Origin of the sequence: Streptomyces lonarensis (genome assembly GCF_012033735.1) — a bacterium.
GTDB classification, from domain to species: Bacteria; Actinomycetota; Actinomycetes; order Streptomycetales; family Streptomycetaceae; genus Streptomyces; species Streptomyces lonarensis.
Window position 1 is genome coordinate 1 of record NZ_JAAVJD010000007.1, and the last position, 57671, is coordinate 57671.

Below are 57671 nucleotides of genomic sequence, written 5' to 3' on the forward strand. Positions count from 1 at the left end.
GGAGGAGCGCACCGCTCCCCCCGCGCGCCCCGGGGCCGCCGGCCCGGGACGTGCCGGGGCGTGCCGGGGACAAGCGGCGCGATCGGCCCCGGGCCGGGCCTCGACGAGGTCGGAGGGAGAACCGGCGGAACCGGCTGCACCGTCGCCGCCTGAGCCGGGCCCGCCGCCCCGCTCAGGCGGGCGCGACCGGCGGTGGGAGGAAACCCTCGACAAGCGTGCCCGCACCCTCCGCCCGGGCTGCCCGCAGCACCATGTCGGCGACGGCGAGGTCGAGGACGCCCAGGCCGAACGGCGAGAACAACGTGACGCGCTCCGGGTCGCGCGGCAACGAGGCACCGGCGGAGAGCAGCCCGCCGAGCGTCGCGGAGACGAACCCCCGGCCGCCGGTGGCCTGCTCGGCCAGGTGCACGGAGGTCTCCGCGCGGCAGACGTGGTCCAGGTCGTCCACGATGTTCACCGCCGCCAGCACCGCGGGAACGGTCACATCCCGCAACGAGACGTGGAGCACCAGCGTGCCGGGGGCGCACGCGGCCAGGTCCTGGTGGGGGACGGTCGCCGTCGTGGCCAGCGAGACCAGGCGGTGCGCGCCCAGCGCCTCGTCGATGTCGGAGGCGACCCGCACCGTCCGCCCGTCGCCGGCCAGCTCCGTCGCACAGCGGTCGCGGAACCCGGCGGCGCGCCCGGCGTCCAGGTCGAAGACGGTGATCTCGGTGATCTCCGGCCGTACCACCAGCAGGAACCGCAGCACCTCGTAGTTGATGACGCCGCACCCCACGAGGGCCACCCCGGTCTCCGCGCCGCCCCCCGGCGGCAGGGCTCCGGCGGCCAGCGCCGCGCTCGCGGCGGTGCGGCGGGCCGAGATGGTCGATGCCTCGACCAATGCCTCCGGTACGCCCGTCTCCATCGAGTTCAGGATGATGGCGGCCGAGGCCCGTTCCCGACCCCGCGCGACGTTGCCGGGGAACGAGGAGATCCACTTGATGCCGGCCTTCGGCTCCTCGCCACCGAGGTGGGCGGGGAGGGCGATGATCCGGTTGCGGTCGTCACCGGGGAACCGCAGGAAGACGGAGTGCGGGAGCGCGCTGCGCCCGGCCTCGTGCTGCAGGTAGGCGTCGCGCACGGCGCCCAGGAGTTCCTTCTCCCGGCCGTCGAGGACCCGTCTCACATCCGCGTTGCCGAGCGTCAGCATCGCCCCGCCCCCGCCATCTCGTCCTTCCACAGGTGCGTCACCTCTCCGAACTGGGCCTTCACCCAGGCGTCGTCGTAGATCGTGTCCAGGTACCGCTCGCCGCGGTCGGGCATCACCAGCACGCAGTCCGAGCCGTCCGGCACCCGGTCGCTCAAGCGGTCGAGCGCGGTCGCCAGCGCACCGGAGGAGCCGCCGAGCAGCAGCCCCTCGGAGAGCGCGAGCCGGCGGCAGCCGACGACGCTGTCCAGGTCGCTGACGTGCATCACCTCGTCGGCGAGCCCGCTGCGGAAGAGCGGCGGGCGGACGGCGGCGCCGTGACCGGGGAGCAGCCGCCGGCCGGTCGGTGGCCCGAAAATGGCGCTGCCCTCGGCGTCGACGGTCACGACCCGCGTGGCGTGGCCCCGCTCGCGTATCCAGTCGGCGCAGCCGCGCAGCGTGCCGGAGGAGCTGATGGTGCACAGCAGGTGGTCGGGGGCGCGGCCGAGCTCGTCCTCGATCTCGCGCATGGTGACCCGGTGGGCCCAGCCGTTGCGGGGGTTGGCGTACTGGTTGGGCCAGTACGCCCCGGGGAGCGAGGCGACCAGTTCCCGGACCCGCTCGATCCGCACCGGCTGGTACTCGCCGGTGGCGGAGTCGCGTGCGGTCACCAGGTGCACGGCCGCGCCGAGTGCCCGCATGATCGCGATGTTCTGGGGGTTGGTGCGGGGGTCGACCACGCAGACGAAACGCAGCCCCAGCGCGCGGCACGCCTGGGCCATGCCGATCCCGAGGTTGCCCGAACTCGACTCGACCACCGTCCCACTGCCGGGCACGACCGCGCCGGTGGCGATCGCGTGGCTCAGCATCACGTACGCGGAGCGGTCCTTGATGCTGCCGCCGGGGTTGGACGACTCGAGCTTGGCCCAGATCCGGAACCGGGCGCCGGGCAGCAGCCGGGTGAGCCGCACCAGCGGTGTCGACCCGACCGCGGTGAGGACCCCCGTGCGGTCGTCGCCGTAACCGGCGGCGACCGGGGTGTGCTCGTCGGCGGCGGCCACGGCCCCCGCGGCGGTGGGGCGGGGCATGGTCTGGGAGATGATGGTCATCGCGGGGCTTCTCCTCGGGTTGGCGACGCTGCTCAGACCGGGGTGCTCTCTCGGCCCTGCTCCGCCACCGCCCCTGACGCCGCGCCCACGGCGCCGCTGTCGGACCGGCGGCGCAGGCTGGCGGGCCGCAGGTCCGTCCACACCCGCCCGATGTGGTCCAGGCACTCCTGGCGCGTGCCCTCCGTGCCCTCCGCGTACCACCCGGCGGGCAGGTCCCGGTCGGCCTGCCAGATCGAGTACTGCTCCTCGTCGTTGAGCACCACGCGGAACACGGTCTCGGGGTGTTCGGACATGTCCGTCCCTCCTCGGTGTCGTCGGTCGCCGGACGGCCACCGGCGCTCCGCACGAGCGTGCCGTGACGAGCGGATCGGACGTAGAGACAAACGGGCAGCCGTGAACGCCGCACTCACCCGCCGTTCCTCCCCTGCCCGGGTGGTCCGGAGCAGCGGCGGCGGGGGCGCGACCGGACGGCCTCCGCAGGGGGCGGGCCACCTGTCCGAACTCCTGCCGGTGGGCGGCGATCTCCGTAGAATCGCTTCCGCCGGTGCTCCGAGGACCAATGCGGTGCCGCCGTGGCCGGCCGGGACGACGGACCCGGGCCGAGCACCGTTCCACAGACGATCAGGGGGCGCATCCATGCCACGACTGGCGCTCACGGAGGGTTTCCTCTCGGATTTCAGCTCGCTGGGCTCCCATGAACGCAAGCAGGTCACGGAGAGCATCAAGGCCTTCGGGAGCTTCTCCGTGTCGGAGCTGCGCGCGCACAAGGGCCTCCACCTCGAGAAGCTGCAGGGTGCCAGAGACCCGCGGATACGCACCATCCGGGTGTCGCGCTCCCTGCGCGGCGTCCTGCTGGCGCCGGATGACAGCAGCGAACTCTTCACACTGCTCCGGGTCCGTCCCCACGACGAGGCGAACTCCTGGGCCGTCAGCCGCGCATACTCGGTGAACAGCGCCACCGGCGCCCTGGAAGTACGGAACGTCACCCAGTTGGAACATCTGGAGACCTATTACGAAGATCGCGCCGTGGAGGCACCGAGCCGGTTGTTCGCCGCACACTCCGACACCGTCCTCCGCGACCTGGGCATCGACGACCAGGTGCTCCGGCTGGCTCGGATCTGCGTCGAGGAATCGGACCTCGCGGCGATGCGGCCGCCGCTGCTCCCGGCCGACCAGTTCGAAGCACTGGAGTACCTTGCCGCCGGGCACTCCGCGGACGAGGTGTGGGAACAGCTGATCGTGCCCCGGGGGCAGACGGTCCGCTCGGCCGACAGCCGCGAGCCGGTCACGACGTCCGAGGCCGTGTTGCGCAGCTCGGATCGGATCGTCGAGGTGACCAGCCCCGCCGAGCTCGATCGTGTGCTCTCGGGCGACTTCGAGCGCTGGCGGGTCTTTCTCCACCCGACTCAGCATCGGTATGCCTACCACCCCCGGTACCGCGGCCCGGCTCAGGTCACGGGCGGCCCCGGTACCGGCAAGACGGTGGTCGCGCTCCACCGCGTACGGCATCTCCTTCGCACCGGGCTTCCGGAGGACCGCCTGCTGCTGACCACGTTCACGACGGCGATGGCCTCCACTCTTCGGGATCAGCTGGCACTGCTCCTGGGAGAAGCGGATGCCCATCTGCTGGCGCGGGTCGAGGTGACGACAGTGGACGCGTTCGCGGCTCAGGTACTCAAGGCCACGCCAGGGGGAGCACCACGACCGCTGACGGAAGCTTCCGAACGGGCCGCGTGGAAGCGTGCGCTGGGTGACGAGCGGAGCGCATGGTCGGAACGGTTCCTGGCGCAGGAGTATCGGAACGTGGTGCTCGCGCAGGATCTCCGGACCGCGGCGGCATACCTCGCGTGCACCAGGCACGGCCGTGGATCGCAGCTCGGGCGGGTCCAACGGGCCCGGCTCTGGAAGGTCATGGAGCGGTTCCGCGAGGAGACCGCCTCGCGGGGCACGGCCACGTTCGCGCAGCTCGCAGCACGCGCCGCCGCGCGGTTGGCCGCGCACGGCCCGCAGTACCGGCACGTGGTCGTCGACGAGGCCCAGGACCTCCACCCGGCCCAGTGGCGCGTGCTGCGGGCCGCGGTGGCACCTGCGCCGGACGACATCTTCCTCGTGGGCGACCCGCATCAGCGGATCTACGACAACAGGGTGTCGCTTCGCTCTGTCGGCGTCCACGTCCGGGGGCGGTCCTCAGGGCTGCGCGTGAACTACCGCAGCACCGAGGAGATCTTGTCCTGGTCGGTCCGACTCCTCTCCGACCTGGCGTTCCACGAGCTGGGCGCGGACGACGAGGCGGACGGGGCCACGGATTCCCTGGCCGGCTGTCGCTCGGTCCTCCGGGGGCCGGTACCGACGCAGCGGGCGTTCGCCTCCCCGCGCGAGGAACTGGACGCCCTCGTCGCCCAGGTACGCCACTGGTCGGAGCGTGACGGCGTGCCTCTTGCCGAGATCGCGGTGGGCGCGCGTCTCAACTCGACGGTGGACGCGGTGGTGGCCAGGCTGCGGCGTGACGGCCTGGCAGCCGTCGGGGTACGAGCAAGTCCCGCCCCGGGGTCGGCAGGTGTGCGGGTGTCGACCATGCACGGCCTCAAGGGACTGGAGTTCCGGTGCGTGGCCCTGGTGGGCCTGACCTCCAGCGCCCTGCCGTATCTGCAACAGGTCTCCCCCGCGGACGAGGACCCCGCACAGCACCGCCACGACCTGCTGGCCGAGCGCTGCCTCTTGTTCGTCGCCGCGACGCGGGCACGTGACGCCCTGGCCGTGTCGTGGAGCGGCCAGCCGTCGTCGCTTCTCGATCCGACGACGCCCTGAACATCTGCTTGTGGTACCCGGTGGTGCGCGCTCCCAAGGACGCGCACCACCGGCACGGCAGCCGTCAGCAACTCACCTCGCGGACCCGTACCGTGGACTGCTTGCCCGGGGTCGCCTCGTAGGCCAGCTCGGTGCCCACCGTCTGCCACAGCAAGCGGGAGCCCAGCGGTGAGGAAGGAGAGATGGTCTCGGCGTCTTCACACGGCAGTTCGGCCACGGTGTACAGGACCTCCCGGTCCCAGCGGCCGTCGAACTCCAGGGAGACGAGCGCCCCGGGGACGACTGCTGCGGGCGCCTGCAGCGCCGGGTCGACCGTCGCGGTGTCCGAGAAGGAGCGCAGTACCCCCAGATGGTGGGCCCTGCGCTCACGCTGTTCCCGCAGCGTGCGCCGGAGGAACACCACGCGCGCGGCATCGGTCTCGCCGTCGAGGGGGTCGTCGGTTGCGCTGAGCGCTGCCTCCAGTTGGCGCATCTCGTCCATCACCCTTCGCAGCACCGCATACGGAACGGGTTCCCTCGTGGGATCGGGCAAGGACTCCTCGGTGGCAGAGGTCTCCTCGGTGGCTGCGGCCTCACCTGTCGCCCCGGCGGTGACGGGTTTCCCGGTGGGTTCGCCGGCGACGGCCGCGCTCTGCTGAACGGGGTCGGCCGCGTCCGCCACCCGCTCCGCTCCGTCGGGCTCTCCGAGGCCGCCCGGTTCGGACGGGACCGGCCCGGAGGGGACGGGCTCGCACGGGACGGGCTCGGGCGGAGTCGGTTCGATGCCGAGTTCCCCCAGCCGTACCCACAACGGCGCCAGCGCTCGCTCGCGGTCCAGGTGGAAGCGACTGGCCCGGATCCGGACAAAGACCCAGTCCACGCGTTCGAGGTCACGCTGACGACGCGCGGCGGTCTCCGCGTCCTCCCCCTCCGCGAACGAGTCGCCGTCGCAGCAGACCGCAAGCCGCCGGCTGCCGCCTTCGACCACCAGGTCGAGTGCGTGTCCGCCCACGCGGTACCCGGGCCGTACCCGGAACCCCCGAGCGGTGATCTCTCGGTAGACCAGCTGCTGGAACAGGTTGTCGAACGCCGGGTGCCGCACGTCCGGTCGGACCTCGCCATCGACGACCTGCTCGGGGGCGGCCTCGATCGGGCGGCTCAGATGGTCCAGCCAGTGCCGCCGCAGGTCGCCCGCGTGGAACTGGTCGGCGCGTGCACTGTGGAACACCCAGACCTGGTCCCGGGCGCGGGAGGCAGCGACGTTGAGGCGCCGCTCGTACGTGGGGCCGTTGAAGCCGCCCGGCACCGTTCCCGCTGCGGTGCTCGCCGAGTTCACACAGGAGATGAAGACGACATCGCGCTCGTCCCCCTGGAAGGCCGCCGCATCGCCGACGCGAAGGCGCCGCTGCTCACGTTGCTCGTAGCCGATCCGCTCGGCCAACAGGTTCTCCAGCTCCGTGGTGTGCGCCACGGCACTCCGCAGGACGATGACCCCCATCGTCAGCCCCGCGTAGGCCGGGTCGGCGCAGCTGCGGGCGACCGCGTCGACGAGAGCTTCGACCTCCGCGTGGTTGACCAGGCGATTGCCGGCGCCCGTCACTTCTCCGTCCGGCACCTGGACCGTCCTCACCGGTGGCAGCCGGTCGGCCCCGAACTGGCGCAGCGGAAGCAGGTCACCGCTGTAGCACAGCTCGTTGGAGAAGGAGATGATCTCCGGCATGCACCGGAAGTGCTCCTTGAGCATGAGCGTTCCCCGGCCCGACGACAGCGCCTCGGTCAGGTCGAAGAAGCTGGAGTCCGGCCCGAAGAGACTCCGGATGTCCGGCTCCAGTTCGGTGAGGAGCCGGTCACGCAGCTGGAAGTAGTCCTCCCGTTTGAGACCCACGTTCTCCGGACTGACCTGCTTGCTGTCGCCGACCACGACCATCCGGTCCGCGAGCCAGCTCAACAGCATCGCCTCCAGCCCGGACTGGCTCGCCTCGTCGACGATGACGACGTCGAAGAGCCCGGGGCGGTCCATCGGCACGGTCTCCGCCACCTGGTGGAGGGGCATGATCCAGGCCGGGACGGCGCTCTGCGCCTTGGCCAGCGCCAGCTGCGCGTCCTTCCGGTACCGCTGTTGGTACTTGCCACGGATCCGGCCCGCTGCCTGCTGGTACGCCTTCAGCGCGCGGGACTGGTCGTCGGTCAGCAACCGGAGGCACTGGTGCCAGGCTTGCCGCGCGGCCAGGCGGCCGAGGGTGATGCGGGCCTCGTCATCGGCTTCGGTGAGCTGCCGGAGGAGCTTCTCCTCCGTCTGCGGGTCGGTGAGGCGTTCCAGGCGCTCACGCCAGGCCGTCCACGCCCAGGCCTGTGCCAGCCGCGGCAGCCGCTGGTCCCAGGCGGGGTCCTCCGGCGTTGTGACGATACGTTCGGCAAGGCGGGGGAAGGCCGCATCGACCCGAGCGTGAGCGGCGTGCTGTTCGGCCCTGAGGCGCGCCGCCTCGCGGACCTCGGACAGCGTCTCGCAGTGCTGCCGGTACCGCTCGGTGTCGCGGTCGCGCACGGCGGCATGGGCCTCGGTCACCGCCGCGGCGCAACCTGGGCGATCGGTCCATGCGGAGAGCAGCTGCTCGGCGGAGTTGAGCAACTGCTCGGCGCTCTCGGCCTGCTGCACCCCCACCGCGGCACGCAGCAGGTCGCGGACCGCCTCGCGGGTCTTCTTCTCCTGCCACGGCGCGTCGGTCAGGCCGGGAGCGGCGGCGCCCACCGCCCCGAGGTCGATCCGGGCACGCACCACGGCGCACAACGCATCGAGCACCTCGAGGTCCTGCTCGATGCGCGCCACCCGCGACGCCGGCCCCTGCCACGGACGAGTCTCGCCGTACCACTCCGTCTCGGCCTCGCAGAGGCTCAGCTCGGCCAGGACGCGGGCGTGCACGACAGCAGCCGCTTCGGCGTCGTGCGGTGGCCGCCCGTCGACGGTCACCGCGTCGGCGAAGGTGCCGACGGACTTTGCAAGTCTGGTCCGCATCCCGAACGGGCCCCGCAGTCGACCTCCCTCGGCGAGTCCCTGCGACAACAGGGTCGCGGGGGCGAGAGCTTCCTGGGGTGAGTGCGCCTCCAGGCCTGCGACCCTCCGGGACCCGATCGTGGCGGTCGCCGCCGACACGTCGACCAGAGCCCGCACGAGACCGTCGCGGCGGGCCGTGATCCGGCGGTCGCGGCCGCGACGGGCCTCTCCCTCCAGGTCGACCGCCCAGCTGCCGGCGCCCTCCGCTAGATCAGCCGCCCGGGCACAGGCGGTGGTGAAGGCGTCGAGCCGCTCCGAGATGCGGTGCAGCTCCGGCGAGGTGAGTCCCCGCACGGCCTCATCGTAGGAGCGACACGCCTCGTTGGCGCGAGCACGTTCCAGCGCGTCGAACGCCTGCCGGGTGGTGGCCACCGCGCGGTCGAAGTCGCCCGGCCCCGGCAACTCGGCGGGGCCGGGGACCTCAGCTGCCAGCGCCTGCCGTTCCGGAGTGAAGGCGCGTGTCGCTCGCAGCAGTTCGAGCGCTTCCTCAGCGGTGAGCGAGGGCTGCTCGACCGGAACCGGCCCGAGCCACCGATGGGCCTCGGTCTCGGCGACGAGACGTTGCGCGATCTCCTGCAGACTGCCCTCGTAGTCGCCGATGTCGGGCTCGAAGCGGTGGGTCTCCTGGTTCCTCAGCACGGCCAGGTCGGCGAGGCGGACGCGTTGGGCGTCCCGTGCACGGTCGAGGCGCGTGCGGAGTGAGCTGATCTCCCGCTCCGCCGCCCCGGGGTCGTAGGTGGCGTACTCACGGAGGATGCGTTGGACCGATGCCTCGAGTTCCCGCTGCGCAGCCGACCCGTCCTCGGTACGGCTGACGCACAGATCGCGGACGGTGTCGGGGAGTTTGTCCCGCAGAACCCGCAGCGCGCGGGCGGTGTGGCTGGTGATCAGCACACGCTTCCCCTGCGCCAGCAGGTCGGTGACGAGGTTGGCGATGGTGTGCGTCTTGCCGGTACCGGGCGGTCCCTGGACCACGACGAGACGGTTGGCCCGGAGCCGTCGGGCGATGGTCCGCTGTTCGTCGTTGGCGGGCAGGGCGAAGAAGACCTCACCACCGGTGGGGTCTTCTTCGCCGGCGGCGTGATCCGCCGCGGTGAGTGAGCCGCCGCGGCCGGCGATGTGGGCGAGCAGATCGGTGGGTTCCACCCCTTCGTCGACGGCTCGCGCGATGGTCTTGAGCGCGTCCAGCGTGGAGCTGCGATCGCGTTCGCGCAGGACCAGTGCGGGGGTGAGGCCGACCTGCGGGCTCTCCAGCGTCGCGGGACGTGCCCGCGAGATTCCCTGGTGGTAGGCGCCCGCCGCGTGTGCGGCGTTGACCCAGACCCGCAGGGCGTCGTGCACCGCGGTGAGGTGCGTGGCAGCCGTGAGATCGCCGGCGTCCGCCAGGCGGGCGATGATCTCCTCACGCACGTTGCCCGCCACGTGCTGCCCGCCGTCGAGCATGCCCTCTTCGAGCTCCGGCCCCATGGCGAGCGGGTCGGGCCCCGCGGACAGCGCTCCGCTCGCGCTGTCCAGGGTCAGGACCGCGCGGTGCGTGACGAGGTGACGCTCGACGCGGTGCCCCGCCTCGGACTGCCAGGTGAGCCGCCCCAGACCGAGGACGAGTTCGTTTGCCTCACCGAGCTCCGCGGCGTCCTCGTGCATCTTGTGGAGTCGGTCGTACAGCTCGACCTGGGGGTCCATCGCGCGGCGCCGTTCCGCCCACCCGAGCCACTCCAACCGCCAGGCGTCGTACGCCTTCTCGATGCGTTCGCGCTGCGGGTGGTCGTCCAGAACGTCGTAGCTCTTCTCCAGCGGCACCCCCTCCGACCAGTCGGGGAACTGCGGTTCGATCCGCCGCAGCAGCACGGGCGCCTGCGTCCGGCGGAAATCGCGCAACCCCGTCTCCTCCACCCAGAGCTCGATGAGCTCGGGCAGGGCCGGCGCCTCCTCCCGCGCCGGGCGTTCGACCCGCAGCCACGCCGGCGCCCCCTCCGTCAGCGGCGCGTCGAGCACCACGGACACCGCAGGGTCGGACGGAAGATCGTCGAACCAGACGATCCCCGCCACACCGTCGAGCGTCCTCCGCGGGCGGACTTTCGACTCCTCCGCGTCCGCCAGGAACCGGAAGATCTGTTGGACTCTTCTGCCGTCGATGCCCTGCGGCGGCACGTCGCTGTCCCCGTCATGGCCCATTGGCCACCCCACTTCTCCCGAGGGCACATCGCGCCGTGACAGCGCGGTCCCCGCCCCCACAACCACCGATGACAAGCACTGCGCACCCCAAGATCAACTGTGAACCGGGTACACAGGGGGATGAGATTAGCAGGAAATGACACCGTGTCAGCCCTAATGCCAAAGCTTGAGTTCCGGCGAAGCCGCAGCGCCCGTCGCCGGGGCTCCGCACCCTCACTCTCCCGCAGAGAACGCGCCAACTGGCGAGGACCACGGTCCGCGAGTTCGGTGCCGGTGGCCCGTGAGGACACCGACCGCCTCCGCGGGGGGCGGGGCAGGGTTACGCGGCAGTTCAGCCCTCGCGGCGCTCGCCGGGCGGTTGCCGAGACGGTTCCTCACCGGTTGCGGTCGGGTGGGATGGCGCCGCGCCGTCGAAGCCGTCAAAGGGGCCCTGCGCCGACGTGGTCGTCGGCCTCTCCCGGACCCAATCGCGCCGGCCGCCCTCCACTCGTCCGGTTCAGCGGCGGAAAGCTGGGCGGGGAGTTCGACTCCCCGGCTCCGGTAAGTCTGGGGCAAGGCCAGCAGTCAGCCGCCGCCACGGCGGCGGCGGGTCCGCTCCGCCTGCGGCAGGGTGTCGTCGCTGAGCGCCGCCAGCACGAGATTGCGTTGCCCGCGGAAGGTGCGGATCACCTGCTGGCGCACCAGCTCGGTGCTGGTCCCCGAGGTTCCGATCTGGCCCGACTCCACCAGCCGGGAGAACAGGGTGTTGTCCAGGTAGCCGGGCACATTCTGGTAGCCGAACCGCACGGCGCCGCCCCGACCGTCCCGCAGCCGCGCGTCGCGGCGCAGTGCCTCGAACTGCCGCCGGGAGAAGTACATGCCGTGGATCATTTCGTTCGTGTGGCGCATCGTCGACTGCGGGTGGCAGAGCTTCACCCAGCTCGGGCTGGGGTCGAGACGCTGCTCGCCCTCCTCGCCCGCGATCCGGGCGGCATAACGGTCCAGTGCCTCCATGCGCCGCAGTTCCTCGCCGAACTTCCGGTCGCTGTTCGGGTAGTAGAAGCCCTTGCGTGCCGCGTCGAGCTTCTTGTACTGGACCAGGACGAGCGATTCGCGGGTCACGTTGTAGTAGACGATGTCGCAGCCCAGCAGGGTCTCCGCAGGTGTCCGGTTGGCGTTGGCGACCAGCAGCGTCCGACCGTGCTCCCGGAACTCGCGCCAGGCGACATCGGAGGTCTCGGTGCTCAGCCATCCGAGCATCGTCTCGGCGTCGCGCGCGATGAGATGGTCCTCCAGCGCGGGGCGGGCGCGCCCACCCGCCAGTGCGAGGAAGGTGGGAGGTGGCCGGTCGACGTCCAGCTCACCCGCGGGCGGGTCCCACTCCGCGAGCTCCGTGGCGTCGAACCCCGCCATCCTCGCCGCCCCCAGCGTGGCGTCGCGTTGCAGCGCCACTTCCTGCGCCGCGCGGTTCTCGCCGAACGTCCACGGGGCGACCGCGCCTTCGATCAGCTTCACCGCCTCGGTGGCCGCCGGCCGCAGTCGCAGCAGCCCGTCGCGGAGCGCCTTGCTCACCCCGTCGGTCTGGTGGCCCTGCTCGGCCAGACGACGGTGTTGAACGGGGGCCAGCACGGCCAGCAGTTCGGTGAGCCGCAAGGGTTCGGCGAGTCGGAAGACCAGCGAGACGGTCAGCTGCTGGTCCTGGTCCTTCGCTGCCTTGCCTCGGACGGACTTCCCCACGTGCGTGACGTACATCTGCCCGTCGTCGTCCCGCGCAGCGATCAGCAGCAGCCGGCGGCTCCTGCCTTTGGCCCAGGGGGCCCGCGGCCGGGTGAACGACCAGTTCCAGTCCCACCGCCGCAAGGCGTACAGATCTTCCTTCTGACGGAGGAAGTCGGCCTCATGATCCCAGCACTGCACGATCGCCACCATGCAGGCCATCCTGCACGGTCGCCCCCGCCCCCGTCCCCTGGGCCCACGCAGCCTCCGGGAGGAACGCCCCGCCCGCTCCCCTCCCTGTCCATCGGAGAGCCGAGCGGTCCGACCAGTACGTCTTCGGACGCACCACAGGGCGCGCCCCCGGTCGCTCGCCAGTGCCCGTCCATCCGCCGGCCTGCCGCTGTGCGGCCGCTGTCGCTTCTGGACCGCTGGCTGTCGGTGTCACCGTCTAGGATTTCTTCCGGGATTTCGGCCGGGCGGCCCGGGACGCACCAACAAGAAGGCGACCGGCGCGCACGGACATGAGCTGACACGGGGCGGGAGCCGCATGGAGGATGGCCGGTGGACGACGGTCACCGAGTCCGAGTTCGAGCACGAGCGCCGCGGTCTTGAGGCCATCCGGAGGCTCCTGCCGAATGAGGAGCCCTGGCGTGCCTGGTCGAACTTCACCTTCACGGCGGAAAGGGGGCACGTCCGCGAGGTCGATCTCATGGTCACCGCGCCGGCCGGTGTGTTCCTGATCGAGCTGAAGGACTGGCACGGGTCGGTGAGCGGTGGTGGGAGCAGCTGGGTGCAGACGAAACTCAGCGGTGTCCAGCGCCGGCACGGCAACCCGCTGCACCTGACCAACCAGAAAGCCAAGGAGCTGGCGGGCCTGATCAAGGGCGTCGAGAAGGGCGCCCGTAAACAGCCGGGGATCTGGGTGGGTGAGGCGGTCTGCTTCACCCACGACAAGCTCCGGGTGAATCTGGCGAGCGCCGACCTGAACGGCGTCTTCACGATCCGGCAGCTGGTGGAAATGCTCGCTCGCCCCCCGGAGGGCGGCCGGGGGCAGGTGACCGCCGCGGTCTCGCTCCGGGTCGACGCGGCCCTCAAGAAGCTCGGCATCGCGCCCGTCCGACGTCAGCACGAGGTGGGGTCGTACCTCCTGGAGTCGAAGTCGTTCGACTCCGGTCCGACCTGGGCCGACTACCTGGGGCGTCACACCCAGCTGCACGATCTGGCACGGGTGCGGGTCTTCCTCAGCGAACGGGGGGCGTCGGACGCCGCACGCGCCTCGGTGGAGAAGGCCGCCGCGCGTGAGGCCGCGGTGCTCAGCCGGTTCCGGCACCCGGGCGCCGTCCAGCTGAAGAGCTACCTGCCGTCGGGACACCCGGCGGGCCCGACCATCCTCTTCGACTACCACCCGGAGACCGTCAGGCTCGACGACTACCTCGTGGAACACGGCAAGCACCTCGACCTGCCCGGCCGTCTCGCGCTGGTCCGCCAGCTCGCCGAGACGCTCCGTTCCGCGCACTCCAACCGGCTCCATCACCGCACGCTGGCGGCGCATGCGGTGCACGTGATCCCGCGCAACCGCGGTCCGCGTGGGCACGAGCTGAGCGAGGAGCAGCGCTGGCTGAGCCCCCGGCTGCAGATCGCGGACTGGCAGATCGCCTCCGGCCACAGCGGCAGCCAGGGCAAGCCGCTGACGCATGCCACCTCCGGAGTCTCCGGGGTGCACCTCTCCCAGCAGACCGACCCGTATCTGGCACCCGAGCTGCGGATCCCGAAGGCGGACCCGGTCCGGCTCGACGTGTACGGGCTCGGTGTGCTCACCTATCTCCTGGTCACCGGGCAGCCGCCGGGTGCGACCCAGGCTGAGGTCCTGTCCCGCCTGGAGGCAGGTGAGACGCTCGCCCCGAGCGCGCTGGTGGACGGCCTCGATCCCGACCTCGACGACCTCGTGGAGGCGTCCACCGCGTACGAGCCGAGCCGCCGGCTCTCGACCGTCGATGACTTCCTGGAGATGCTGGAGTTCGTCGAGGAGTCGTTCGCCGCCAAGGACGTCAAGGACGCCGCGGACGGCGACTCGGCTTCCGGCGCTGGCCCGGCCTCGCCGGCCGGCGGGGAGCAGACCGAGCCGGAGAAGGACCCGCTGGAGGCCGGCGCCGGTGACCTGCTCGCCGGGCGCTGGGAGGTCCTGCGCCGGCTCGGCACGGGCTCGACCGCGCGGGCATTCCTGGTCCGCGACCTGGCGGGCGAGCCGCGTCGCAGTGGCAGCCTGCCGGTTGCGGTGCTCAAGGTCGCGCTCAGCGAGGCGAAGCACGTGGTGCTCGACAGGGAGGCCGATGTCCTGGCCCGGATCCACCGGGATTCCAGCATCATCGCGCTGTACGAGCGGGAGCCGCTGACCCTCGCGGGCCGCCGGGTGCTCGCCCTGGAGTACGTGGGTGACAGCCGCGCCCTGGACACGGAGGGCACGGGCAAGGCCGCCCGCAGACGCGAGGAGACCGTAGCCCGTCAGCTGCGGGACTACGGCCGCCTCCGGATGGACCAGCTGGAGGTGTACGGAACGTATCTGTTCGGCGCGGTGGAGCACCTGGAGGCGGAGGGCATCTGGCACCGGGACCTGAAGCCGGACAACATCGCGATCCGGCTCCGTCCCAACGGCACCCGCCAGCTCGTGCTGATCGACTTCTCGCTGGCCGGATACCCCGCGAAGGAGATCGAGGCGGGCACCGAGGGCTATCTCGACCCCTTCGTCGGCGTCATCACCCGCAGTTCGTACGACGGCCACGCCGAGCGGTACGCGCTGGCCGTCACGCTGCACGAGATGGCCTCCCGCGAGCTGCCCCGCTGGGGCGACGGGTCGGTCACGCCCCGGCAGACCGACGCGAAGGAGTGGCCGTACCCGCACCTGGCCGCCGACGCCTTCGACGACCCGGTCCGGGACGGCCTGGTGGCCTTCTTCCGCAAGGCCCTGGCCCGGGACGTGAAGGACCGCTTCCCGGACCTGAAGCCGATGGTGCGCGCCTGGAACGCGATCTTCCTGGACGCCCGGCGGACGACCGCGCCGAGCTCCGGGCACGGCAACACGACGGCGGCGGTGGAGGGCGCAGCGCCGCGGATCGGCCAGAGCGACGACGATGCCTCGGCCGAGGAGATCCGCGACAAGCAGGCCGAGCAGGCCGACCGTTCCACACCGCTGTCGGTGGCGGGCCTGACGCAGGCGGCGCAGTCCCAGCTGTTCGACCTGGGCCTGAACACCGTGGGGGACGTCCTCGACTACTCGGTGCGGAAGTTCCTGACGGCGCCGGGCATGGGCGCCCGGACCCGCACGGAGATCCAGAACCGGCAGAAGCAGTGGAACCTGCGGCTCGGCAGAACGCCGGCGCCGATGAGCAACGAGGCGCTCAAGGCCGCCCGCGAGGAGGCCACCGAGTTGGAGCAGGCGGTCGCCGAGTCGGTCGCGGCGGACGGCGGCGACACCGGCCGGGAGGTGCTGCGCGGGTTGAGCCTGGATGCCCTCGCCTCCCGCTTGGTGCCGCGCCCGTCGAGCGGCAGCGCCCGTTCCAACGCGACGGAGCGCGAGGCTGTCCGGCTGCTGCTGCGGCTTCCCGACGACAACGGTGTGCTGCCCGAGGGGCTGCCCTGGGTCCGGCAGGCGGACGTCGCCAAGGCCCTCGGCCTCACCGTGGGCCGCATCCCGCAGATCGTGAAGAAGGCGCGCGAGCGCTGGTACCGCGATGCCGCGCTGGGGCCGCTGAGCGACGACCTGGTCGAGCTGGTCGCCGAGCGCGGCCGGGTCGTGCCGGTGCTGGAACTCGCCGACGCGCTGCTCGCTCAGCGCGGCAGCAAGGTGGCGAAGCGTCGGGACCGGCGTGCGCTGGCGCTGTCGCTGCTGCGTGCGGTGGTGGAGCGGGAGCAGTTCCGGGAGCAGATCGAGGAGACGCCGCCGCGGTTCCGCTACTTCCACGCCCGGCTGCCCAAGGGCGCCGACCCGGTGCTCGGGCTGATCGTCATCGACGTCCGCGACGGGGAGGGCAGTGACGACGGCGCGGACACCCCGACCCTGCCGGCGCTCCGCGAGTACGCGCTCAAGCTGGGCGCGCAGGCGGACGAGCTGGCGCGTCTGGAGTCCCTGCCGACGGCGAGCACGGTCCTCACCAAGCTGGCCGCGATCCGGCAGCCGCCGGGGAAGCTCGGCTGGGACGAGCGGCGGACGGCCGAGATCGCGGTCGCGGCCTCCCCGGGGGCCGCGCTCACGCCCCGCCTGGAGATCTATCCGCGCGATCTGGACCTCGTGCGCGCACTGCGGATTACCCAGGCCGGTGTGGTCGCCGTGCAGCCGGGTGTCGAGGAGGAGCGCCAGCCGGGTCTGACCGTCGACGCGCTGCACAAGCGGGTCGCGACCCGCTTCCCCGATCTGGGCGACGATCCCCTCGTTCCGCGCGAACTGCCGGACGGCAGCGCGCTGGTGCGGTTGCTGAAGGAGGCCGGCTTCGAGCTGAAGCTGGCGACCCGCTACGACAAGACCCTCCGGCTCGTCCCGGAGCTGCCCGCCGGAGAGTTCACCGGCGGTCTGACGTCGGCGAGTTGGGGCGCGACCTCGTCGGCGCGGCGGGCCGCGCCGACGCAGTACGACGCGGACGCGGCGGTCGCGGCGGCGGTGAAAGCCGAGCAGCGGCTCGTGCATTCGGCGCGGCAGGACGGGTTCCGGGTCCTGACCGTGCCGCAGCAGGGCGCCGAGACGGCGGTACGACGGCTGGCCGACCAGCCCTATGGGGCGGCGGTTGTCTCGGTGACCGAGCTGTTCCTGGCCGAGCTGCGCGCCGTGATCGCCGAGGCGGCCAAGCCGACGTGGGAGACCGTCCTCAAGGCGGACGCCGCCGAGGCGGGCACCCGGCACCACCAGCAGCTGCGGGTCCGCACGGACAAGGCGTGGGGGCGCGTCGAGCCGCTCCTTCGCGAGCGCCTGGCGCAGGCCGGCGGCCCGCTGCTCCTCACCGACACGGCGGCGCTCGCACGCTACGACGCGTTCGACCTCCTGGGCCGACTCGCGGAGGAGTCACGGCAGGGCGGCAGCCCGCTGTGGCTGCTCGTCGCCCAGTCCGACCCGGCGCGCGCGCCGAGGCTGGCCGGGCAGAACGTGCCATACCAGGCCGGGTTCGACGAGTGGATCGTCGTGCCGGACGCGTGGGTGGCGCGGAAACATCTGCCGCCGGACGCCGCCTGACGTACGGCGGATCGCCGCCTCTTCTCTCCTCCTTCTCGTCCCGCCTTCTAGTCACCCAGCCACCCAGTCACCACTTCGGGAGCAGTCCGTGATCGACCGCAAGAGCCTCCTCAGCGACCTGCAGAAGCAGGTGAAGGCGGCAGAGACCGACCTGGACGCCCAGGTCAAGACCGTTCCGGAGGTCGGGGCACGGCTGCGCAGTGAGTACGACCAGGCGAAGAAGGTGGGGCGGACGGCGGCGACCTGGAACTCCTGGCTCGGGGAGCGGGTCACGCAGGTCGCGGTGGCGTGGGTGCTCGGCACGGTCTTCGTCCGGTTCAGCGAGGACAACCGGCTGATCACGGAGCCGTACATCACGGCGCCGGACGTGGCGGGGCGCGAGGTCGCCCAGGCCCGGTACGAGGACTACATGGCGAAGGACGCCGACCCGACGTACCGCGGGTGGCTGGAGACGGCGTTCGCGGAACTGGGCGCGGGGCAGGCGGGGCGGCTACTGTTCGACCAGGACCACAACCCGCTGTACCAGATTCCGCTGTCGCACGACGGGGCGGGAGCGCTGCTGGCGTTCTGGCGGGAGCAGAAGTCGGTGGAGCCGGAAGCGGAGGACGGCTCCGGCAGCACGTCGGTGCTGGTGCACGACTTCACCGACGCGCTGAGCGAGGACGGCACGGAGGGCTGGGACACCCGGTTCCTGGGTGACCTGTACCAGGACCTGAGCGAGGCGGCGCGAAAGACGTACGCGCTGCTCCAGACCCCGGAGTTCGTGGAGGAGTTCATCCTCGACCGCACGATGACGCCTGCGGTGCGGGAGTTCGGTTTCGAAGAGCTGAAGATGATCGACCCGACGTGCGGGTCGGGGCACTTTGTGCTGGGCGCCTTCCGGCGGCTGGTTCGGCTGTGGAGTGAGGAGCGGCCGGAGGTCGGCGCGTACGAGCGGGTGCGGGCATCGCTGGAGTCGGTGCACGGGGTGGACCTGAATCCGTTCGCGGTGGCGGTGGCGCGGTTCCGGTTGCTCGTTGCGGCGATGGCGGCGAGCGGAATGCGGACGTTCGCGACGGCGCGGGAGTACGACTGGCCGATCCATCTGGCAGTGGGTGACTCGCTCATCAAGGACCGGCAGTTGGAACTGCCGCTGACGCTCGGCGAGGAGAGTGCGCCTGGCGACCCGCTGGCCGAGTTCTCGTACGCGACAGAGGATGTGCACGAGCACCCGGGAATTCTGCAGCAGGGGCGCTACCACGTGGTGGTGGGCAACCCGCCGTACATCACGGTCAAGGACAAAAAGCTGAACGAGCTTTACCGGGAGCTGTACGACGCATGCGCAGGGAAGTACGCATTGTCGGTTCCCTTCGCACAGCGGTTCTTCGAACTCGCTAAGCGCGGCATGGACAACGGGCACGATTGGGGGATGGTCGGCCAAATCACAGCCAGGTCGTTCATGAAGCGGGAATTCGGCGCGAAGCTCATTGAGGAATTCTTCGCGCAGAAAACTGAGCTCACCGAAGTAATCGACACCTCGGGGGCTTATATCCCAGAGCATGGAACGCCAACGGTTATCTTGGTCGGTAGGCCGAGGAGCGGCGGCAGACGATCGACGTCGACGCGAACAGCCCGCGGCGTGCAAGGGGAGCCAATCACACCCGAGAACGCAGAGGAAGGATTGGTTTGGCGGGCAATCGTGGAGCAAATTGATAGGCCTGGATCCGCCAGCCAATGGGTGTCAGTGGACGACTTGGAGAGCGAGCGTTGTTTCGGAAAGCATCCGTGGGTTCTAACTGCCGGCGGACAGGAAATGATCGACTCACTCAACAAAGGTGCAGCGGCAAAACTTTCCTCGATCGTTGAATCTGTAGGATCGAGCGCCATTACCGGGGACGACGACCTGTTCATCATCCCCAATCCGTCAGCCCGATGGGTCAACCTGAACATTCACCCCCTTCGCCCATTTCTCGAAGGTGATCAAGTTCGCGAATGGAGCTGCACCCCGGCAGCAAGCGCTATCTACCCTATGGGGGCGACCCCCAAAGAGCGCCAAACCCTGGAGAAGGTTCAGCTCTGGCCAGGCCGCAGGATCCTCCGCGGGACTCTATACTTCGGAAAGACTAAAGAGCAACGATCCATGCCATGGTCAGATTACGCCTTCCACAAGGCAGATCGACTGCAATCACGATTCTTGATTACATTCTCTTTCGTTGCCACCCATAATCACTTCGCACTCGATCGAGGTGGGCGCATCCACAATAAATCCGCCTCCGTGATCAAGCTCCAGAAAGGGGTAACCGAGAAAGATTACATTCAGATTCTCGGACTACTCAATAGCTCCACATCTGGATTCTGGCTCAAAATGGTGAGCCACAATATGGGCGCTGGAGGGATTGGCGGAGGGATTGCCGCAGAGCAATGGGAACAGTTCTACCAATTCAACGGAACCAAGATCAACGAATTTCCTCTTCCGGGCGACTTTCCCACGATTCTCGCTACCGAGATCGACTCTCTCACCCAGGACCTGTTCACTGCGACCCCAGCCGCACTGGTGGCTGAATCTCTTCCCACTGTCTATGCGCTGCGTGAAGCCCAAGCTCGCTACGACATCACCCGAGCCCGTATGATCGCCCTCCAAGAGGAGCTCGACTGGCAGGTCTACTCCCTCTACGACCTGCACTCCGAGGACCTGCGTCTGCCCGACTCATCCGCTGTCCCGGAACTTGCCCTCGGTGAGCGGGCCTTCGAGATCGTCCTCGCGCGCCGAGTCAAGGCCGGCGAGGCAAGTGGTGAGTGGTTCAAGCGGCACGGGTCCACGCCCATCACCGACATCCCCGCCCACTGGCCTGACGACTACCGCGCTCTCGTGCAGAAGCGGATCGAGGTCATCGAGTCGAACCGTGCCATCGGCATGATCGAGCGTCCGGAGTACAAGCGGCGCTGGGCAACCGAGGGGTGGGACTCCATGCGGCAGAAGGCGCTGAAGTCCTGGCTGCTCAATCGCATCGAGAACCGCTCCTACTGGTTCGACGCGAACGACAACCCCACCGTCACCACTCTCGCCCGCCTCACCGAAGCCCTGTCCGCCGACGAGGACTTCACCTCCGTTGCCGACCTCTACGCCCCCCGGCAGGACCTCGCCAAGACCGTCCGCGATCTGCTCTCCGAGGAACACGTCCCCTTCGTCTCGGCTCTTCGCTACAAGCCCGCCGCGCTCAAGAAGCGGGCTGACTGGGAGCACGTCTGGGATCTTCAGCGGGAGGAGGACGCCGCGCCGGACGAGCCCGCCAAGCGGAAGATTCGGGAGCGGACGCCCGTACCGCCGAAGTACACGTCGGCCGACTTCCTCAAGCCCAGTTACTGGCGGGCCCGCGGCAAGCTCGACGTGCCCAAGGAGCGGTTCGTCTCGTACGGCACGGTGAACGCGCAGTCGCCCGAGCTGTACGGGTGGGCCGGCTGGGACCACCTGGAGCAGGCGCTCGCGCTGGCCTCGTACATCCAGACCGCCGGTCTCAGCAACGAGGAGATCGTGCCGTTCCTGGCCGGCCTGCTGGAGCTCCAGCCCTGGCTGGACCAGTGGTACGGCGAGTACGACGCCGAGTTCGCCGCGTCCCCCGCCGCCGAGATCCTCGCCTTCCGCCAGCAGAAGCAGGGCGAGCTCGGTCTGAGCAACGACACGCTGCGCGCCTGGCGCCCCGCCCCCGCCACCCGCGCGAAGAAGGCCGCCGCCCCCAGGAAGAAGGCAGCGGCCTCCGCAGAGTCCGCCTGAACAGTGCGTCTGTGAGGTGGCTGATCCGCCGCCTCACAGACGCCGGTCAGGCACCCGACACGTGCGCGGCGAAAGCCGCCCAGGCACCGGGGGCGACGGCGAACGAGTCGCGGTCGAGGTCCTTGGAGTCCCGCACATGGACCGCTTCGGCGTCCAGTGCGACCTCGATGCAGTTGTCGCCTTCGCTTCCGCTGTAGCTGCTCTTGAACCAGCCCAGGTATTCCGTGGTGCTCATAGCGCTCCTCGCATCTGTTCCAGCAAGCTCACCGTAGCCCGGCAATCCAGGGCCTGGGAACGCAGCTTGCCATAGCGCTGGAGGAGCACACTGACGTCGTTCGGAGCAGTGATCAGGCTGCTGGAGCGCTGACCTTCGACGTAGCCGATCCACTGGTGCCCAGGCCGCTCGGCCAGGTACATCTGACCGTCGACGCCGGTGTGATCCTCCTGCTGAAGCGGCATCACCTGGATCTCCACGTTGCGTTGGCTGCCAACGTCGAGTAGGTGGTCGATGACCGAGCGCGTGACCTCGGCTCCTCCCAAGCGGCGTTCGAGCAACGCTTGCTCGATGACGAAGCTGAAGGCGGTGTTCGGCCGCTGCGTGAGCAGTTTCTGACGGTCCAGCCGAGCGGCAACCTCGCGTTCCAGCTGCTCCTCAGTCACAGGCGGGAGTCTGCGGTCGAACAGTGCCCGGACGTACCCCTCGGTCTGCAGCAACCCCGGAATCGCCCGGCACTCGTACGCGTACAGCGTGATGGCCTCTTCCTCGATCCCCGCCCACTGCAGGAACCAGGAAGCCAGCCCTGCCTTCCTCCGCAGGGTCTTCGCGGCTGCCGCGAGAACCTTGCCCGCGACGGGTCCCAGCGCCTCGCCCGCCTTCCCGGGCAGCGTCTCCGGCGGGAACCGCCTGCCCTGCTCGATCTTCGCGACATACGCCGGCGAGTACCGCACCCGGGCCGCGAGCTCCTCCTGCGTGAACCCTCCGGCCTCCCGCAGCGCCTTCAAGACGGCCCCGAACGTCTGGAGACTGTCCGACAGTTCGGTTTCACCACACACCGCCGTACCGCTGCCGTCCTGGTCCGCCGTCATCGCCGCCCCGCTTTCCGTGCTCTGTGCCATGCGCCCCGTACGCCGCGTCGGCCAACCAGCCCAAAATTACCTTGGGTCACTCGGCAAGCCCCGAGAGTGAACCAGGACAGACGCATCTGTATGGGCAGCGTCCTTGCAGACCGGCGGGCACAGCAAGCCCTCCCGGACGGTTGTGCGCACGACGGCATCCCAGGCCACACCGCCCCGGCCGTCCGCCGATCGCGTGGCAGGCGACGGTCTCGGTCGGCGGCCCGACCCACCAGCTTGGGCAGGCCCTCGCAGCGGCGAGCGTGCCTCTCATGCGTTCTCCGCCGCGTCGGTCACATCTCCGCGCAGGAGTGCCCGTTTGGCGTCGACCACCGCTTGGTCCACGGGCCCGTGTTCGGCTTCGGCCTCCGCGATCAGCTCGCGCAGCCGTTCCCGTTCGAGCCGGCGCTGCAGGAGTGCTGCCGCGGACGCGGACCTACCGTGAGTGCCGGTGCGCGCCCCGAGGGCGGCGATGACGCCGTCGGGAGGGACGACGGAGACCGGGCGGGCGGGGCCTTCGCCCGGGATGGAGTCAGGGTTGGCGCTCATGGAGCAACTTTCCCCCAGGGGCCGCAGACGCGACCGGATCAGCACCCACCCGGTCCAGAGCGTGAACCCGCACACGTGGATCTGTACGGGTGGCGTCCCTGTCGGCACGACGGGCACCGCCGTTACCCGGCTCGACGACCGGGGTGGGCTCCTCCTCGTGCAGCGCGGGGCCCGTGCGGCTGGTGAAACGCGTGGTCGCCGCTGCGTCCCCGGCGTCACGCACTGTGCTAAGCGGATGCTGTGAATCGCACGGCGCACTGTCGGCGGCGCCCACTACGATTGCTCGGGCAGCTCAGCTGATCGAGCTGCCCGAGGACCGGCCGGGCGAGGAGCTTCACAGACACCATGGCGTTCATGAGCAGGAACACCCCCCGCCCCGAGGACCGCCCCCTCCTTCGCGAGCTGATCCACATCCCGGAGCGGGTCTCGACCTCCGACTTCGTGCTGAAGCTCGGCGAGGCCGTCACGCCCGAGGGCGCCGAGGCCGCTCTGCAGGACTACGTCGTCACCGACCGCCTGCGCGGCAACTTCGACGAAGCCCTCGACCTGATCAAGTCGGCGCTCGACAGCCACTCCTCCAAGGCCGCCTACCTGCACGGCTCGTTCGGTTCCGGTAAGTCGCACTTCATGGCGGTGCTCTACGCCCTGCTCTCCGGCCACCAGGCCGCCCGCTCCAAGACGGGCCTCGACCCCGTCCGCGGCAACCACTCCTGGCTGGACGCGGGGGACCGCACGTTCCTCCTCGTCCCGTACCACATGCTCGGCGCCAAGTCCCTTGAGCAGCGCATCCTCGGCAAGTACGTGGAGCACGTGCGCAAGGTGCACCCGGGCTGCGATCTGCCGCAGGTCTATCTGACCGACGGCCTCTTCGAGGACTTCGCCGCCCACCGCCGTGGCAGCGGCGACGACCGGGTGATCGCGCAGCTCGCCGAGGCGGACAGCGGTGAGGGCGACGAGTGGGGCGAGGCGTTCGCCTGGACCACCGAGCTGCTCGACCAGGCCGTCGCCGCGCAGGAGGAGCACGAGAACACCAAGGGCTTCGACCTGGACAACCCGACCACCCCGCAGGAGCTGCGGGCACGGCTCGTCCAGGACCTGACCAAGACCCTCTTCCCGTCCTTCGCCCGCAACGCCTCGGAGAACTCCGACGGTTTCGTCTCCCTGGACAAGGGCCTCGGCATCATCGCCGCGCACGCCAAGTCCCTCGGCTACGACGGCCTCGTCCTCTTCATGGACGAGCTGATCCTGTGGCTGGCCACCCTCATCCACGACCAGAAGGCGCTCGGTCGCGAGGCGGGCAAGGTCACCAACTTCGTGGAGGGCGCCGACGAGCGCCGCGCCATCCCCGTCGTCTCGTTCATCGCGCGTCAGCGTGACCTGCGCGAGCTGGTCGGCGAGGAGATGTCCGGCGCCGCCGAGGCCGCCGTGCAGGACACGCTGAAGCTCAACGGCGGCCGGTACGACTCGATCGTCCTGGAGGACCGCAACCTCCCGACGATCGCACGGGCCCGACTGCTGAACCCCGTCGACGACGAGGCCGAGGCGAAGGTCGCGGCGGCCTTCGACGAGGCGAAGAGGCTCGGCCCGGACGTCTGGCAGACCCTGCTCGGCCACAAGGACTCCACCACCGGCGCGGACGAGGACGCCTTCCGGCGCACCTACCCCTTCCCGCCGGCCTTCATGGACACCCTGGTGCACATCTCCGGTGCTTTGCAGCGCTCCCGCACCGGCCTCAAGCTGATGAGCCAGCTGCTGGTCGACCACCGGGACGACTGGCGGCTCGGCCAGCTCGTACCGCTCGGCGATCTGTACCCGGCGATCGTCGGCGGCGGCGACAAGGCGTTCAGCGGCGAGACCAGCGTTCACTTCGAGGCGGCGGACAAGCTGTACCGCGAGAAGCTGCGCCCGTACCTGCTGAAGACCAACCAGGTCACCGAGGACGACGTGGAGACGTACCGGCGCCGTCCGGAATCGATCGACGACCCGCAGCTGAAGGCCCGCTGCCGGGACTTCACCGGTGACAGCCGGCTGATCCAGACGCTGCTCCTCTCCGCGCTCGCGCCGAGCGTCCCCGCCCTGTCCGACCTGACCCTGGCCCGGCTCAACGCGCTCAACCACGGGTCCATCACCACCCGGATCGCCGGCACCGAGATCGGCCGCCTGGAGCAGAAGACCAAGGAGTGGGCGGCGACCTTCCCGGAGATCAAGGTCGCCGGCACCGGCCCCGGCGCGGTCGTCCGCCTGGAGCTGACCGGCGTCGACCTCGACGCGGTGCTCGCCAACGCCCAGGTCCACAACAACCTGGGCAACCGCCGGGCCACCATGCGCACCCTGTTGAAGGAGGCGCTCGGCGTCACCGACGGGGCCGGCGGGTTCGACCCGTACGACACCCTCGACCTGGTGTGGAAGGGCACCGAGCGGCAGGTCGAGGTGGTCTTCGGGAACGTCGCCGACGTCGACTCGCTGTCGGACGCGGCGCTGCGGCCCAGCCAGGAGGACGCCTGGCGGCTCGTCGTCGGCTTCCCGTACGACGAGGGCGAGTTCGGGCCGATGGACGACCTGCAGCGGCTGCGCACGCTGCGGGAGAAGACGGGCGGCGCCTCGCGGACCCTGGCCTGGCTGCCCACCCACCTCACCGACGCGACCCGCGGCGACTTCGAGCGTCTCGTCGTCATCACCAAGGCACTCTCCGACGAGGCCCGCTTCGACTCCGAGTTCGCGCGCAGTCTCAACGCCGACGACAAGGCCCGCGCCAAGGGCATGCTGCAGTCGCAGCGGGAGGTCCTCACCGAGCGGGTCCTGGGCGCGCTGAAGCAGGCCTACGGACTCGCGCAGAAGCAGGAAGGCGTCGTCGACCTCGGCTTCGCCACCCACCTGGAGGCCCAGCAGCAGGTGGCGGGGCTCCAGCTGCCGATCGGCGCGCAGCTGGGCGACGCCGCACGTCAACTGGCCGGAAAGCTGCTCGGCCACCAGTTCCCCGCCCACCCCGAGCTGGACCCGGAGGGCACCGGGAAGCCGCTACGGGCCGCCGAGCTCAGAACCGTCTTCGAGTACGTGCGCAGGGCCGCCGAGGACCGTGACGGGCAGGTGGAGGTCGAGGCCAAGGACCGCAAGGTCATGGCGCGGATCGCGGGCGGCCTGGGGCTCGGTGCGATGCACGAGGCGTACTACCGGCAGTCCACGCTCTGGCTCGACCACTTCACCGCGCAGGCCCGGCGGGACGGGGTCGCCGAGCCGACCCTGGTCAAGCTTGCGGACTGGACCGACCGGCCCGACCCCCGCGGCCTGCCCGAGCCGCTGCGGCGGCTGCTGGCCGCCGCGTACGCGGAGATGTCCGACCGCGTGTGGGTGCGCGGCGGAGTCGCGGTCGAACCCGCGCCGCTGCCGAGCGACCTGAAGCGTGACTACGCACTGCGGGAGCAGCCGCTGCCCACCGAGGCGGACTGGGCCGAGGCACGCAAGCGGTACGAGACGGTGTTCGGCACCCCCGCGCCGCAGCTGCGTCGCGGGCGGATCGTGAACCAGTTCGCCGGGCAGATCCGCAAGGCCGCGAACGGGTTCGCGCCCGACGCGGAACGGCTCGTCACGGAGCTGGAGAAGCACCGGAGGTTCCTGCACCTGGACGACGCCTCGCCGCGCCTCGTGCTCGCCCGGCGGGCCCAGGAGCTGGTGGACGCGGTGCGCGAGGAGAACCTGGGCGCCAAGGCAGTGGTCGACCGGCTGGCCGGCTTCGACCTCGGCGGCTTCACCGCCCACCGGTACGGCATGTCGCTGACCGGTGCCCGGGCCGTCGCCGACGCGCTGCAGAACACCAGCTGGAGTGAGCAGCTGGAGCTGGCCGACACGCTCGGCCGGGACGGGGCGGCGATCATGGAGCGGGTGCGCGACGCCGCCGCCGGCGACCCCGGCGACTATCCCGACCTGCCGTCCGTGCTGAAGAAGGGCAGCCGGGAGGTGATGGCGCTGCTCCGGTCCCGGCAGAGCCCGACGCCGGCCCCGGAGCCGCAGCCCGCCGCTGCGGGGCTCGGCGCCGAGGCGGTGCCCCTGGACGGCGGCTCCGCCCATCCGCAGGTGCTGCCGACGCCGCCCGCGCCGCGTGATCCGGCCCGCCCGGTGGCCCGCTCCGGTGGTGGCCGGACGACGGCCGCCAAGGCGGTCGTGGAGCTGCAGGCCGAGATCGCGGCGCTCGCCGCGGCCCACCCCGACGCCACCGTCGAGGTCACCTGGAAGGTCGTCGACTGATGTCCGGCACGATCGCCGCCACCCCTGCCGGGCCGGACCCGTCCGCCGCGGGTCCCGCCCGCCTCTCGGTGAGCACGGTCCGCCAGTTCGTCACCGCGCGCAGCAAGCTCTGCGACGGCGCGGTCCGCGTCATGCTGCTGCGGGCCACCCCGCAGTGGGACGGGGCCGCCGAGCAGCCGACGGCGGACGGGACGCGGGTCCGGGTGGCCGTCGCGCCGTCCGTCCTGGCGGTGCACGAGCAGATCCTGGGCCACCTGGAGGCGCCGGCACCGCCGGAGCCACGCGTCCTCGTCGTCCTCACCGACCGGGAGAACACCGAGCTCGACCCCGGTCTGCTCGCCCGCGTCTACGGTCACCGCATCAGGTCCGTCGACAACTGGGAGGTGGTGCAGGAGGCGTTCGGGGCGAGCGGCCTCGACACCCGGCTGCGCGGCGAGACCTGGGCGGCCGAAGCGCTCTTGGACGCGGCCGGCACCCGGGGGTGGCGCACGATCGGCAGGGGCGTGCTCTCCCGCGACGAGGCCCTCGCCCGGCTGACCCGGCGGCGCCTCCGCCTCGACGACGACAGCGGCGACACGCCGGCGGGTCGCGTCCCGCCGGGAGCGTCGGACCGGGTCGACCCCGTCGCCCTGTTCCGGTGGACCCTCACCCCCGGCGGCCCGGAGCTCCTGCGCGAGCTGCGCGGCCCGGAGAAGGCCGGGCTCTCCCGCTTCCTCGCCGCGCCCGAGCAGGGCGGCGCCGCGGGCAGGGTGATCACGGCGCTGGTCGATGCCGACCACGGCCCCGACGCCGCTGCCTACGCGGTGGTCTGCGCCGCGCTGTGGGGCCACGCGGAGGCCGACCACGACCTGTACCGCGCACGCGGCCGGGCCGAACGGTGGCTGGGCGAGCAGCCGCCCGCCCAGGGCGACGAACTCGACCGTCTCCTCGCCTCCTTCGCCCGCAGCGGCGAGGCGTACGTACGCGATCTTCTCGACCGAGGTGAGCACCGCCTCGCCGACCCGGTCCTGACCCGGGCCGCCCAGCTGGTCTCCCAGTTCGGGGCGCAGGCAGCCGCCACCGCCAGTCCGCTCCTGCCCGCCGGGCTCGACGCCCGGTTCGCCGCCGCCGGTCACGCGCTGGCCGGCGACTCGAGCGAGGTGGTCACGGACTCCGTCACCGCGCTCCGCACGCACGCCCTCGCCCGCCGCGACGGCGAGACCCGGGCCCGGATCGAGCGGGTCCGGATGGCCGTCCGGCTGCGGCGCTGGCTGGCCGGGAACCCGTCGGAGACGATCGACTCGGTGTCCGACGGGACGGACCGCCAGATCCGCGAGCTCGGCTGGGCCGACCGCGCGCTGGAACACCTGGAGGCGGGCGGCGACCCCGACGCCGTCCTCGCCGGCGCGTACAACCGGATCGGCGACCAGGTGCGACGGACCCGCCGCGCGCTCGACCACGCCTTCAGCGAACGGCTCGCCGTGTGGACGGCGGACGCCGGCTCCGCCGGCTCCCTGCTCACCGTCGAGTCGCTCCTGACGCGCGTCGTCGCGCCGGTCGTCGCCGAGCCGGGGCGCCGGGTCCTGCTGCTGCTCCTGGACGGGATGAGCGCGGCCGTCGCGGCCGAGCTGGGGCAGGAACTGCGGCGGCAGTGGGCCGAGTTCGACCCGCTCCCCGGGGCGCACGGCGCACCGGTGCGCCGTGGCGTGGCAGCAGCGCTGCCCACCCTCACCGCCGTCTCACGCACCTCGCTCTTCACCGGAACCCTGATGAAGGGCGACCAGAACGACGAGAAGCGGCTCTTCCCTCTCCACGCCTGCTGGCAGGGGGCCCCGGCGGCCGTCTTCCACAAGGACGACCTGCGCGGCCCCGACACCGGCTCTCCCTTCTCCACCGCCCTCGGCGAGGCCCTCGCCGACGAGCGCATGCACGTCGCCGTCGTCCTCAACACCGTCGACGACCGGCTCGCCAAGGAGCAGAAGCTCGGGGACGGAGCCTGGCGCGCCAACGAAGTCAGTGGTCTCGAAGCGCTGTTGCGGGCCGCGCGGGCCAACGGCATGACCGTGCTGCTGACCTCCGACCACGGCCATGTCGTCGAACGGCGGAGCAGCAAGCTCGACGCCCCTGCCGGAGCCATCGGTTCGTCCCGTCACCGTGGCCCCGGCGGTCCGGTGGCCCCCTCGGAGATCGCACTGGCCGGGCCGCGCGTGGTCTGGCCGGAGCCCGGCGCGCACATCGTCGCGCTGCGCGACCACGACGCCCGGTACACCGCCCTCAAGGCGGGCTACCACGGCGGGGCGACGCTGGCCGAGTTCACCGTTCCGCTGCTCGCCCTGCTGCCCTTCGGCGCCGAACCACCGCAGGGATGGCGGGAGTTGGGCGATCCGGCTCCGCTGTGGTGGTCCGAGGGGACGGGCATCGAGACGGAAGCCGGTGCCGAGGCCGTCACCGCCTCCGGCGTCGCTGCGCCCGCGGCCACGCCGTCGCGTCCCGGCGCCAAGCAGACCAGGAAAGCCACCCAGCCCCCGGCGGAGGGCGTCATCAGTCTCTTCGGCGAGGACGCGCTCGCCCCGCTCGCCTCCCCGAACCCTGCCGACCCCGCGACCAAGCCCGAAGCACCCTCCCCCCAGGCCCAGTCCCCTGCCGTCGCGCTCGTGGAACGTCTCGTCGCCACCGAGCTGTACGCGGCGCAGCTGGAGCTGCTCGCCCGGAAGCCCCGGGAGCCGTCCTCCCTCCCCAAGGCGCTGGTCGCCCTCGTCGAAGCGGGCACCCTGCCCCTGACCGCCCTGGCCGAACGCGCGGGCCAGCCCGCCAGCCGCGCCCACGGCTTCGCCGCGACCCTGGCCCAGCTCCTCAACTACGACGGCGCCCAGATCCTGGAGATTCTCCCCGACAACCGCACCCTGCGCCTGCACCGCGCGCAGCTGATCGAGCAGTTCGGACTGCGCACCCCGTGAGCACGACCAATCCGATCTGACTGTCGGCACTCCGGCCCTCCGGCCGCCTCGCCGATGGGAGACTGTCCGGGTGAACTCGTTCGGATCCTCAACTCCCCGTGCCGGTGTACCCGTCGGCGCCGTACGCCGCCGTGCCGTCGTGGACGCGTTGCGACGCGGTGCCGTCCCCGAGAGCGGCCTCGACCTGCTCGCCACCGGCCTGGGCCGCTTCGAGCAGGCGATCGACGAGGAACTCGACACCGTCGCCGCCGGCGGCTCGGTGTTCAAGGCGGTGCGCGGTGAGTACGGCTCCGGCAAGACGTTCTTCACCCGCTGGCTCTGCGAGCGGGCCAAGCGGCGCAGCTTCGCCGTGGCCGAGGTACAGGTGTCGGAGACCGAGACCCCGCTGCACAAGCTGGAGACGGTCTACCGACGGCTCACCGAACGCCTGACCACCCCGAGCTTCCCGCCCAGTGCGCTGCGGCCCGTCGCCGATGCCTGGTTCTACGCCCTGGAGGAGGACGCGCTCGCCGACGGCGCGGCCGAGAGCGACCTGCCGCAGGCCGTGGAACGGCTGCTCACCGCCCGCCTGGCCGAGGTGTCCCGCCAGGCCCCCGCCTTCGCCACCGCCCTGCGCGGGTACAAGCAGTCCCTCGACGCCGGTGACGAGGCGACCGCCGCCGCGGTGATGGCCTGGCTCGGCGGCCAGCCGCACGTCGCCGCCGCCGCCCGGCGCAGCGCGGGGGTCCGCGGCGACCTCGACCACTTCGGCGCCTTCGGCTTCCTCCAGGGGTTGCTGACCATGCTCAAGGACGCGGGGCACGGCGGGCTCGTGCTCGTCCTGGACGAAGTGGAGACGCTGCAGCGGGTCCGCTCCGACGCCCGTGACAAGGCGCTCAACGCCCTGCGCCAGCTCATCGACGAGGTGCACTCCGGTCGGTTCCCCGGCCTCTACCTCGTCATCACCGGCACGCCCGCCTTCTACGACGGACAGCAGGGCATCCAGCGCCTCCCCCCGCTCGCCCAGCGCCTGGCCACCGACTTCACCACCGATCCGCGCTTCGACAACCCGCGTGCGGTGCAGATCCGGCTCCCCGGATTCACCGAGGAGTCCCTGACCGCTCTGGGTGCCACCATCCGCGACCTGTACGCGGACGGCGTCTCCACCCCCGACTCCGCCGAGCGGATCAAGCGACTCGCCGACGACGCGTACCTTGCGGACCTGGCACGGGCCGTGGGCGGGGCGCTGGGAGGCAGAGTCGGAGTCGCACCGCGCCTCTACCTGAAGAAGCTGGTCGGGGACGTCCTCGACCGGATCGACCAGTTCGACGACTTCGATCCGCGTGCGCACTACACCTTGACCCTCGGCAGCGGTGATCTCACGGCCACCGAACGCAACCTCGCCGCGCCGCCGGCTGCCACGTCGGCCGACGACCTCGACCTCGACCTCTGATCGGTCGCCTTCCCCTCCCCCTTCCCGTTCCCGTTCCCGTTCCCGGAAGACCAAGCGCAGGGAGCCACCACGTGCAGGACCAGCCGCCCGGCCCCGACCCGCTCGAACGCCTCGACCCGGTCGTCCTGCACCACATCGTCAACTCCCTCGGATGGCCCGATCTGCGCCCGTTGCAGAAGGCCGCCGTGGGGCCGCTGATGGACGGGGAGGACGCGATCCTGCTCGCGCCGACCGCGGGCGGGAAGACGGAAGCCGCCACCTTCCCTGTCCTGTCCGCCATGCGGGAGCAGCACTGGACGGGCACCTCGGTCCTCTACCTGGCGCCGCTCAAAGCCCTCCTCAACAACCTCGTCCATCGTGTCGACAGCTACGCCCAGTGGCTCGGTCGCCGCGCCGCGCTCTGGCACGGCGACACCCCGGAGTCCGTACGCCGCCGCATCCGCACCGAGTCGCCCGACGTCCTGCTCACCACACCCGAGTCGCTCGAAGCGATGCTGATCAGTGTCAAGACGGACCACGCGAACATGCTCGGCCGGGTCCGTGCCGTGGTCATCGACGAGGTGCACGCCTTCGCGGGTGACGACCGTGGCTGGCACCTGCTTGCCGTGCTGGAGAGGCTGGAGCGGCTGGCCGGCCACCGCATCCAGCGGATCGGGCTCTCCGCCACCGTCGGCAACCCGGACGCACTGCTCACCTGGCTGCAGGGGGCACGCCCCGCCGAACGCCCGGGGCGGGTCGTCGCGCCCGGCGTGACTCTGCCGGACACCGCCGGGGACACCCCGCTGCCGAGGCCCGCCGGAGACGTCGAACTCGACTACGTCGGCTCACTCGCCAACGCCGCCAGGGTGGTCTCCGCCCTGCACCGCGGCGAGAAGCGTCTGGTCTTCTGCGACTCCCGCAAGCAGGTCGAGGAACTCGGTGCGGCGCTCCGGGGCCGCGACGTCACCGTGTTCCTCTCGCACGCCTCGCTCTCCACCGATGAGCGGGCGCGCTCCGAGCAGGCGTTCGCCGAGGCGCGCGACTGCGTCATCGTGTCCACCTCTACCCTGGAACTCGGCATCGACGTCGGCGACCTCGACCGAGTCATCCAGATCGACTCCCCCGGCAGCGTCGCCTCGTTCCTGCAACGCATCGGCCGTACCGGCCGCCGCGCCGACACCTCTCGCAACTGTCTCTTCCTCGCCACCAGCCCCGCGTCGCTGCTGCAGGCCGCCGGGCTGCTCACCCTCTGGTCCCGGGGTTGGGTCGAGCCCGTCACCCCGCCACCGTCACCTCGTCACCTCGTCGCCCAGCAACTGCTCGCGCTCACCCTGCAGGAACACCGCATCGGTGACCGGCTCTGGCCGGACCGGTGGAACGGCCTCGCGCCCTTCGACCGCTCGGCCACCCCGCTCCTGACGCACCTGATCGACGAGGGCTTCCTGGACAGCGACGACGGCATGCTCTTCATCGGCCCGCAGGCCGAGAAGCACTTCGGCCGCCGCCACTTCATGGAGCTCACCGCTTCCTTCACCGCGCCGCCCGAGTTCACCGTCCTCGCCGGGCGCACCGAGATCGGCACCACCGACCCCACCGTGCTCACCGAGGAACGCCCCGGCCCGCGCCGTCTGCTGCTCGCCGGGCGCAGCTGGCAGGTGACGTTCATCGACTGGGCCCGCCGCCGTGCCTTCGTCGAACCCGTCGAGGACGGCGGTGTGGCCAAATGGCAGGGCGGCGAGCCACGCGGCCTGTCGTTCACCCTCACCCGCGCCATGCGCGACGTCCTCCTCGGCACCGACCCGGACGTCCGGCTCACCCGCCGCGCCACCGCTGCCCTCGCCGAGCTGCGCACCGATCGCGCCCCCCACGAGGTCCACCCGGCCGGCACTCTCGTGGTCCGCGACGCCGATGCCACCCGCTGGTGGACCTGGGCCGGCTACCGCGCCAACGCGACCCTCGCCGCGTCCCTCGGCAACCTGGCCGACCCCGTCCAGCGGCCCACCGACACCCATCTCCGCCTGCGCCAGGACCTCTCCCCCGCCGACTGGAAGTCCGCTCGCGCCGAACTCCCGGACGCTCTCACGCTGCCCACCGTCGACCCACGCGCCGTCCGCGGCCTGAAGTTCTCCGCTGCCCTCCCGTCGCGCGTGGCCACCGCCACCCTGGCCGAACGCCTCGCGGACTTCGACGGGGCGCTGACCGCGGCGCGCGAGCCAGTGCGGCTCGAATGGGGGATGTGAACTCGGAGCCCCGGTCCTGGCACTCCAGATCTCTGCGCCTTCCTCCGAACATTGCTGCCACATCCGCCCGGGCGGTGGCGGACATCAGGCCGTCGAGCGCGCGGAAGAGCGGAGACCGTAGCGCACGGAGTCAAGCGACAGCGCCCGCGGACAGGCACCCCTCGTCTGCAGGCTGCAGGATCCTCACGCACTACAGACGGGGAGTCGCCGGAACGGTGCCGTCCCGGGCAGGGTCCGGAGGTACGCCAGAAAGGATCATGCCTCGGGCGCATCACGCCCGCACGTCAGAGCGCAAGATCGTCCGGGAGCAACCGGAACGCCTTGTGGTGGCCCAGCGGGCGCACCGCGCGGACGTTACGACGATCGAGGGTGAGCACCGCGTCGGTGTCGAAGTCGGCGGCGAGGGCCTCGTTCACCGCATCCGCCAGATCCTGGTCGAGGTCCCGTAGCGGGCGCGCACGCTGGGCGAGCCCCAGGTGGTCCTCCGCGATCTCGGGGACGGCGACACGGCCGCGACGCGTCCAGTTCCGGGTATCGTCGACGGCGCTGAGCTCGGCTTCACGACCGAGTTCGCGAGTCGCCACGTGATAGATCTCCGCAAGAAGCAGCGGCGACATCACCAACAGACCGGCGGCCATGATCGCTACGTTCGACGTCTGGTGCTCGGGGTGGGTGGAGTCGAGCGCAGCGAGGAACCCGGACGTATCCGCGATGACGATGATCACGCAGCGGTGCCTGCTTCGGTCTCGTGACGTGCAGCGTCGGCCACCGTGTCACGCACCTCGCTGCTGTCCAGCGTGCGACCGGCCCCCTCGAAAGTGCGGGAGAAGAGTGGCTCGTCCCAGACCCGGTTCGCCATGGCCGCGAGGTGGATGCCCTGCCGGATGATCTCGGCCTCGTTGATGCCGCGCCGCTTGGCCGCCGCCTTGATGATGGCGAGGTCCTCCGGGTCGGCATGGACGTTGGTTCGCTTCATGGACATGTACCAACGATGACGTATGTACCAGGTTGATGTATGAGCGTGAGCGAGACGGCTCCGACCAACCCCCCACCCACCTCCACTCCGGCCGACGCCGGCCAGGCGTTCCACGCCGGAGGTGTCGGTGTGGCCGGAGGTCTGGGCGACGCGGAGCATCGTGGGGTCGGCCCGTCGGGCGTGTCTCGGCCGGAGGCCCCGCGGCAGGCCGGGACGACCCGGCACCGACACCGTCACGCGCGTACCCGACTCCGGCGACCTCCCTCCCGGTCGGGCCGGCGAAAACGTGGCGCGCGGAGCCGGCAGGACCGGGTACCGTCATCGTCATGTTCTGCCAGACGCCGGTCTACGAGTGAGCGTGGCGGGCGCCCGCTGACGTCCCCCGACGTCGCGTCGCCGCCCGTCCCCCCGATGAATCCGCAGATCACTTCACCTCACCACCGGGAGAACCCGTGACCGACAGCAAGAACATCAACAACCCCGTGGGCCAGGGCGGCGGCCAGCGCAAGCGGCGGTCCCGCGCCGAGCAGCAGAACAACGGCCCGCACCGCAACCTCGACCGCCAGGGCGCCGCCGACCGCAAGGCGGAGCTGGTCCGCAAGATGCGCGAGAAGCTGAACGCAACCGAGAACGACACCGCGAACAGCTGACGCGCCGCCGCCACCGGGCGACCCCACCGCACAGGACAGGTCCCGGACCGCGACACCCGGTCCGGGCCCTGCGGCTCGTTCGGCGTCCCGCCGGAACGAGCCCCTGGCAGCCCGACGACGCCGAGACGATCGAGCGCCGCAGCGGACCGCAACCACGTCGCGAGAACGAAACGCGAGCCGGGCTCTCTCCCGGAACCCCCGACAAACGCCCTGACCGAGCAGTTACGCGAGCGCGGTGGGTCGGAGCGGGTCTCGATACAGACTTCAGGTAAGCGCGTCGTAGCACACGAAAGCGCGGGCACACCGACCGCTGCCTGTTGGGGTTAATGCAGAGCAGGACGTTACGCATCGGATGGGCACCGCTGCAGGACGGAACCCCCTCCTGCGGCGCTGTAGAGGTCGGACCTCTCCACCGTGGTGAACCGGAACATCTCCGGCGGAACCCTGCGCACGTCCCTCGCCCCTCGTCTCTCCACCAGCCTCCACCCCACCGTAGAGGGAGACACCGACGCTCGGGGCAGGAACAGAGCGTCGGCCTCGGCAAACGTGCCGTCGCCGCCCGAAGCTCGCGACGAAGCGGGACACCGTCGGGAGGGCCGTTGCCGTGAGCGGAACCGCCGCTCCGGGCCGCTCACGCTCCGACCTCCGGAGCCGGTTCCGGAGGGAGGTCGGGAAGGACGACGCCTCGGGGGCGCTCCACCCGGACATCAGAACGGAGGATCGCCCGGGAGCCCCGGGAACGCCGTGTGGTGCCCCAGCCTCCGCATCCCGCGTGTCAGCGACGCTTCTTGCCCCTGCCCTTCTTCTTCGCGCTGTCGGGCTTCCGCTTGCGTGCGGCAGCCGCGCGCAGTCGGCCCAGCTGGGCGGAGCGGCGACGCAAGGCCGCCACGTCGATACCGGCCAGACGTTTGAGGCCGGAGGTGTCCGGGTGGCCGGAAGTCCGGGCCACGCGGAGCATCGCGGTGAGGGTCTCGGCGCCGGCTCCGGCGCGGCCGGCTCCCTCCAGCAGCCCGTTCTCCCCGTCGAGTTCCCACATGAGCAGCAGGCTCTCGGCGACGGCAAGGGCATACTCGCGGTCGTCCAGGGTGTCGTCCGTGTCCTGGCCGGGCGCCTCCCCTCGGACGAGCGCCGCCTCGGCCGCCTCCTCCTGCCCGACGAGGAGTGCGCTGGGAGCGAGATCGGGGTCGGTGCGCAGCCATCGGATCAGGCCAGGGCCGTGTCCGTCGGGAAGCTCCGCCACCAGCATCCGTAGCAGGCTGTTGCGGCGCGCGTGCAGGTGCACCCGCTGCAGCGCGTCCGCAAGGGCCGGACGCGCCGCGTCCCAGCCGCCTGCTGCCTCCACCCAGCCGGCCAGCTCGGTGCTGGTGTGCTGGTCGTCGTACTCGTCGTGGAGGGTGGCGAGGAGGGTGGTGGCGTCGGCCGTGCGCAGCTCTCCGAGGGCCGGGGCGGAGCGGCCCAGCGTCGTCAGCGACGCGCGGACGGCGTAGGTGCCGAGCGGGGTGAGCCGGAGGAGCTCGACGTCGTCGCCCTCGCACGAGCGCAGGAGTTCGTGGAGGCGCGCGGCACCGTCGGGGCCGCCAGGGCCGAGCAGCGTGGCCGGCCCGCTGCTCCCGTTCTCCGCTGCCAGGGTTCGCAGGCCGTCGAGGACCGAGGCGTCGGCCGGGCCGCGTTCGAAGACGATCATCCCGGTGCGTACGAGCAGGTCGAGGACCACCCGAAGTTCTGCCGGAGAGTCGATGTCCGCTCCCCCGTCCAGCTGCCGGCCGTCGTACAGCTCTCCCTGACACACCGTGTGCCACAGCATCGGCCAGGGTGTACCGACCGGCATCGCGTACAGCGCTGCCAACACGTCGGTGAGCAGCAGGTCGAAGCACGGGTAGAGCGGGGAGCGGGTGTCCGACTCCGGCCCGGCGAGCAACGGGTCGCGCAGGGCGGGAAGCGCTGTGAGCGCGCGGGCGGCGAGTGCGAGCGGGTCCTCGCGGACAGTGCGGGCGCCCGCGACCGCGACAAGGCAGCCGCCGTAGACCCGCACCAAGCGGGCTTTGTGTGCCCAGTCCACCAGCAGCCGCAGGTAGGGGAGCTGGTCGGCGCGGCGGATGTGACGGAAGTCGTCGCCGGCGAGATGGTTCAGCGGGCGCGCGGCCTCGCCCAAGCCGCGGTCGGTACCCAGATGGCGGGCGAGTTCCAGGGCGTCGGCGGTCTTCAACCTGCCGGTCCTGGTGAGCGGCCGGCCCTCCTTCCCGAGCCACCGGGCCACCTCGGCCAGTTGCCCGAGGACATCCACACCGGCGGCCGCCTCGCGCAGGGCCTCGTCGCCCCCGAGATCAACGACCGGCAGCGGCGGCATCCGTTCCGCCAGCAGGCTGTGGCCACCGGGCCCCGCGCCCACGAGCCCGCCGAGGAACTGGTTGGTCATCACCTCGGCCAAGACCGCCTCGTCGTACTTCACGCGTCCCGCGCGGACATCGGCGAGGAATCGTTCCAAGGCCCGCTCGTCGCGCACGTCGACACCACTGCGTGCCGCGGTCAGCATCCAGAACGTGGCCGGCCCCATCAAGCGGGGATCCTCACGGGCCTCCGTGTGCGCCTGCCGCAGCGACTCCGCCACGTCCCGCAGCCGGCCGGGATCGTCCGAGCGGCTGTCGAGCAGACCCGAAACGGCAAGGAACTCCACCAGCGTGGCAACAGCGCCGGGCGCGTCGTGCTCGTCCGACTCCTGCGGCAGGACCGTCACGTTCCGCGGTAGCCACTCCAGGAGCAGCGCCCGCACATGCTCCTCGCGCCACAGCGCCAGCCGCCCGTCCGTCGTGGCCCGATGCCGATACTCCAGCGCCTGCACGACGGAGAACTCGTCCAGGCCGCCCGCCTCGGCGCCGCGCTGCTGCTCGTCGTACTCGGAGGTGAGACGGACCAGGATGTCGCGGGTCGCCTCGAACCCCTCACCCTGGCCACCCCCGACCCCCTCACCGGCGGCGTCCGCGTCGGCATCGAAGAGCAGTTTCACACCTGCACCATCGCTTCCTCGTCATGACCGGTTGCCCGGCCCCGCTGCTGCGCACCGACACGGCAGGGGCGGCCTGCGCCCACACTAGGACACCGGCGCCTTCCGAACGCCGGTGCTCGACACGGGAGTAAGGGGTGTGCGCCCCGGAAGCCCCTCGGCCGGCCGGCTGCCCACCGGCCACGAGCCTCGTTCCCGCGGCGGGACACCGACCGGGCGCCCGCGCCGAGCGTCACAGCCACGGGAAACACCGCAGGTCAGGAGGGCTTGGACATTGGCTCCAGGATCGCCACGCACTCCAGGTGGTGGGTCATCGGGAAGAGGTCGAAGGCGCGGAGGAAGCGGGGGCGGTAGCCGGCGGTGCGGAAGTGGGCCAGGTCCCGGGAGAGCGCGGCGGGGTCGCAGGCGACGTACGCGATGCGGCGCGGGCCGAGCGCCGCGACGCGCTCGACGGTGCGCTTCCCGGCGCCGGCGCGCGGCGGGTCGAGGACGACGAGGTCCGCCTCGCTGATTCCGGTGCGCGGCAGCACCTTGTCGACCGTGCCGTGCTCGATGCGGACCCGCGGGTAGTCGGTCAGGTTGTGGCGGGCGTCCTCGACGGCGCGCTTGCCGGACTCGATGCCCAGCACGGCGCCCTCCTCGCCGACCCGGTCGGCGAGCGCCCCGGCGAAGAGGCCGACGCCGCAGTAGAGGTCGAGGGCGCTCTCGCCCTTGCGGGGGGTCAGCCCCCGCATCACCGCGTCGATGAGCAGTTCGGCGGCCTGCGGGTGAACCTGCCAGAAGCCGCCGGCGCCGACGCGCCAGGTCCGGTCGTCGGCACGCTCCCGGACGAAGCTGCGGCCGTGGACCGGCAGCACCTTCTTGTCCTTCTCGTTGACGCGCATCACCGAGACGGGGCGGTCCAGCTCGACGATGGGCAGCCGCCCGCCGGGGCGGGGGGTGAGGACAACCTGGCGGTCCTGCGAGCCGGTCGCCGCGATGGCGTCGACAGCGGCGATCTGCGGCCACTCCCGGGACTCGATGCCCAGCTCGCTGACGCCCTCGGCGGCGATCAGGCAGCGGTCGATCGGCTCGACCTCGTGGGAGCGGTGGCGCCGCAGCCCGGCGCGTCCGTCGGCGTCGACCGCGTACTGGACGCGGGTGCGCCAGGCGGGGACCTCGCCGGCGGGCAGCTTGTCACCGGGTGCCGGTTCGACGGTGCCGTCCCAGCCGGCCTCCTCGGGAGTCATCCGCGCGAGATGGCCGAGCTGCTCGGTGAGGACGTCGCCCTTGAGCTTCCGCTGCCGTCCCGGCTTCACGTGCTGCCAGTCGCAGCCGCCGCACCGCCCCGGCCCGGAGAACGGGCAGGGCGCCTCGATGCGGTCCTTGTCCGCCTCGATGACCTCGACGGCGTCCGCCCGCAGGAAGCGGGAGTCCTCCCGGCCGTCGGTGACCCGTACCCGGACGCGCTCACCGGGGAGGGTGTGGCGCACGAACAGCACCTGGCCGTCGGGGGTGCGGGCCACGCAGTGACCGCCGTGCGCGACCGGCCCGACCTCCACCTCGTACTCGGTGCCGACCAGGGACGCGGCCTGCTCGGCGGGCGTCACGGTGTCGGTGCCGTTGTCACGGTCGGAAGTCATCGGGAGGGGCTCCGTTGCGTCTGCCCCGGCCGGCGCGCCGGGCGGGGCGTGCGCTGCGGGCGCGCACGGCACGGCGTCGGCCGGGGGCGGGGTGCGGTGTGTGGGTTTCGCCCGTCGTCGTCGCGGGTGGCTCTCGGCGCAGCCCTGACGCGGGGGACGCCCCAGTCTAGGGCCTCGGCCGGGTGCCCCGACCGGCGCCGCCCCACGCCGCCCGGACGGCCCAGGTCGGGGGCGCTCCGGCAGCGTTCGGTGGCCGTCCCACGGGCGCCTCGGGGACGTCAGGGCCCGTCGCGGACGCCCGTACCGGCGCGGAGGCGCGTACCGGCGGCCGCCCCGGCAACCTCACCCGTGACGTCCCGCGGGCCTCCGGGACGTCGGGGCCCGTCGCGGACGCCCGTACCGGCGGGGAGGCGCGGGCCGATTGCCGGGCGTGCGACCCCGGCGCGGGTGCCGGTGCACGGCGCCCGCACAACGTGGCGGGGCGGCGACGACGCTCACCGAGGCTTACCGTGTGCTTGCTGGGATCGGACCATCGGGCTCGGGGGTCACGTGCACATCGTCATCATGGGGTGCGGTCGGGTGGGCGCCTCGCTGGCGTCCGCCCTGGAGGACCTCGGTCACTCGGTCGCGGTCGTCGACCGCGACCCCGCCGCCTTCCGGCGGCTGGGCTCCGGCTTCACCGGTCGCACCGTGACCGGCCCCGGGTTCGACCGCGCGACGCTGCTCGCGGCGGGGGTGGCCGAGGCCGGGGCGTTCGCCGCGGTCAGCAGCGGCGACAACTCGAACATCATCGCCGCGCGGGTGGCGCGGGAGATCTTCGGCGTGGAGAACGTCGCCGCCCGGGTGTACGACATACGGCGGGCGGAGATCTACGAGCGGCTGGGCATCCCGACCGTGGCCACCGTCCGCTGGACGACCGACCAGATGCTGCGGCGGCTGGTGCCCTCCGGAGCGGAGCCGCTGTGGCGCCACCCGGGCGGCTCGCTGGAGCTGGCGGAGCTTCCCGTCGCGGACTCGTGGTTCGGCCGGCGGGTCAGCGAGTTCCAGGAGCGGACAGGTGTACGGGTCGCGTTTCTCACCCGTCTGGGTGAGCCGATGCTGCCGCACTCGCGGACCGTGCTCCAGGACGGGGACCTCGTGCACGTCCTGATGCGCTCCGACCGGGTGGCCGAGGTGGAGGCCGCCGCGCTGCGCGGCCCGAAGGAGGACGCACGATGAGGGTGATGATCGCCGGGGCGGGCGCGGTCGGCGTCTCGATCGCCTCCGAGCTGTCCGACAACGGCCACCGGGTGCTGCTGGTGGACCACTCCCCCGACGCGGTGCGGGTGGAGCGGGAGCCGCGCGCGGAGTGGCTGCTCGCCGACGCCTGCGAGATCGCCACCCTGGACGACGCGGGACTGGAGCGGTACGACGCGGTGATCGCGGCGACCGGCGACGACAAGGTCAACCTGGTCGTCTCGCTGCTCTCCCGTACCGAGTTCGGAGTAGCCCGGGTGGTGGCCCGCGTCAACGACCCGCGCAACGAGTGGCTGTTCAACGAGGGCTGGGGCGTCGATGTCGCTGTCTCCACGCCCCGGCTGATGTCGGCGCTGGTCGAGGAGGCCGTCAGCGTCGGCGACCCCGTCCGATTGCTGCGGTTCAGCCAGGGCGACGCCGGCCTGGTCGAGGTGACGCTGCCCGCGGACGCCGCCCTGGTGGGCTCGGGGGTCGGGGAGGTGGCGTGGCCGCGCGACGTGGCGCTGGTCGCCATCGTGCGTGGTTCCCGGGTGCTGGTGCCGGAGCGGGACGAGCGGCTCGCCGCGGGCGACGAGTTGCTGCTGGTCGCGACGACCAACGGGGAGCAGCTCATCGCGGGACTGTTCGCACCACCGCGGCACACGGCGGGCGCACGCCACGCTGCGGCGGCCGAGCCGGCGGACGGCGAGGGCGACGCCGAGCGGGCCGCCGCCCGCCTGCGGGCGGCCGACCCGACGGCCGACACCCCCACGCCCGGTGCCGCGGGGCCCGCCGACGACGAGCCGGGCGCGGCGCCCGAGACGGACCGCGGATAGCAGGACGGACGGCCGGGGCCTGTCGTGCCCCGACCGTCCGTCCTGCTGTCGTACCACTGCTGTCGTACTGCCGTCGTGCCGATCTCGGTGCCGCCCGTCGCTCGCGACCGCGGTGTCCGGCCCCGCCTCGCGGCCCGGCCTCGCGGAACGGCGCGCCGGGGCGCGGAGCGGGGCGTCCGGCTACCCCTGCGGCCCGTGCCCGGGCGGCGGGCCGGGGCGGTACCCGGGCCCCGCCGGGTCGGGGCCGTCAGCGGCCGGGCCCTCCACCGGCCCGGTCTCGGCGGACTGGGCCGCGACCGCGGCACGCTGCGCGGCCTGCTCCTTGGCGGACGCCGCCTCCGCGGCCTCCTCCGCCTCCATCTCGGCGATGACGTCGATCGGCGGCGGCGCCTTCACCAGGATGACCCAGGTGAAGTACACGGCGACGAGGAACGGCGGGATGCCGAGCGCCACCCGGAGCCAGCCGAGCTGGGTGGCGTCGCCCCAGAAGTAGATGGGGAAGGTGATGGCCGACTTGGCCAGCAGGATGCCGCCCCAGACGTAGCTGGCCTTGACGTAGGCCAGCTTGCGGCCCGGGTTCCGCGTCCGCCAGGAGAGGTTCTCCTTGAAGACGGGGCCGAGGACGAGCCCGAGCAGCGGCACGCCGGCGGCGGCGGTCACCACGTACGCGATGCCGAGGCCGAGCGTGTAGACCATCCCGGGCAGGTAGAAGTTCTTCGCGTCGCCGGTCATCATCGCGAAGACCGCGCCGAACACCACGCCGAAGACGCCGGTGAAGGCGTGCTTGGTGGGGCCGCGCTGCACCAGGCGGGCCAGGAACATGACGCCGGTGACGGCGAGCGCCAGGATCGCGGAGAGCTGGATGTCGCGGGTGATGGTGTAGCAGAGCACGAACACCAGGCCGGGGACGGTGGTCTCCACCATCCCGCGTACGCCGCCGAAGGCGTCGAAGAACGCCGCCTTGGTCGCCTGCTCGTCGGCGACGGGGGGCGCGTCCTCGCGCGTGGTGTCCGGGAGGCCCTGGGCAAGGGTCTCGTTGGCCTGCTTGTCGAGTGAGGTCACCCGCACTCCTCCGTTCCGGGAGGTCGTAGCTCGTATCTGGGGTTGAAGAGCACCGGGTGCCCGTCGAGGTTCGCCATCCGGCCGGACGCGGTCAGGCAGCGACCGGGCACCACCCCGGAGAGCCGGTCCCGGCCGAGCCACACCACGTCCAGCGAGGCGGACCCGTCGTCGAGTTCGGCCCGCAGTGCGGGCACCCCACCGACGGGTTGCGTGCTGACCGCACGCAGCGTACCGCTCACGGTGACGACCGGGCGGCCGGCCGCCGTGGCCCGGCACTCGGAGATGCGGCGCCGATCGCTCTCCGAGAGCCCGTCGCCCTGCGGCGGCAGGCCGTCGGGCGCGGGCTCCGGCCGGGCCGGCAGCCACCACATCCAACCGGGCCGGGCTGCGTGCCGGCCGTCGCGCGTCATACGTTCAGCGTAACCGTCCGGGGGTCCGCACGGCCCCCGGAGCGTGGCGGCGCGGCCGACACAACGGCGCGGGGGCGCCGGGACCGACCGACGGCACACCGGTGCCGGGGTGAACCACGTGCCGTGGTCCCGGTCGGGCCCGCGCCCCCGTCTCGCCGTGAAGTGTCAGCGGACCTCGCTGATCTCCGGACCGCGGCGCAGCTTGTCCATACCGCCGGCGAACCGCGACGGTGCGGCGGCCTCGGAGTCCGCCTGCTGCTGCCGCACGCCGTCGGGGACCATCTTGGCGTCCTCGGGGAGCTTCAGGACGATCGGGTCGCGCGGCGCCATCGGGCTGTCGCCCCGGACCACGACGGTGTCCTTGAAGATCTGCTCCAGCAGCCCGGCGGCCTGCGGCTGCACCGCACCCTGACCGGAGATGACGCCCCGCAGGAACCAGCGCGGACCGTCGACCCCGATGAACCGCACGACCTGCATGCCGCGCTTGCCGTCGGGCAGCTGCACCGGCACCTGCGCCCGCAGCTCCCAGCCCAGCGGGCCCTCGGTCTCGTCGATGACACCACCCTGCTGGGTGATGCCCGAACCGATCTCCTCGCGCACCTCGCCCCAGATGCCCTCGCGCTTGGGGGCGGCGAACGCCTGGAGCTGGATCGCGCTGTCCTTCAGGACGAGGGTGGCGGCGACGATCGAGTCCCCGGCGACCTCGACCCGCAGTTCCATCCCCTGCACGCCGGGCACGTAGAGCCCGCCGAGGTCGACGCGGCCCTTGCCGGGTTCGCTCAGCTCGCTGACGTCCCAGGGGCCGTCGGGCCGCGGGGCGGGCTCAAGCTTGACGCGACGCAGTTCGGCCTCGTCCGGGGCCTCCTGCGCGGTGGGGTCGATGCCCTCTTCGGGCTCCGCGTTCCGCTTCTGGCGACGTCCGAACACGTCACTGTCCTTTCAGGGCGTAGGAGTTGTGCTCACCGGCGTGGCCACCGGTGGAGCCGAAGCCCCCGGCGTCACGCGCGGAACCGGGCAGCTGCGCCACCTCGTGGAACCGCACGGCCTCGACCCGCTGGACGACCAGCTGGGCGATCCGGTCGAACCGCTCGAAGCGCACGTTCTTCCGGGGGTCGAGGTTGACGACGATGACCTTGATCTCTCCACGGTACCCGGCGTCGACGGTCCCCGGAGCGTTCACGAGCGCGACCCCGCAGCGGGCGGCGAGCCCCGACCGGGGGTGGACGAACGCCGCGTAACCGTCGGGCAGCGCGATGGACACCCCCGTTGGCAGGACCGCCCGCTCGCCCGGTTCCAGCTCCGCGGCCTCGGTGGTCACCAGGTCGCAGCCGGCGTCGCCGGGATGCGCCCGCGCGGGCAGGGGGACGTCGGGATCGGTCCGGCGGATGAGGACATCCACGGGCGCGTGGTCCACTCTCAGGTCACCTCGATGGCTTCCGGTCAGCACTCACGGTGCAGACCATACCGCCGCGCGGTGCCCGGCGTGTCCCGCCTGCCATGCTTGGTCCCATGCAGCAGTACGACGAACGACTCCACGTCCCCCGCAGCTGGTGGCTGCTCGGTCTGCTCAGCTCGGCGCTGGTGGGGGTGACGCTGCTGCCACTGGGGGTGATCCCGCTGCTCGCGGGCACCGCTGCCGCCGCCGCGGCCGCTGCCGCCGCGCTCAGCTCCTACGGCTCCGCCCGGATCAGGCTCGTCGGGGACGCGCTCGTGGCGGGTTCCGCGCGTCTGCCGTTGAGCGCCCTCGGCGAGGCACGGGCGCTGGACGCCGACGAGGCGCGGGCTTGGCGCACGCACCGGGCGGACGCCCGGGCGCACCTGCTGCTGCGGGGCTACATCCCCACCGCGGTACGGGTGGAGGTCACCGACCCGCAGGACCCCACACCGTATCTGTACCTCTCCACGCGCCACCCGCTGCGGCTGGCGCGCGCACTGTCGGCCGCACCCGCCGACGGGGCGGTACGGCCGGAGGTCCGGGAGGCGGAGCGCTGACGAGCGTCCGGGCGAGACCCCCTGGGTCCCGCCCGTCGTTCCTCTGTCGTGTGGTTCCGCCGCCCGGCCTCACGCCGCGCAGTCGCGGCAGATCGGGTGCCCGTTCTTCTCGGCGGCCAGCTGGGACCGGTGGTGAACGAGGAAGCAGCTCATGCAGGTGAACTCGTCGGCCTGCCGCGGGAGCACCCGCACCGACAGTTCCTCGTTGGACAGGTCAGCGCCGGGCAGCTCCAGGCCCTCGGCCTGCTCGAACTCGTCGACGTCGACGTTGGAGGCCGACTTGTCGTTCCGCCGGGCCTTCAGCTCCTCGATGCTGTCCTCGTTGACATCGTCCTCGGTCTTGCGTGGAGTGTCGTAATCCGTAGCCATGTCTGTTCTCCCCCTCTGGGTGTCTGGTGTCTCCAGCGCGGTCAACGCGCGAGAGGCCGGTCTTGTGCCCGACCTGAGGCGGAGATTTTGCCTCACTTCAAGCCCTGTTACTCAACCGACACGTAGCCGGACGCCTGAAGAGGTGATGATCCGGGCCGCCGGCCGGGCGCCGCACAGGCAGAACGGCCGGTCGGGGCCGCTCCGTACCGCCCGCCGAAGGCGGAGGTATGGGATTGGTCACATCTGCCGGTTCCTGCCGCTACATCATCTCAGACCGGCAGAAAGACCCGCATCGTGAGCCCCCCGTTCTCTCGTGGCTCCGCCGTGACGGAGCCGCCGTGGGCGCGGGCGACCGACCGGACGATCGAGAGCCCCAGGCCGACGCCCTTGTCGCTGCCCGTGCGTTCGGTCCGCAACCGCCGGAACGGCTCGAACATCGTGTCCACCTCGTAGGCGGGCACCACCGGCCCGGTGTTGGTGACCACCAGCTCGGCCACGCCGCCGCGGACCTCGGTCCGCACCTCCACCCAGCCGTCGGCGGAGACGTTGTAGCGGACGGCGTTCTGCACCAGGTTGAGGGCGATGCGTTCCAGCAGCACCCCGTTGCCCCGGACGTAGGCCGCCCGGCGCACGCCCCTGAGAGCGACGCCCGCCGCCGCGGCCTCGGCGCGGGACTGCTCGACCGCGCGGTCGGCCACCTCGGCGAGGTCGACCGGTTTGCGGTCCACGATCTCGTTCTCGCTCCGGGCGAGCAGCAGCAGGCCCTCGACCAGCTGCTCGCTGCGCTCGTTGGTCGCCAGCAGGGTACGCCCCAGCTGCGTGAGCTCGGGCGACGCCTGCGGGTCGGAGAGCTGCACCTCCAGCAGCGTCCGGTTGATCGCCAGCGGGGTGCGCAGCTCGTGGGAGGCGTTGGCGACGAACCGCTGCTGGGCGGTGAAGGCCCGGTCGATGCGGTCCAGCATCTCGTCGAAGGTGTCGGCCAGCTCCTTCAGCTCGTCGTCCGGGCCGTCCAGCTCGATGCGGCGGTGCAGGTCGGAGCCGGCGACACGGCGGGCGGTGCGGGTGATCCGGCCCAGCGGGGAGAGGACACGCCCCGCCATCACGTACCCCAGCGCGAACGCGGCGACCGCGAGACCGAGGAGCGCCAGCAGCGACCGGCTGAGGAGCACGTCGAGGGCGGCGGCGCGCTGCACGTCGGCGCACTGCGCGTACCAGGCCCGGAAGGTCTCGGCGTCGACCTGGCCGCTGATGCTGCGGCAGGCGTCGGAGGTGATCTCCACCTCGGCCTGGCTGGTGAACCGGAACGGGACGGCGCTGCCGTCGTGGAGGGCGTTGGCGGCGAGCAGGTAGATGATCGCGAGCAGAACGATGCCCGCCATCAGGAACATGCCGCCGTAGAGCAGCGTGAGGCGAATCCGGATCGTCGGGCGCAGCCAGGGGGTCCGCCCGGTCGGCTGCGGGTCCCAGTGGGGCTTGGGGGGCGCCGCCGGGCGCGGGGGCGGCGGGGCGGCGCTCACTGCCCGATCCGGTAGCCGGAGCCGGGCACGGTGGTGATGACGGGCGGCTCGCCGAGCTTGCGGCGCAGTGTCATGACGGTGACGCGGACCACGTTGGTGAAGGGGTCGGTGTTCTCGTCCCAGGCCTTCTCCAGCAGCTGCTCGGCGGAGACGACCGATCCCTCGGCGCGCATCAGGACCTCCAGGACGGCGAACTCCTTCGGGGCGAGCTGCACCCGGCGCTCCTCGCGGAAGACCTCGCGGCGGTTGGGGTCGAGCCGGATACCGGCGCGCTCCAGCACCGGGGGCAGCGCGGTGGTGGCGCGGCGGCCGAGGGCGCGTACGCGGGCGACCAGCTCCGCGAAGGCGAAGGGCTTGGGGAGGTAGTCGTCGGCGCCGATCTCCAGCCCCTCCACCCGGTCGCTGACGTCGCCGGAGGCGGTGAGCATCAGGACGCGGGTGGGCAGTCCCAGCTCGACGATGTGGCGGCAGACGTCGTCCCCGTGGAGGAGGGGGAGGTCCCGGTCGAGGACCACCACGTCGTACTCGTTGACGTCGACGCGCTCGCGGGCGGCCGCGCCGTCGTAGACGACGTCGACCGCCATCGCCTCGCGGCGCAGGCCGGTGGCGACGGCGTCCGCCAGCAGTTCCTCGTCCTCGACGACGAGTACGCGCACTGTGCTCCTCCTCGGTTCGGGCGGCCGCGGCGCGGCTCCCGGCGTCATCCTCTCGCGCCACCGGGTAAACCGGCGGTTAGCGACGGCGCGCGGGCCCGGGGCGCTCCGGCCCGGGGATGGCGCGCAGTGCCGCGCCCGGCCGCTCCGGAGGCGGCGGGGGCCGGTCGGCGCGGTGTGCGGGCCCGGTCGTACGTGGCGAAGCGGTGGCCACGGGGTGGCGATCCGGTGACCGTGGGAGACAGGGGGATTTCCGTGGCGCCGCGAGGTTTCCCGCTTTCACGGCGGGGGGAAGACCCCTGGACACCCCACGATCGGCCGTTCCGGGCGGCAAGCCGTGTCGCTGCCGACCCGCCGGACGCATCCGTGGCCGCACATCCACCGGCACTCAGTGCCGCCGACCCGAGAGTAGGGGGCACCCCCATGGACGCGTTCACCACCGGCATCCTCCAGCGCATACGGCACGCCGAATCGAGCCTGCACGAAGCACGGGAGACGGGCGACGTGTACACCGTGGACGTCGAACAGGCGGAGCTCGACGACCTGCGCCGGATCGCGGCCGATCACGGTGTCGAGGTCGGGACCCCCGCCTGACCCACCCGCGCTCCGACCCGCGCTCCCCGATCCACGCCCGATGTGCCCCGGACCTTCCCGGTCCGGGGCACATCGGCGTTCGGGTGCGCCGCTCAGTCGTGCCAGGCGCCGAGTTCCTCCAGCAGCGGCTGGAGGAGCGGGAAGACCCCGGGTGAGGCCGCGACGGTGAGGTCGCCGTCCGGCCGGGCGCCCGGGCGACCGCCGGTGAGCGCGCCACCCTCGCGGGCGATGAGGTCGCCCGCGGCGAGGTCCCAGGGGGCGAGTCCGCGCTCGTAGAAGGCGTCGAGCCGCCCGCCGCCCACGTCGCAGAGGTCGATCGCCGCCGAACCGGAGCGCCGGATGTCCCGGACGGCGGGGATCAGCCGCTGGGCGACGGCCGCCTGGTGGGTCTTGACGGTGGTGACGTAGTTGAAGCCGGTGCCGACGAGGGCGTGCTCCAGCGGCGGTGAGGGTCGGGTGGCCATCCGCTCGGCCGGGCCATCGTCCCGGGTCCGCCAGGCGCCGCCGCCGAGCGTGGCGTGGTAGGTCTCCCGCCGCAGCGGCGCCTCCACCACGGCCGCGACGGTCTCGCCGTCGCGCTCCGCGGCGATGGAGACGGCCCAGTTCGGCAGCCCGTACAGGTAGTTGACCGTCCCGTCGAGCGGGTCGATGACCCAGCGGACGCCGCTGGTGCCCTCGGTGGTGCCGCCCTCCTCGCCGAGGATCGCGTCGTCGGGGCGGTGCTCCGCGAGGTACTCGCAGATGAGCTTCTCGGCGGCGAGGTCCATCTCGGTGACGACGTCGATGGGGCTGGACTTGGTGGCGGCGACGCCGAGGTCGGCGGGGCGGCCGTCGCGCAGCAGCGCTCCGGCGCGCGACGCCGCCTCGCGGGCGAGCGCGAGCAGGTGGGCGTGGGCGTCGAGGTGCTGGTCGGCTGGGGTCACGGGGCTCCTTCGGTGGTGGCGTGCGGTGGCGGCCGGCCCGCTGCCGGGGCGCGGTGTCGCTGCCGGCGGCCGGTGGGGACGGCGCGGGCGGACCGGTTCCCGTGTCGGGCGTGCCGACGGGGCCGCCCCGCCCGGTCAGGTGGGGCGGCCGGGTCGTTTCAGGGGCCGTCGGCGCCGGCGGCCGCGGGGCGCGGGGTCCTGCCGGGGCAGCAGCCCACGGGGCAGACGTCGTGCCAGGGGCCCGACTCGCCGAGCGCGCACCGTACCGGGTGCTCGTCGCGGGCGGTGGCGGCGCGCTCCAGCACGAGGTCGCGGACGGCCGCGACGAAGCGCGGGTCGGTGCCGACGGTGGCGGACCGCACGGCGGGCAGCCCGATCTCGGCGGCGACCGCCGTCGCCTCGGTGTCGAGGTCGTAGCGGACCTCCATGTGGTCGGAGACGAACCCGACGGGGACCATGACGACGGCGGGGGTGTCCTTGTCGCGGAGCGTCCGCAGGTGGTCGCAGATGTCGGGCTCCAGCCACGGGATGTGGGGCGGGCCGCTGCGGGACTGGTAGACGAGCTCCCAGGGGTGGTGCGTCCCGGTGGCCGCGGCGACCGCGTCGGCGATGTGGCGGGCCGCCTCCAGGTGCTGGGCGACATAGGCGCCGCCTGCGCCGTGTCCGGTGGGCGGCCCGGAGGTGTCGGCGGCGTTGACCGGGATGGAGTGGGTGCAGAACGCCAGGTGGGCTTCGGCCCGCACCTGCTCGGGGAGTTCGGCGAGCGCGGCGAGGACGCCGTCGGTCATGGTGTCCAGGAAGCCCGGGTGGTCGTAGTAGACGCGCAGCTTGTCGGTCCGCGGCGGCCGGAGGCCCTCCGCGAGGAGGGTGTCGCGGGCGGCGGCGAGGTCCTCGCGGTACTGGCGGCAGCCGGAGTAGGAGGAGTACGCGGAGGTGACGAGGGTGAGGACGCGGCGGTGGCCGGCCTCGGTCATCTCCCGGAGGGTGTCGGTGACGTAGGGCGGCCAGTTGCGGTTGCCCCAGTACACCGGGAGGTCGACGCCGTGGTCGGCGAGGTCGGTACGGATGGCGTCGAGCAGGCGGCGGTTCTGCTCGTTGATGGGGCTGACGCCGTCGAAGAGGTAGTAGTGCTCCCCCACCTCTTCGAGCCGCTCGCGCGGGATGCCGCGTCCCCGGGTCACGTTCTCCAGGAAGGGGACGACGTCGTCGGGGCCCTCCGGCCCTCCGAAGGAGAGCAGCAGGAGCGCGTCGTAGGGGGCGGGGTCGGTCGGGTGCTGCGACATACCGGCCATCCTCCCACCCGGCCGGCGTCGCCCGGCGGCGACCGGCGCCCCGCGGCGCGGCTGCTCCGCGGGGTCGGCGGGCCGGGGCGCGGCGCGACACGCCGAGGAATCGGGCGGGGTGTCAACTCGCGTCGGGGCGGTGAAGTTCGGTGGCTCGCTTCCGCGCCCTGATGGCCCTAATGGAGTAGTCTGTCAACTCCTGGCTGCGGCCCGCCGACGACCGTTTCGGGCCCTCGTTCGCGCCGGTCACCGCATGTGGCCGGGTTGCCACCGTGTCACAGCGGTGGTTGTGGGCGCGGCCCGACACACCGGCTGGGTCGGAGTGGTTGTGGCAGGCTGCACCCGGGCAGGAGACATTCGCCCAACTGGGGCAGCGACGGGGAGTCGTCGGCCGGCACCACCCGGGAGGTTCACGTGCCCGAACTGCGTGTCGTGGCCGTCAGCAACGACGGCACACGACTGGTGCTGAAGGCTGCCGACAACACGGAGTACACACTCCCGATCGACGAGAGACTACGCGCCGCGGTCCGCAACGACCGCGCCCGCCTGGGTCAGATCGAGGTCGAGAACAACCTGCGCCCGCGGGACATCCAGGCGCGCATACGAGCCGGGGCCACCGCGGAAGAGGTCGCGGACCTCGCCGGTATCCCGGTCGACCGCGTCCGGCGGTTCGAGGGGCCGGTCCTGGCCGAGCGCGCGTTCATGGCGGAACGCGCCCGCAAGACCGCGGTCCGGCGGCCGGGTGAGTCCACCGGGCCGATGCTGGGCGAGGCGGTCGCGGACCGGCTGATGACCCGGGGCGCGGCCAAGGAGTCCGTGCGCTGGGACAGTTGGCGCCGGGACGACGGCACCTGGGAGGTGCTGCTGGTCTTCATGGCCCAGGGCGAGCCCCAGTCGGCGACCTGGACGTTCGACCCGCCGCGGCGGCTGGTGCAGGCGGCCGACGACGGTGCCCGCTCGCTGCTGGGTGACACGGACGAACCGCCCGAGCCCAGCACCCCGTTCGTGCCGCGGATCGCCCGCCTCCCCCGGGACGGCGACGGCGGACGGCAGCGGACCTCCCGTGCGCCCGGAGACGGTCTCAGCGCGCCGGCGGAGCCGGATTCGCTGACCAGCCTGCTGGAGGCGGTGCCCTCCTTCCGGGGCGATCTCGTCGCCCCCGCGGCGGAGGTGGCCCAGCCCGAGGAGGCCGAGCTGCTGCCGGCGGAGGAGCGCCCCGCTGCGGGGGCCGGCTCCGCCTATGCCGATGTCCTGATGCCGAGGGCGGTGGCAGGCCACCGGGACCGGCTGACGGGGACGACGGACCGGCAGGCCGAGGCGGACGGCGTCCGCCCGGGTCGACGGGCGGCCGTGCCCAGTTGGGACGAGATCGTGTTCGGCACCAGGCGCTCGAAACCCGAGTAGCACCGGGGGCGGGCGCCCCCGGTGCTCTCGGGTCAGGATGCGCGGACCGGCATGGCGCAGCGGTCGGCGGCACGGCGGATGTCTAGCCGGGCGATGCGCCGCCCCGTGATGGTCGCGGTGATGACGGCGAGCAGGTGCCCGCCGGGGGCTATGACGTCGACCGGCCGGTTGTCCAGGACCATCGGCGTGGCGGCGCGAATGCGGTGGGCGAACGTGGATGTCTCCCCGGCGACAGCGTGCGCGCCGGTCACCACCTCCGGCGTCCCGGGCGGGACCAGGGTCGAATCCACGGTTCGCGTGCAGTCATCGGTCATCAGGGCGATCATCCGGTCGACGTCGCCACCCGCGGCCGCGGCGAGGAACGCTGTGACGACGGCCTGGTCGGCGGCGGCCTCCGTCGGCTCGGGTGTGGCCCGGTCGATACTCCCCCGTGCGCGGCTGGCGTGTTTCTTGGCACTGTCCGCGCTGGTGCCCAGCACCCGTGCCACCTCCCGGAACGGGACGCCGAAGAGGTCGTGCAGCACGTAGGCGACCCGCTGGGCGGGCGTCAGGAGGTTGAGCACGACCATCAACGCGCGGGACACGTCCTCCCGCTGGAGGTAGCGCTCGTCCGCTGCCACGGACTCGGCGGGCAGCGCGTCCGCGGGGAGGGGCTCCTCGCGGCGACGGCGGCGCGCCCGCAGCTGGTCGAGACAGACGCGGGTGAGCACGGTCGTCAACCACGCGGCCGGGTTACGGAGCCCTTCCGTCTCCGCGGCCGACGCCTTGATCCAGGTGCTCTGCACAGCGTCTTCCGCGTCGTGGATCGAGCCGAGCAGCCGGAACGCCAGCGCTGTCAGCTGCGGTCTCATCGCTTCGAATTCCATGATCGGCACCACCGGGTGTCACCTTTCCGAGAGGGCTGACGTCGGGACGGATGGGGCCGACATCCCCCGTCCCGAACACCCTGGAAACGGAAGTACCTACTGGTGATCGTACAGACAGTCAGTTTCTCCCCCGCACGGGGAAACCACCGGCCCGTTCCCGAGCCCATCGGGTCCCCGTTCGGTGGTGTACGTGGCGCCGACCGAGGGGCGAGGCGGTACGTGCCGCCTCGGCACGATGAGTCGGCGGCCACGCCGCTGCTCGGGCGCTCCGCTCCCGGCGGAGCCGAGCACCCGCCGCCGTCCACACCTGCCACCGCCGGCCTCCGCACCTGGTCGACCCACGACATCGCCGCCGCGGCACTGCGACCGTGCGCAGGAACAGGAGGGGACGCCGCGTGATCACCACCCTGCTCGTCGCCACGATCCTCTGCGTCCTGGCCAATGCCGCTGTCGCGGTCGCCGACTACGCACGGGCGGAGTTCGTACTGAGGAACTCGGCCCGGGTTCGCGTCCCCGCACGCGCTCTCCCGTATCTCGGGACGCTGAAACTGGCCGGCGCTGTCGGTCTTGTCGTCGGCCTGGCCGGGTGGGCCTGGGTGGGCGCCGCTGCCGGCACCGGGCTGCTCCTGTTCTACATCGGCGCCGTGGCCGTCCACGTCCGGGCCCGCGTCCTGCACACCCTCGCCTTCCCGGGGACGTACCTGCTCCTGGCAACCGCGGCAGTCGTCCACATGGCGCGCCTCACCGCGCGATCCTGACCGCCGCGCCCCTCGTGGCCGGCCAGGGCCGAGGCACACCGGCCCGACAGGAGTGAGGAGATGAGGAGAGGAGGCCGGGCGTCGCGCGCCGGCGCCTCAGCAGGGGCCGTGCCGCGCGAGTTGGCACGCCGAAGGGAGACGGGACCTCCGTGCGGCGGGCGCCGGGCCCGGCCGGGCCCACCGCATCGGAGGCGGTCTGCGTGTGCCTCAGCCGGGGTGGGGGCCGGTGGCGACGGGGCGGCCGGCGTCGGCCGTCCACTCGCTCCACGAACCCGGGTACAGGGCGGTGTCGAACCCCGCGACGGCCAGGGCCAGTGCCTGGTGGGCGCCGGAGACCCCCGAACCGCAGTAGACGCCCGCCGGGGAGTCCGCGGTCACCCCGAGGTCGGTGAAGCGTGCGCGGAGTTCCGCGGCCGGGCGGAGGAGCCCGTCCTCGCCGGTGTTGTCGGCGGTGGGGGCGGACAGCGCGCCGGGGATGTGGCCCCCGACGGGGTCGATGGGCTCGACCTCGCCGCGGTAGCGCTCCCCCGCGCGGGCGTCGAGCAGCACACCGGAGCGGGCGAGTCCGGCGGCGGCGTCGGCGTCGAGCGTGGGCAGCGATCCGGGCCGGGGGCGGAAGTCGCCGGGCTCGGGGTGCGGCTCCTCGGTGGTGAGTTCACCGCCCCAGGCGGCCATGCCCCCGTCGAGGACCCGCACGTTCTCGTGTCCGGCCCATCGCAGCAGCCACCACGCGCGGGCGGCGCCCCAGCCGGGACCGCCGTCGAGGGTGACGACCGGCGTCCCCTGGTCGACACCGGCGCGACGCATCGCCGCGCCGAACTCCGCCGGGTCCGGCAGGGGGTGACGGCCCGCCGGGCCCGCGGGGCCTGCCAGCTCCGTGTCCAGGTCGACGTAGACGGCTCCCGGGATGTGGCCCTGTTCGTAGACGGGGCGACCGGGCGGGCCGCCCAGCTGCCAGCGGACGTCGAGCAGCGTGAGCGGCTGCCGCGTGTCCATCTCGCTGATGAGGTCGGCTGCGGAGATGATGGCTGTCATGGGCCCATTGTCGGCCGTCCGGCGCACGCCCGGCGACAGCGCTTCCCGCACACTCGTTTACCAGGGGTCACCGGGGGCAGGACTGACACCGAGTGCCTTGGGCTCCGTGGACGACGGCGGCCGGGGCCCCTCAGGCTTGGCGAGGAGAGGCGACGATGACCGACGCAACGACCCGGCCGGGGCCCGGCATGCCCTGCTGGGCGAGTCTCATGGCCCACGATCTTCCGGCCGCGCAGCGGTTCTACGGTGAGATCTTCGGTTGGGAGTACGAACCGGGACCGGGAACTCTCGGCCCGTACGTCCGAGCGCTGCGCGACGGTGTTCCGGTGGCCGGGCTCAACGCCACGGCCCGACGCCTCGACGGCCCGGCGGCCTGGCTGCCCCATGTCGCGGCACTCGATGCCGACCTCACGGCCAACACCGTCCGCGAGTGCGGCGGGACCGTCGCGGTGGGTCCGCTCGACGCGGCGGAGGACGGCCGGACCGCGATCGCCGCGGACATCGCCGGCGCCGGCTTCGGCATCTGGCAGCTCGCGGAGACCGGTCGCGGCGTCACCTTCGGGCAGTCGCCCGGGGCGCCGGTCTGGACGGAGCTGATCACCTCCGACGCCACCTGGGCGAGCAAGTTCTACCAGATGGTCTTCGGCTACGAGGCCCGCACGGCGCGGACGGTGCCCGGCGCGGACCGGCTGACCCTCTATCTGGGCGACCGGCCGGTCTGCGGTATCCGCGGCGTGGACGGCCGGTTGCCGCACGACCGCGGCTCGTTCTGGCTGGTGTACTTCTCGGTGCCCGACGCCGACGCCTCGGCGGCCCGCGTGCGGGAGCTCGGCGGCGAGACGGCCGAGCCGGACGAGACGCCCATCGGCAGGTTCGTCCGGGCGACCGACCCGGAGGGCGCGCCGTTCGCGCTGCTCCAGCAGCCCACCGCCGGCTGACAGCCTTCCCGCGGGCGACACGTCCCGGGCCGCCCGACGCGGTGGCCCGGGACGACGCACGTCCCACCACGCCGCGCGGCGCGGGCGCAGACAGGACGGCCGCGCCCGGGGCGTGCAGGCCGACACGTGCGGCGCCGCCGGAGCGGTCGGTCCGCCGTGGGTCCGGCCCGGGGCGGGATCAACCCCGGGGGGCGGGCACAGCGGCGTCGAGCGGCAGCGTGTCGTGCGCGATGCCGCCCGAGCCCGCGGAGGCAGCGGTCAACCGCCGGCGGTGGTGTCGGCGGCAGAGCACCTCGTACCCCGTCTCCCCGGCCCCGTCCGGCCCCTGGCCGATGTCCCCGACGACCACCTGGGCGCCCTCCACCACCATGCGGCCCTCGACCGTCCGCGCGTTGTGCGTGGCCCGGGCGCCGCACCAGCACAACGCCTCGACCTGCAGTGTCTCGACCCGGTCGGCGAGCTCGATGAGTCGCTGCGACCCGGGGAACAGCCGGGTGCGGAAGTCGGTGGTGATGCCGAACGCGTAGACATCGACGGACAGGTCGTCGACGATGCGGGCCAGTTGGTCGACCTGCTCCGAGGAGAGGAACTGCGACTCGTCGGTGATGACGTAGTCGACGCGGCCACCGGCGGTCAGGTGCCGCACCAGATGGCGGTGGAAGTCGAACCCCTCCCCCGCCTCGACCGCCTCGCTGACGAGGCCGAGCCGGGAGGAGATCCGGCCCTCGCCCGCCCGGTCGTTCCTGGTGAAGATCAACCCCGCCAGGCCGCGCGCCGACCGGTTGTGCTGGATCTGGAGCGCGAGGGTGCTCTTCCCACAGTCCATCGTGCCGGAGAAGAAGGCGAGTTCAGCCATGGATCGGCTCCGTCACGTGCGTACCTCCAGGAGCGGGACGAGCTGTTCGGCCGGTGTCACCGACCCGTGCATGCCGACCAGGGCCGACTCGTTGGGCTCGGACCGGGTGGCAACGACGGCCGCGTCCCCGGTCATGGCGACGACGACGTCACCGATGCGGGGCAGCACCCGGTCCTCGACCGCGCCGGGCGGACCGAACCACCCGAGGGCGACCGCCTCCTCCCGGGTCGCGACGTAGGCCGTGTCGGCGAGCACCTCGCGCCAGACGGCGTGGACGTCGGCGGCGGCCCCGGGCACCGCGTACACGTGGCGGGCCCGTCCCTCGCCGCCGAGGAGGGCCACGCCGGCGCCGAGCTCCCAGTCCTCGTCGAAGTCGAAGCGGGCCTCCTCGGTGAACGGCACGTCGACCATTCCGTGGTCGCCGGTGACGTACAGCGCGGACCGCGGGGGGAGCTGCTCGGCGAGCCGCAGGGCGAGGCCGTCGACCCGGCGGAGCTGCTCGCGCCACTGCTGGGAGTCCACGCCGTGGCGGTGGCCGTTGCCGTCGAGGTCGGCGTAGTAGGTGTACACCAGCGCCCGGCCGGCCTCGGCCAACCGCTGCGCCGCCGCGTCCACGCGGGCCTCGGGGTCCTCACGGCCGGTCCACACCCCGCCCGTCAGGGCGACCTGGGTGAGCGGGGTCCGCTCGAAGCGCGGCCCGGAGACGTGCGCGGTGTGCACCCCGGCGGCGTGCGCGCGAGCGAAGACGGTGGGGTGCGGCTGCCAGCTCCGCGGCTCCACCCACGGATCCCAGCGAAGCTGGTTCATCAGCAGCCCGCTGTCGGGGGCGAGGACCTTGTAGCCGGCCAGCCCGTGCGAGCCCGGCGGCAGACCGGTCCCCACCGACGCCAGCGAGGCGGCGGTGGTGGAGGGGAACCCGGTGGTCAGCGGCCTGCCGGTACCGCCGCACGAACTCGGCAGCAGGGAGGTCAGGAACGGCGCCAGATGCGGATGGTCACGCAGCGCGTGCCAGCCGAGGCCGTCGACGAGGAAGACGCAGACCCGGTCCGCGGGGGGCAGCTCCAGTCCGGTGCCACCGGGCATACCGAACCCGGCGATGATCGCCGGCAGCAGGTCGGAGAGCGACCCGGTGCCGTACGCCGGTACGGGGGCATCCCTGGGGTCCAGCGGTACCGGATCGAAGGACCCGAGCGCCGCCGCCGAGGGGTGGTGACTCACCTCGCGGACACCGCCGTGGCCTCGGAGAGCGACTGGGCGAACCGCAGGGT

Annotated in this window: 40 protein-coding genes and 1 pseudogene (1 of these 41 running past the window's edge); 15 read left to right on the forward strand and 26 right to left on the reverse strand. The window is 72.3% G+C overall.

What is annotated here, in order from left to right:
* Nucleotides 1–172: 172 nt before the first annotated feature.
* Genes sbnB through HCN56_RS02305 form a run of 3 tightly spaced genes read right to left on the reverse strand, consistent with a single transcriptional unit; the run spans nt 173 to nt 2567 of the window.
* Nucleotides 173–1189, reverse strand: a complete 1017-nt coding sequence (gene sbnB, locus HCN56_RS02295) for a 2,3-diaminopropionate biosynthesis protein SbnB (protein WP_167967772.1) — start codon at nt 1187–1189, stop codon at nt 173–175.
* Complete coding sequence (gene sbnA, locus HCN56_RS02300) at nt 1183–2253, reverse strand: 2,3-diaminopropionate biosynthesis protein SbnA (protein ID WP_245245830.1); 1071 nt, start codon at nt 2251–2253, stop codon at nt 1183–1185. The genes sbnB and sbnA overlap by 7 nt, the downstream gene beginning before the upstream one ends.
* A 53-nt stretch (nt 2254–2306) precedes the next feature.
* Complete coding sequence (locus HCN56_RS02305) at nt 2307–2567, reverse strand: MbtH family protein (RefSeq protein WP_167967740.1); 261 nt, start codon at nt 2565–2567, stop codon at nt 2307–2309.
* 343 nt (nt 2568–2910) lie between these two features.
* On the opposite strand from HCN56_RS02305, the gene HCN56_RS02310 reads away from it, so the two are divergent.
* A complete protein-coding gene (locus tag HCN56_RS02310; RefSeq protein WP_167967741.1) occupies nt 2911–5082 on the forward strand; it encodes a UvrD-helicase domain-containing protein in 2172 nt (723 codons plus the stop codon).
* A 64-nt stretch (nt 5083–5146) separates the two neighbouring features.
* On the opposite strand, the gene HCN56_RS02315 is transcribed toward HCN56_RS02310, so the two are convergent.
* Entirely contained in the window at nt 5147–10288 is a 5142-nt protein-coding gene (locus HCN56_RS02315; protein WP_167967742.1) for a PDDEXK-like endonuclease domain-containing protein, read from the reverse strand.
* Nucleotides 10289–10852: 564 nt separating this feature from the next.
* Nucleotides 10853–12196, reverse strand: a complete 1344-nt coding sequence (locus tag HCN56_RS02320) for a hypothetical protein (protein ID WP_167967743.1) — start codon at nt 12194–12196, stop codon at nt 10853–10855.
* Between the two features lie 334 nt (nt 12197–12530).
* Between HCN56_RS02320 and pglW the strand changes: the two genes are divergently transcribed.
* Both pglW and pglX read left to right on the forward strand, forming a co-directional pair.
* On the forward strand, nt 12531–17201 hold the full coding sequence (gene pglW / locus HCN56_RS02325; RefSeq protein ID WP_167967744.1) for a BREX system serine/threonine kinase PglW: 4671 nt from the start codon (nt 12531–12533) through the stop codon (nt 17199–17201).
* An 88-nt stretch (nt 17202–17289) separates the two neighbouring features.
* Nucleotides 17290–20952: a BREX-2 system adenine-specific DNA-methyltransferase PglX gene (pglX, locus tag HCN56_RS02330; protein WP_167967745.1), complete on the forward strand. Its 3663-nt coding sequence runs from the start codon at nt 17290–17292 to the stop codon at nt 20950–20952.
* Nucleotides 20953–20998: 46 nt separating this feature from the next.
* Here pglX and HCN56_RS02335 read toward each other — a convergent pair whose 3' ends face one another.
* From HCN56_RS02335 to HCN56_RS02345, 3 genes are all read right to left on the reverse strand, one after another.
* Nucleotides 20999–21187, reverse strand: coding sequence for a DUF397 domain-containing protein (locus tag HCN56_RS02335; RefSeq protein ID WP_167967746.1), 189 nt, complete (start codon nt 21185–21187; stop codon nt 20999–21001).
* Nucleotides 21184–22038 (reverse strand): helix-turn-helix domain-containing protein, encoded by an 855-nt coding sequence (locus HCN56_RS02340; protein WP_167967773.1) that lies wholly within the window; start codon nt 22036–22038, stop codon nt 21184–21186. The genes HCN56_RS02335 and HCN56_RS02340 overlap by 4 nt, the downstream gene beginning before the upstream one ends.
* Before the next feature lie 297 nt (nt 22039–22335).
* Nucleotides 22336–22614 (reverse strand): hypothetical protein, encoded by a 279-nt coding sequence (locus HCN56_RS02345; RefSeq protein WP_167967747.1) that lies wholly within the window; start codon nt 22612–22614, stop codon nt 22336–22338.
* A 345-nt stretch (nt 22615–22959) separates the two neighbouring features.
* On the opposite strand from HCN56_RS02345, the gene pglY reads away from it, so the two are divergent.
* From pglY to HCN56_RS02365, 4 genes are all read left to right on the forward strand, one after another.
* On the forward strand, nt 22960–26856 hold the full coding sequence (gene pglY / locus HCN56_RS02350; protein ID WP_167967748.1) for a BREX-2 system ATPase PglY: 3897 nt from the start codon (nt 22960–22962) through the stop codon (nt 26854–26856).
* Nucleotides 26856–29792 (forward strand): BREX-2 system phosphatase PglZ, encoded by a 2937-nt coding sequence (pglZ, locus tag HCN56_RS02355; RefSeq protein ID WP_167967749.1) that lies wholly within the window; start codon nt 26856–26858, stop codon nt 29790–29792. Before pglY ends, pglZ begins: the two co-directional genes overlap by 1 nt.
* A 70-nt stretch (nt 29793–29862) precedes the next feature.
* Entirely contained in the window at nt 29863–31224 is a 1362-nt protein-coding gene (brxD, locus tag HCN56_RS02360) for a BREX system ATP-binding protein BrxD (RefSeq protein WP_167967750.1), read from the forward strand.
* Between the two features lie 71 nt (nt 31225–31295).
* Nucleotides 31296–33443 (forward strand): DEAD/DEAH box helicase, encoded by a 2148-nt coding sequence (locus HCN56_RS02365; protein WP_167967751.1) that lies wholly within the window; start codon nt 31296–31298, stop codon nt 33441–33443.
* 284 nt (nt 33444–33727) lie between these two features.
* On the opposite strand, the gene HCN56_RS02370 is transcribed toward HCN56_RS02365, so the two are convergent.
* Both HCN56_RS02370 and HCN56_RS02375 read right to left on the reverse strand, forming a co-directional pair.
* Nucleotides 33728–34168 (reverse strand): PIN domain-containing protein, encoded by a 441-nt coding sequence (locus HCN56_RS02370; RefSeq protein ID WP_167967752.1) that lies wholly within the window; start codon nt 34166–34168, stop codon nt 33728–33730.
* Nucleotides 34165–34425 (reverse strand): ribbon-helix-helix domain-containing protein, encoded by a 261-nt coding sequence (locus tag HCN56_RS02375; protein ID WP_167967753.1) that lies wholly within the window; start codon nt 34423–34425, stop codon nt 34165–34167. The genes HCN56_RS02370 and HCN56_RS02375 overlap by 4 nt, the downstream gene beginning before the upstream one ends.
* A 446-nt stretch (nt 34426–34871) precedes the next feature.
* Between HCN56_RS02375 and HCN56_RS02380 the strand changes: the two genes are divergently transcribed.
* Nucleotides 34872–35069, forward strand: a complete 198-nt coding sequence (locus HCN56_RS02380) for a DUF6243 family protein (RefSeq protein ID WP_167967754.1) — start codon at nt 34872–34874, stop codon at nt 35067–35069.
* A gap of 775 nt (nt 35070–35844) precedes the next feature.
* On the opposite strand, the gene HCN56_RS02385 is transcribed toward HCN56_RS02380, so the two are convergent.
* Both HCN56_RS02385 and HCN56_RS02390 read right to left on the reverse strand, forming a co-directional pair.
* Nucleotides 35845–38073, reverse strand: coding sequence for a hypothetical protein (locus HCN56_RS02385; protein ID WP_167967755.1), 2229 nt, complete (start codon nt 38071–38073; stop codon nt 35845–35847).
* A 254-nt stretch (nt 38074–38327) separates the two neighbouring features.
* Complete coding sequence (locus tag HCN56_RS02390) at nt 38328–39692, reverse strand: class I SAM-dependent RNA methyltransferase (RefSeq protein WP_167967756.1); 1365 nt, start codon at nt 39690–39692, stop codon at nt 38328–38330.
* Nucleotides 39693–40241: 549 nt separating this feature from the next.
* Here HCN56_RS02390 and HCN56_RS02395 point away from each other — a divergent pair.
* Both HCN56_RS02395 and HCN56_RS02400 read left to right on the forward strand, forming a co-directional pair.
* The gene (locus tag HCN56_RS02395) at nt 40242–40910 is read left to right on the forward strand and encodes a potassium channel family protein (protein ID WP_167967757.1); all 669 of its coding nucleotides are present in this window, start codon (nt 40242–40244) and stop codon (nt 40908–40910) included.
* Nucleotides 40907–41566: pseudogene (locus tag HCN56_RS02400) on the forward strand (potassium channel family protein); the annotation flags it as partial. The gene HCN56_RS02395 and the pseudogene HCN56_RS02400, both read left to right, overlap by 4 nt.
* A gap of 357 nt (nt 41567–41923) precedes the next feature.
* Here the strand turns inward: HCN56_RS02400 and HCN56_RS02405 are convergent.
* The 4 genes from HCN56_RS02405 to dut form a co-directional block, all read right to left on the reverse strand.
* Complete coding sequence (locus tag HCN56_RS02405) at nt 41924–42805, reverse strand: DUF3159 domain-containing protein (RefSeq protein ID WP_312871006.1); 882 nt, start codon at nt 42803–42805, stop codon at nt 41924–41926.
* Nucleotides 42802–43215, reverse strand: a complete 414-nt coding sequence (locus HCN56_RS02410; RefSeq protein ID WP_245245829.1) for an OB-fold nucleic acid binding domain-containing protein — start codon at nt 43213–43215, stop codon at nt 42802–42804. Before HCN56_RS02410 ends, HCN56_RS02405 begins: the two co-directional genes overlap by 4 nt.
* Nucleotides 43216–43380: 165 nt before the next feature.
* Nucleotides 43381–44142, reverse strand: coding sequence for a DUF3710 domain-containing protein (locus HCN56_RS02415; protein ID WP_167967759.1), 762 nt, complete (start codon nt 44140–44142; stop codon nt 43381–43383).
* Between the two features lies 1 nt (nt 44143).
* Nucleotides 44144–44629, reverse strand: coding sequence for a dUTP diphosphatase (dut, locus tag HCN56_RS02420; protein ID WP_167967760.1), 486 nt, complete (start codon nt 44627–44629; stop codon nt 44144–44146).
* 95 nt (nt 44630–44724) lie between these two features.
* Here dut and HCN56_RS02425 point away from each other — a divergent pair, with 95 nt between their 5' ends.
* Nucleotides 44725–45207: a DUF3093 domain-containing protein gene (locus tag HCN56_RS02425; RefSeq protein ID WP_167967761.1), complete on the forward strand. Its 483-nt coding sequence runs from the start codon at nt 44725–44727 to the stop codon at nt 45205–45207.
* Between the two features lie 69 nt (nt 45208–45276).
* Here the strand turns inward: HCN56_RS02425 and HCN56_RS02430 are convergent, their stop codons facing one another.
* From HCN56_RS02430 to HCN56_RS02440, 3 genes are all read right to left on the reverse strand, one after another.
* Nucleotides 45277–45576 carry a DUF4193 domain-containing protein gene (locus tag HCN56_RS02430; RefSeq protein ID WP_103503706.1) on the reverse strand — a complete coding sequence of 100 codons (300 nt, stop codon included), beginning with the start codon at nt 45574–45576 and terminating at the stop codon, nt 45277–45279.
* 269 nt (nt 45577–45845) lie between these two features.
* On the reverse strand, nt 45846–47093 hold the full coding sequence (locus HCN56_RS02435) for a sensor histidine kinase (RefSeq protein ID WP_167967762.1): 1248 nt from the start codon (nt 47091–47093) through the stop codon (nt 45846–45848).
* Entirely contained in the window at nt 47090–47749 is a 660-nt protein-coding gene (locus HCN56_RS02440) for a response regulator transcription factor (protein WP_167931740.1), read from the reverse strand. Before HCN56_RS02440 ends, HCN56_RS02435 begins: the two co-directional genes overlap by 4 nt.
* A gap of 420 nt (nt 47750–48169) precedes the next feature.
* Here HCN56_RS02440 and HCN56_RS02445 point away from each other — a divergent pair, with 420 nt between their 5' ends.
* Complete coding sequence (locus HCN56_RS02445; protein ID WP_167931739.1) at nt 48170–48340, forward strand: hypothetical protein; 171 nt, start codon at nt 48170–48172, stop codon at nt 48338–48340.
* Between the two features lie 92 nt (nt 48341–48432).
* On the opposite strand, the gene HCN56_RS02450 is transcribed toward HCN56_RS02445, so the two are convergent.
* Nucleotides 48433–49263, reverse strand: a complete 831-nt coding sequence (locus HCN56_RS02450; protein WP_167967763.1) for an inositol monophosphatase family protein — start codon at nt 49261–49263, stop codon at nt 48433–48435.
* Between the two features lie 158 nt (nt 49264–49421).
* Nucleotides 49422–50546, reverse strand: a complete 1125-nt coding sequence (locus tag HCN56_RS02455) for a ferrochelatase (protein WP_167967764.1) — start codon at nt 50544–50546, stop codon at nt 49422–49424.
* Between the two features lie 414 nt (nt 50547–50960).
* Here HCN56_RS02455 and sepH point away from each other — a divergent pair, with 414 nt between their 5' ends.
* The gene (sepH, locus tag HCN56_RS02460; RefSeq protein ID WP_167967765.1) at nt 50961–51950 is read left to right on the forward strand and encodes a septation protein SepH; all 990 of its coding nucleotides are present in this window, start codon (nt 50961–50963) and stop codon (nt 51948–51950) included.
* A 32-nt stretch (nt 51951–51982) separates the two neighbouring features.
* On the opposite strand, the gene HCN56_RS02465 is transcribed toward sepH, so the two are convergent.
* Nucleotides 51983–52816: a sigma-70 family RNA polymerase sigma factor gene (locus HCN56_RS02465; protein ID WP_167967776.1), complete on the reverse strand. Its 834-nt coding sequence runs from the start codon at nt 52814–52816 to the stop codon at nt 51983–51985.
* Nucleotides 52817–53211: 395 nt separating this feature from the next.
* On the opposite strand from HCN56_RS02465, the gene HCN56_RS02470 reads away from it, so the two are divergent.
* The gene (locus tag HCN56_RS02470) at nt 53212–53574 is read left to right on the forward strand and encodes a DoxX family protein (RefSeq protein WP_312871007.1); all 363 of its coding nucleotides are present in this window, start codon (nt 53212–53214) and stop codon (nt 53572–53574) included.
* Between the two features lie 207 nt (nt 53575–53781).
* Here the strand turns inward: HCN56_RS02470 and HCN56_RS02475 are convergent, their stop codons facing one another.
* A complete protein-coding gene (locus tag HCN56_RS02475) occupies nt 53782–54609 on the reverse strand; it encodes a sulfurtransferase (RefSeq protein ID WP_167967766.1) in 828 nt (275 codons plus the stop codon).
* Between the two features lie 155 nt (nt 54610–54764).
* Here HCN56_RS02475 and HCN56_RS02480 point away from each other — a divergent pair, with 155 nt between their 5' ends.
* Complete coding sequence (locus HCN56_RS02480; protein WP_167967767.1) at nt 54765–55547, forward strand: VOC family protein; 783 nt, start codon at nt 54765–54767, stop codon at nt 55545–55547.
* Between the two features lie 178 nt (nt 55548–55725).
* Here HCN56_RS02480 and HCN56_RS02485 read toward each other — a convergent pair whose 3' ends face one another.
* The 3 genes in view from HCN56_RS02485 to HCN56_RS02495 are tightly spaced (at most 12 nt apart) and all read right to left on the reverse strand, a layout consistent with a single transcriptional unit that may run on beyond the window.
* Entirely contained in the window at nt 55726–56403 is a 678-nt protein-coding gene (locus HCN56_RS02485) for a thymidine kinase (protein ID WP_167967768.1), read from the reverse strand.
* A 12-nt stretch (nt 56404–56415) separates the two neighbouring features.
* Nucleotides 56416–57621, reverse strand: coding sequence for an alkaline phosphatase family protein (locus HCN56_RS02490; RefSeq protein ID WP_167967769.1), 1206 nt, complete (start codon nt 57619–57621; stop codon nt 56416–56418).
* Nucleotides 57618–57671, reverse strand: the end of a protein-coding gene (locus tag HCN56_RS02495) for a DUF5998 family protein (RefSeq protein WP_167967770.1). It continues 534 nt past the right edge of the window; the window shows 54 of its 588 coding nt (coding positions 535–588); the start codon falls outside the window, past its right edge — the gene reads right to left on this strand; its stop codon occupies nt 57618–57620. The genes HCN56_RS02490 and HCN56_RS02495 overlap by 4 nt, the downstream gene beginning before the upstream one ends.

Excerpts from the sequence above, each read along its gene's own strand:
- sbnB (WP_167967772.1), bottom strand. The coding sequence starts at position 1,189 with ATGCTGACGCTCGGCAACGCGGATGTGAGACGGGTCCTCGACGGCCGG.
- sbnA (WP_245245830.1), bottom strand. The coding sequence starts at position 2,253 with ATGCCCCGCCCCACCGCCGCGGGGGCCGTGGCCGCCGCCGACGAGCAC.
- HCN56_RS02305 (WP_167967740.1), bottom strand. The coding sequence starts at position 2,567 with ATGTCCGAACACCCCGAGACCGTGTTCCGCGTGGTGCTCAACGACGAG.
- HCN56_RS02310 (WP_167967741.1), top strand. The coding sequence starts at position 2,911 with ATGCCACGACTGGCGCTCACGGAGGGTTTCCTCTCGGATTTCAGCTCG.
- HCN56_RS02315 (WP_167967742.1), bottom strand. The coding sequence starts at position 10,288 with ATGGGCCATGACGGGGACAGCGACGTGCCGCCGCAGGGCATCGACGGC.
- HCN56_RS02320 (WP_167967743.1), bottom strand. The coding sequence starts at position 12,196 with ATGGTGGCGATCGTGCAGTGCTGGGATCATGAGGCCGACTTCCTCCGT.
- pglW (WP_167967744.1), top strand. The coding sequence starts at position 12,531 with ATGGAGGATGGCCGGTGGACGACGGTCACCGAGTCCGAGTTCGAGCAC.
- HCN56_RS02335 (WP_167967746.1), bottom strand. The coding sequence starts at position 21,187 with ATGAGCACCACGGAATACCTGGGCTGGTTCAAGAGCAGCTACAGCGGA.
- HCN56_RS02340 (WP_167967773.1), bottom strand. The coding sequence starts at position 22,038 with ATGACGGCGGACCAGGACGGCAGCGGTACGGCGGTGTGTGGTGAAACC.
- HCN56_RS02345 (WP_167967747.1), bottom strand. The coding sequence starts at position 22,614 with ATGAGCGCCAACCCTGACTCCATCCCGGGCGAAGGCCCCGCCCGCCCG.
- pglY (WP_167967748.1), top strand. The coding sequence starts at position 22,960 with ATGGCGTTCATGAGCAGGAACACCCCCCGCCCCGAGGACCGCCCCCTC.
- pglZ (WP_167967749.1), top strand. The coding sequence starts at position 26,856 with ATGTCCGGCACGATCGCCGCCACCCCTGCCGGGCCGGACCCGTCCGCC.
- HCN56_RS02375 (WP_167967753.1), bottom strand. The coding sequence starts at position 34,425 with ATGTCCATGAAGCGAACCAACGTCCATGCCGACCCGGAGGACCTCGCC.
- HCN56_RS02390 (WP_167967756.1), bottom strand. The coding sequence starts at position 39,692 with ATGACTTCCGACCGTGACAACGGCACCGACACCGTGACGCCCGCCGAG.
- HCN56_RS02410 (WP_245245829.1), bottom strand. The coding sequence starts at position 43,215 with ATGACGCGCGACGGCCGGCACGCAGCCCGGCCCGGTTGGATGTGGTGG.
- HCN56_RS02425 (WP_167967761.1), top strand. The coding sequence starts at position 44,725 with ATGCAGCAGTACGACGAACGACTCCACGTCCCCCGCAGCTGGTGGCTG.
- HCN56_RS02430 (WP_103503706.1), bottom strand. The coding sequence starts at position 45,576 with ATGGCTACGGATTACGACACTCCACGCAAGACCGAGGACGATGTCAAC.
- HCN56_RS02445 (WP_167931739.1), top strand. The coding sequence starts at position 48,170 with ATGGACGCGTTCACCACCGGCATCCTCCAGCGCATACGGCACGCCGAA.
- HCN56_RS02455 (WP_167967764.1), bottom strand. The coding sequence starts at position 50,546 with ATGTCGCAGCACCCGACCGACCCCGCCCCCTACGACGCGCTCCTGCTG.
- HCN56_RS02465 (WP_167967776.1), bottom strand. The coding sequence starts at position 52,816 with ATGGAATTCGAAGCGATGAGACCGCAGCTGACAGCGCTGGCGTTCCGG.
- HCN56_RS02475 (WP_167967766.1), bottom strand. The coding sequence starts at position 54,609 with ATGACAGCCATCATCTCCGCAGCCGACCTCATCAGCGAGATGGACACG.
- HCN56_RS02480 (WP_167967767.1), top strand. The coding sequence starts at position 54,765 with ATGACCGACGCAACGACCCGGCCGGGGCCCGGCATGCCCTGCTGGGCG.
- HCN56_RS02485 (WP_167967768.1), bottom strand. The coding sequence starts at position 56,403 with ATGGCTGAACTCGCCTTCTTCTCCGGCACGATGGACTGTGGGAAGAGC.